Source organism: Streptomyces sp. NPDC059788 (assembly GCF_042732265.1).
Classification (GTDB): Bacteria; Actinomycetota; Actinomycetes; order Streptomycetales; family Streptomycetaceae; genus Streptomyces.
The window spans coordinates 56,361-110,354 of the sequence record NZ_JBHWHY010000018.1 but is presented as its reverse complement, the minus strand read 5'-3'; the positions used below and the strand labels follow the sequence as shown (position 1 = coordinate 110,354).

Below are 53,994 nucleotides of genomic sequence, written 5' to 3'. Positions count from 1 at the left end.
TTCCGCGCCGCCGTCTTCGTCCTCGCGTCGCTGGTCACCGGCGTCCTCGTGGCGGCCAGCGGCTCGATCGGCTTCGTCGGCCTGATGGTGCCGCACGCCGTCCGGATGGTCGTCGGCGCCTCGCACCGGGCCCTGCTGCCGGTGGCCGCGCTGGCGGGCGCGGTCTTCGTCGTCCTCGCCGACCTGCTCGCCCGTACCGTCGCCGGCACCCAGGAGATCCCCGTCGGGGTGGTCACCGCGCTGGCCGGCGGACCGTTCTTCCTGTGGCTGCTGCGCCGCACCACCCGTACGGAAGGGATCACCGGATGAGCGAGCGGCCCCGGGCCACGGCCGACGCGGCCCCCGTCGGCGCCGCCCCCGCCGAGCTGCGGACCGAGGGACTGTCGTACGGCGTCGACGGCCGCCACCTCGTCGACGGCGCCGACCTGCACGTCGCGCCGGGCGAGACGGTCGGCCTGGTCGGCCCCAACGGCAGCGGCAAGACCACCCTGCTGCGCTGCGTCTACGGCACGCTGGCCCCCACCCACGGACGGATCACCCTGGACGGCCGCGACCTGGCCGGGTTCTCGGCCAGGGAACGGGCCCGGCGCATCGCCACCGTCCCCCAGGACGGCAGCGGCGCCTTCGAACTGACCGTGCGCGAGATCGTCGCCATGGGCCGCTCACCGCACAAGCGCTTCTGGGAGGCCGACTCGGCGGCCGACGCCGCCCTGGCCGACCAGGCGCTGGCGTGGGTGGGCGTCGCGGAGCTGCGCAACCGTTCCTTCGCCGCGCTCTCGGGCGGCGAGCGGCAGCGCGTCCTGGTCGCGCGGGCGCTCGTACAGCAGCCGTCCCTGCTCGTCCTCGACGAGCCGACCAACCACCTCGACATCCGCTACCAGCTCGACGTCCTCGCCCTCGTGACCTCCCTGGGCACCAGCACCCTGCTCGCCCTGCACGACCTCAACCTCGCCGCGTACTACTGCGACCGCCTGTACGTGCTGCGCGCCGGCCGCGTCGTCGCCCACGGGACGCCGCACGAGATCCTCACCCCCGGCCTGCTGGCGGACGTGTACGGGGTCGCCGCCGAGGTCAGCGTCCATCCGGTGACGGGGGCGCCGACGGTGGTGTACCTGCCGCCGGGCGCGGCGGCCCCGCGCAGCACGGCGACGGCGGAGGAGCGGTGAGCGCGGACGAAGCGCGGCCCGCGCCCGACGGACCGGACGGCCCGCTCGCCGCCCTCGCCGCGCACGGCCCCCGCTACCGCCTCGGGCTCGGCACCCCGCCGCCCGGCGAGACCGGCTGGCTCGCCGCCGACCGGCTGCTCGACCCGTACGGCCCGGAACTGTCCCGCCTGCTGGACACCGAACACCGGGGCAGCGGCCACCGCACGGCCCACGCCGCCGCCCTCACCCTCATCGCGGTCTACGCGGGCCGGGTCACCGCGGCGGCCGTCCTGCACTGGGCGCTGACCGGCCGCGTCTTGGACGTCCGCCCCGAGAACGTCCTCCTGCGGCCGGACCCCGGACACGGCATCGCCGACGTCAGGCTGCGGACGTTGCGCACCCTGGACGGGCCGGGGGAGGACGACGGCGCGGGAACCCTCCAGAACGCCGTCCTCACCCGCCACTTGCTCCCCCTGGCCGACGCCCTGCACCAGCGCACCCGCGCCGGGCTGCGGCAGCTGCGCGGGGGAGTGGCCCACGGCTGCGCGACCGCCCTCGGCGCGTCCCGGGCCGATCCGGCGCTGCTGGCCCGCCGTTGGGCCGCCTTCCTGGACGGGGCGCCCGGCGGCCTCGCCCCGCTGGGCGATGTGGTCACCGTCACACGCCGGGACGGCACCCCGCGCCTGGTCTACCTCCGCCGGACCTGCTGCCTCTTCTACACGAGCGCCGAAGCCGTACGCTGCCTCAGCTGCTGCCTGACCAGCAGGGACGACCGGATCGCGGCGTACGGGAGGCGCCCCTGAGCCGTACCGCCGCCGACCGCGTCCCACCTGTTGTGCACAAACCGTCCGTATCGCAAGACGAGGTTCCAGTCCCCGGACCGGGAATCGATACGATGACCGCATGGTTTTTGACGACGTGAGCGAAAAGACGCCGGGCATTTTGCTTGTGGCGCGGCTGCACGTCGACCTGTGCCGCCTAGCCAGCGCCATCTGTCCGCACCGCGCCGCCGCCTGACGCCGCCGGACACCGGCCGCGCGGCGGTTCCCGCGCGCACCACGCCGTGCGCGCCGCACCGCGCACTCCTGCCCAGCGCCCTCGCGACGCGCGCCCCGAGCCGCGCCGCACACACGCCCGCCCCGTACGTCACCACACGTCACCGCCCTCCCACAGGAGCTCTCATGGCCATCGAGGTCCGTATCCCGACCATCCTCCGCACCTACACCGACGGCCAGAAGGCCGTCGAAGGCAGCGGTGCGACCCTCGCCGACCTCATCGCCGACCTGGAGAGCCGCCACAACGGCATCCGGGAGCGCCTCGTCGACGGCGAGCAGCTGCGCCGCTTCGTGAACGTCTACCTCAACGACGAGGACGTGCGGTTCCTGGAGGGCATCTCCACCAAGCTCAGCGACGGCGACAGCGTCACCATCCTCCCGGCCGTGGCCGGCGGCTCGGGCATGGCGCGCGAGCCCCGGGAACAGCGCTGATGCGGTACGACTCCCCGCTGGCGGCGGTCGGCAACACCCCGCTGGTCCGCCTGCCGCGGCTGTCGCCCTCCGCCGACGTCCGCATCTGGGCCAAGCTGGAGGACCGCAACCCCACCGGCTCGGTCAAGGACCGCCCCGCGCTCCACATGATCGAGCAGGCGGAGAAGGACGGCCGGCTCACCCCCGGCTGCACCATCCTGGAGCCCACCTCGGGCAACACCGGCATCTCGCTGGCGATGGCGGCCAAGCTCAAGGGCTACCGGATCGTCTGCGTCATGCCGGAGAACACCTCCTCCGAGCGGCGCGAACTGCTCGCCATGTGGGGCGCCGAGATCGTCTCCTCGCCCGCGGCGGGCGGCTCCAACACGGCCGTACGGGTCGCCAAGGAACTTGCCGCCGAGCACCCCGACTGGGTGATGCTCTACCAGTACGGCAACCCCGACAACGCCGGTGCGCACTACGCCACCACCGGCCCGGAGATCCTCGCGGACCTGCCGTCCATCACGCACTTCGTGGCCGGTCTGGGCACCACCGGCACGCTCATGGGCGTCGGCCGCTACCTGCGCGAGCACGTCCCCGGCGTACAGATCGTCGCCGCCGAACCGCGCTACGACGACGTGGTCTACGGGCTGCGCAACCTCGACGAGGGCTTCGTGCCCGAGCTGTACGACGAGTCGGTGCTCACCACCCGCTTCTCCGTGGGCTCCGAGGACGCCGTCCGCCGCACCCGTGAACTCCTCGCCGAGGAGGGCATCTTCGCGGGCGTCTCGACGGGCGCCGCCCTGCACGCGGCGATCGGCGTCGCCAAGAAGGCCGTCAAGGCGGGGCGGCCGGCGGACGTCGCCTTCGTCGTGGCCGACGGCGGCTGGAAGTACCTGTCCACCGGCGTCTACACCGCCGAGTCCATGGAGGCCGCGATCGAGACGCTGCACGGGCAGCTCTGGGCGTGAGGCCGTACGGCCGTGAAGGCGTGCGGCCGTGAAGTGGCGCGGCTGTGAAGGCGTGGGGCCGCGGGGCCGTGCGGCCCGGACCGGTCCTCCGGGGGCGGGACGGGGCCCGTCCCACCGCCTCAAGGCCCGGTGAGGCGGCGCACCCGCTTCCACAGGGCCCCGTCCACCGCTCCCGCGGGGCGGCGGAAGTCCCGTAGCGGTACGTCCCGCAGCTCGTCCGTCTCCAGGAAGCTCGCACGGCCCAGCCCGTCCTCGACGGTTCCGGGCGGCAGCGGGAGCACACCCGGCCGGTCCGCGTGGTGCCGGCTGGTGATCTTCGCGACGTGCGCCGTGCCGCCGCGCACCGACAGCACCAGACAGGGCCGGTCCTTCGCGCCCGGCCCGTCCTCGTACGGCACCCGGGCCCACCAGATCTCCCGCGCCCGCGGCGTGCGCCGGCCCGGCTCCGCCGTCGGCGCGGGCCGCCCGCCGGGGCGCGTACGGTCACGCGCCCGCGCTCTTGGCCGAAACCGCACGCCCTGACGCCTTCGCGCGCCCCGCGCCCGAGCCCGTCCGTCGACGATCGCCGCCACCAGCGCCAGCGCGGCCACCACGGCCAGCGCCGGCCACCACCCCGAGACGTCCAAGCCCGCTCCCTCCAAGATCTCGGCCCCGCCGTCGACCGTACCGGCCGCGACCGCCGCGCAGCAGGGCCATACGGGACGGACGGCGCCCTCGTGTAGGCGTACGGGACCGGGGAACCACAGCAGAGGAGCACCGTCCTGTACACACCCACCCGGACTGGTGATTCCGCCCACAGCTCGCCCCGCCGGAGGAGCCACCGGCCCTTTCGCGCCTTACGCTCGTGGGCACCGCAATGACCGCTCAGGACCCGGCAAGGACGCCGCCGGGCGAGGACCGGCGAGGACCCGAGCACACCCCCGCCGGAGCCCCGCATGGACCCGCCGCTCCGCCCCCAGCCACGGAGGTTCACGCCCGCATGAAGCTCACTGTCGTCGGTTGCTCGGGGTCGTTCCCTTCCACGGAATCGGCCTGTTCGAGCTACCTCTTGGAGGCCGACGGCTTCAGGCTGCTCATCGACATGGGCAACGGCGCCCTTGGCGAGCTGCAGCGCCACTGCGGTCTCTACGACCTCGACGCCGTACTCCTGTCGCACCTGCACGCCGACCACTGCATCGACCTGTGCGGCTATTTCGTCGTCCGCTACTACCGGCCCGACGGCGGCCGTTGCGCGCCGATGCCCGTCTACGGCCCGGCCGGCACCGAGCGCCGGCTGACCGCCGCGCACGCGGACCTGCCGAGCGACCAGGCGATGAGCGAGGTCTTCGACTTCCGGACGCTGACCCCCGGCACGTTCACCGTCGGCCCCTTCACGATCCGTACGGATCTGGTCAGCCACCCCGTCGAGGCGTTCGGCTTCCGGATCGAGCACGACGGCAAGTCGCTGACGTACTCCGGGGACACCGGGGTCTGCGACGCCCTGGACGCCCTGGCCGAGGACACCGACTTCTTCCTGTGCGAGGCGTCCTTCACGCACGGCAAGGAGGACATCCCGGACCTCCACCTCAACGGGCGCGAGGCCGGCGCGCACGCCGCGCGCGCCCGCGCGGGGCGGCTGGTCCTGACCCACATCCCGCCGTGGACCGACCCGGGCATCAACCTCCGCGACGCGCAGGAGGTCTTCGAGGGCCCGGTCGAGGTAGCCAAGGCGGGCGCCGTGTACGAAATCTGAACCTTGCCTCCGGCACGCAGCGGGCCCCGCGACCACATGGTCGCGGGGCCCGCTGCGTGGGAGGTGTGGGCCGGGGCCTACTTGCCCTCGATCTTCTGCATCTCGGCGATCTCCTCGTCGGACTCGCGGCCCGGCGTCTTCAGGTTGAACTTGGTGATCGCGAACCGGAAGATCACGTAGTACAGGGCGGCGAAGCACAGACCGACCAGGGCCAGCCCCAGCGGCTTGGTCGCGATGCCCAGGTTCAGTACGTAGTCGATCGCGCCGGCCGAGAAGCCGAAGCCGTCCTTCATACCCAGCGCCCAGGTCAGCGCCATCGAGACACCGGTCAGTACGGCGTGGATCGCGTACAGCACCGGCGCGATGAACATGAACGTGAACTCGATCGGCTCGGTCACGCCGGTGACGAAGGCGGTGAGCGCGAGCGAGAACATCATGCCGCCGACGACCTTGCGGCGCTCGGGGCGGGCGCAGTGCACGATCGCCAGGCAGGCGGCGGGCAGCGCGAACATCATGATCGGGAAGAAGCCGGTCATGAACTGTCCGGCCGTCGGGTCGCCCTGCAGGAAGCGGGCGATGTCGCCGTGCTTGCCCTCGAAGTCACCGGCCTGGAACCAGGGGAAGGAGTTCAGCAGGTGGTGCATGCCGACGGCGATCAGACCGCGGTTGGCGACACCGAAGATGCCCGCGCCGACCGCGCCGGAGCCGACCAGCCACTCACCGAAGTTGTGCAGACCGGCGCCGAGGACGGGCCAGATGTAACCGAAGACGATGCCGATGACCAGGCCCGCGAAGGACGACAGGATCGGGACCAGGCGGCGGCCGCTGAAGAAGCCGAGCCAGTCCGGCAGCTTCTTGCGGCTGTAGCGCTGGTAGATCAGGGCCACCACGATGCCCATCACCACGCCGCCGAGCACCTTCGCGTCGGCGGGCGCGGCCTCCTGGACTATCTTCCCGTCCACCACCTTGGCGATCTTCGGGAGGCTGTCGTCGCCGAACGTCGCCAGCACCTTGCTGAAGACCAGGTAGCCGACGACGGCGGCCAGACCGGTCGAGCCGTCCGCCTTCTTGGCGAAGCCGATGGCGATACCGACGGCGAACAGCAGCGGCATGTTGTCCAGGAGCGCACCGCCGCCCGCGGCCATGAACTCCGCGATCTTGTTCAGGAACGCGGGGAGCGAGTCCTTGCCGAGCATGTCCGGCTGGCCGAGCCGGACCATGAGCGCCGCGGCGGGCAGCGTCGCGATCGGCAGCATGAGACTGCGGCCGATGCGCTGGGCGACGGCCATGGCGCCGGAACCTCGGCGCTTCTTGTCGGGAGCCGCCGTAGCGGTGGCCGAACTCATCGGATTCCTCCTGGTGGGGCGGGCACTCGGAGAAAGGGGGACGGCCCGCCGGCTTGGTCTACACCACTCAGTGGTTTAGACCATTCTTAGCATGTCGCCCACACATAAAGGAATCCGTTGTTCCTCAACGTTTAGATCACGGGGCAAGCGGCCTACAAGGGTCCCCGCTCGACGGGCCGACCGGCCGGGCCGTATCGCCCTGGTGGGGACGGTGAAGGCGGGTACGAATGGGGCGGGTGGCTCGCGCGCGTACGGAGGCGGCGTACGAATGAGGCGAGTGGCTCGGAGGGTACGGGGGGCGTAGCGAGGGGCGTACGGGGGTCTACGGGCGCGGAGGCGCGTACGCCCGGCCCTCACTCCCCGGCTCAGGCCCCCGACCCCAGGCCCGTTCCGCGTCCAGACCCAGGCCCCCGCTCCTTCTGCTCTCCTACTTCGTATTCTCCTTCGTCAGCTCCTCCTCCACTTCCTCCGGCTCGCGCCCGGGGGTGTGCAGGTCGAACTTGGTGATCACGAAGCGGAACAGCGCGTAATAGACGACCGCGAAACACAGCCCGATCGGAATGATCATCCACGGTTTGGTGGCCAGCCCCCAATTGATCACGTAGTCGATCAGGCCGGCCGAGAAACTGAAACCGTCCTTGACGCCCAGCGCCCAGCTCACCGCCATCGACACGCCGGTCAGCACGGCGTGGATCGCGTACAGCAGCGGCGCGACGAACAGGAACGAGTACTCGATCGGCTCGGTCACCCCCGTGACGAAGGAGGTCAGGCCGACCGACAGCATCAGACCGCCGATCTCCTTGCGGCGGTGCGGCTTGGCGCAGTGCGTGATCGCCAGCGCCGCGGCCGGCAGCGCGAACATCATGATCGGGAAGAAGCCGGTGGTGAACTGCCCCGCCGTCGGGTCGCCCGCCAGGAACCGGTTGATGTCACCGTGCACCGACGTGCCGTCCGGCTTCGTGAAATCCCCGAACTGGAACCACATGAAGGTGTTCAAGAACTGGTGCATCCCGATCACCAGCAACGCCCGGTTGGCGACACCGAAGATGCCCGAACCGGTGGCACCCAGATCCGTCAGCCACTTGCTGAAGCTGGTCAGCGCCTCACCGATCGGCGGCCACACCCACAGGCACAGCGCGGCGAAGGCCAGCCCCACGAACGCCATGATGATCGGCACCAGCCGGCGCCCGTTGAAGAAGCCCAGCCAGTCCACCAGCTTCACCCGGTGGTAGCGCTGCCAGATCCAGGCGGCGAAGAAGCCCGTCACGATGCCGCCGAAGACCCCCGGATTCTGGAAGCCCGCCGGAGTGGCCTTGCCGCCGCCGTCGACGCACACCCCGCCCCACTGCCCGGCCGAGGCGTACGCCGAGCCCGCCGCGCAGTCCTGCGGGAACTGGTGCAGCACCGAGTAGTAGACGAGGAAGCCGACCACCGCGGCCAGCGCCGTCGAGCCGTCCGCCTTCTTCGCCATGCCGATCGCCACGCCGACGCAGAACAGCAGCGGCAGACCGAGCGAGGAGTCCAGCAGCGCGCCGCCCGCCCCCGCGAACACCTTCGCCACGTCCTCCCAGCCCAGACCGTCCGCGCCGAAGACGTCCGGCTGGCCGAGCCGGTTGAGGATGCCGGCGGCCGGCAGGACGGCGATGGGGAGCTGCAGGCTGCGCCCCATCTTCTGCAGGCCCTGGAAAAGGCCCGTGGACCGCTTCTTCTTCGGAGCCGCCGCCGCGTCCGTACTCATCTGCGTCCTCCCGGCCGCCGACCCGCAACGGGCCGGCTCGGTACGTGCCGCATACTGGTGGTGTAGACCACTTGTGGTGCGTTTCGGGCCCCCGGAAAGCGCTGCCTGGTGGTCGCCATCTTTCGCCAGACAGCGGGCACGCGCCCGGGTAACTGGGCCGAACGTGCGTTACCGTGTGATCACCGTGCGGCACCGACCGCCGGTGGCCGAGACAAGCAGGAGTGGACATGGCCAGCAAGGCTGAGAAGATCGTCGCCGGGCTCGGCGGCCTCGACAACATCGAAGAGGTCGAGGGCTGCATCACCCGCCTGCGCACCGAGGTCGCCGACCCCTCGCTCGTGGACGAGGCCGCGCTGAAGGCCGCGGGCGCCCACGGCGTCGTCAAGATGGGCACCGCCATCCAGGTCGTCATCGGCACCGACGCGGACCCGGTCGCCGCCGAGATCGAAGACATGATGTGAGCTGACCCGCTCACCCGCCCGGGGCCCCGGCCCGCGCCGCACCAGGCGACGGAACGGGGCCTTCGGCGCGTCGCCGTGTGCCGCCCTTGGGGCGGCCGCGTGGGCTGCGACGCGCGCTGCGGCGCGTACGGCAAATGTACGTACAACTGGCGCGGGTCCCCGGACGAAACCGGCCCTGCTCTGCCCCGCCCCCGCCCTGCCCCGTGCCCGGTCCTGTGCCCGCCCTCCCTGCCCGGCCCCGTGCCCGCCCCCTGCCTCACCCCTCGCCCGTGCCGGAACGAGCCCCTTCACGGAGCCGATAGGGTCGGGGCCATGTCTCGTATCGACGGCCGCACCCCCGACCAGCTCCGCCCCGTCACCATGGAACGCGGCTGGAGCAAGCACGCCGAAGGCTCCGTACTGATCTCCTTCGGCGACACCAAGGTCTTCTGCACCGCCTCCCTCACCGAGGGCGTCCCGCGCTGGCGCAAGGGCAGCGGCGAGGGCTGGGTCACCGCCGAGTACTCGATGCTGCCGCGCTCCACCAACACCCGCGGCGACCGCGAGTCCGTCCGCGGCAAGATCGGCGGCCGTACGCACGAGATCTCCCGCCTCATCGGCCGCTCGCTGCGCGCCGTCATCGACTTCAAGGCCCTCGGCGAGAACACCGTCGTCCTGGACTGCGACGTCCTCCAGGCCGACGGCGGCACCCGCACCGCCGCCATCACCGGCGCGTACGTCGCGCTGGCCGACGCCATCGCCTGGGCGCAGGCCAAGAAGACCGTCAAGGCCGGCCGCCAGCCGCTCATCGGCACCGTCTCCGCCGTCAGCGTCGGCATCGTCGGCGGCGTACCGATGCTCGACCTCTGCTACGAGGAGGACGTGCGCGCCGAGACCGACATGAACGTCGTCTGCACCGGCGACGGCCGCTTCGTCGAGGTCCAGGGCACCGCCGAGGCCGAGCCCTTCGCCCGCGCGGAGCTCAACTCGCTCCTCGACCTGGCCGTGGACGGCTGCGCCACCCTGGACGCCGCCCAGCGCGAGGCACTCGCCCGCACCCTGTGACGCCCGGCGCGGCCGCGGCGCGGGCCCTGCCGGGCACGCGCCCCGTGCCGCGCCCTGTGAGCTTTCCCTCGTGGGATCTGCGTCTCTAGGAATACGGCAGCGGGCCGCGCACCGTGGACCCCATGTCCACTTCCGCTGCCACGGCTGCCGCAGCCGACGCCCCCGCCTCCGCGTCCCGGGCCCGCACCGGCGGCCCCAAGGGCGACTCCAACCTGCTGGAACACCTCGCCGGCTGGACGCTCGTCGTCGTCCTGGCCATGCTGTTCACCCAGACCGGCCTGATGTGACGCGCGGGGCGGGCGCCCCCGCCCCCACCACCCTGGCAACCAAAGGACGCCGGACGGCGTTCTCCCCAATACCGGTGCACCGCCCGTGCGCCGTACCAACAGGGGAGGACCGTTCCATGGCACTGCGCCGCCGCACCGCACTCCGCCGAACCGCAGGCCGCCGCCCGGCGGCCACCACCGCGGCCGTCCTGGCGGCGGCCGCCCTCGCCGTCCCCCTCCTCGCCGCCTGCGGAGCCGTCGACAAGGCCGTCGGCTGCGCCAAGGTCGCCACGACGTTCGTCAACGACCTGGACTCCCTCGCCCAGGACCTGGGCAACGCCGCCGACAGCCCCCAGGACGCCCAGCGCGCCCTCGACCGGCTCGACAAGGACCTCGACAAAATCCAGAAGGCGACGGACGACCCGGACGTGCAAAAGGCCCTCGACGGCCTGTCCAACGCCCTGGACAAGGTCGACGACGCCGTACGCGACGGCAAGGCCCCCGACCTGTCCCCGCTGCGCGACGCGGCCGGGGCACTCACCAAGACCTGCACATCGGGATAATCGGGCCTCATGAAGCGCCTGATTCTCGCCACCCGCAACGCCGGAAAGATCACCGAACTCCGCGCCATCCTGGCCGCCGCCGACCTCGACGTCGAACTGGTCGGCGCCGACACGTACCCGGACATCCCCGACGTCAAGGAAACCGGCGTCACCTTCGCCGAGAACGCCCTGCTCAAGGCCCACGCCCTCGCCCGGGCCACCGGCCACCCGGCCGTCGCCGACGACTCCGGCCTGTGCGTCGACGTCCTCGGCGGCGCGCCCGGCATCTTCTCCGCCCGCTGGGCGGGCCGGCACGGCGACGACGCGGCCAACCTCGACCTGCTCCTCGCCCAGCTCTCCGACATCGCCGACGGCCACCGCGCGGCCCACTTCGCGTGCGCCGCGGCACTGGCCCTGCCCGACGGCACCGAACGCGTCGTCGAGGGCCGCCTCGAAGGCACCCTCCGCCACACCCCCGCCGGCGCCGGCGGCTTCGGCTACGACCCCGTCCTCCAGCCCCTCGGCGACACCCGCACCTGCGCCGAACTGACCGCCGACGAGAAGAACGCCATCAGCCACCGCGGCAAGGCGTTCCGGGAGCTGGTGCCGGTGGTGCGGGAGTTGTTGGGCTGAGGCAAGCAGAAGGGCTGCCCCTCCCTGAGGGGCAGCCCTTCTGCCCAGTGTGGCCGGTGGGATTCGAACCCACACGAGCTAAGCTCACCCGGACCTAAACCGGCGCGCGTCTGCCATTCCGCCACGGCCACCAGCCGCCAGCCATGGTACCGGCTGGCGGCTTCAGTGGGATACGGACGGATCAACGGGCTCTGCGACGAGGGTTGCCTCCCCTGCACCAGGTGCTGGTCGCCGCATGACAGTTGGGGCACAGCAGGCGGAGGTTCTCGGGCCGGTTGTCGCTCCAGTCACCGTTGATGTGGTCGATCTCCAGCGTCATCGGCCGGCCGTGCCACACCGGGCCGGTTCCGCACACCGCGCACTGGTCGGCGAGACCGTTCTCCAGCAATGCCCGTCGCAGTTGCGATGTGCCGGCGCGGCGCCCGGTGTCCTGTTTCTTGAGTACTTCGTGAGCTGATTTCCTGTTGTGCGTCACCTTTCCCCGTTGGTGGGCCTGGCCCAGGAAGTGGCTGGTGTCGATGCCGTACTCGGCGGTCCAACGCCGGAACTGCTTGCGCGTGCAACAGTTCGATGCCCGGTTCACATGTCGTAGAGCTGCCGCCACGGAACAGGAGGAGGTCACGGCCTCCTGGAGCGCCGCCTTCGTGGGGCGCGGGTGGCCCCGTCCCACGGCTTCAAAGTGCGAAACGTCGATGCCGAAGTGGGCGAAGCGCCGGAGAATGTACCTCCGGACCTGCTGGTAGGGGCGGACGCCGACGAAGGCGATGACTTCGTCGATGTTCTTGCAGCGGCGAGCGGCCTCGTCGAGCAGTTCCCTGGTGTAACGCACACCGCTGCTCATCGCCGTACACCCGCCAGCGCGCTCCGAGCCCTTTTGGCGCGTCCGCGATAGGAGTCCGTCACTGAATGGCAGTTGGGGCAGAGAATCCGGAGATTCTCCATCCGGTTGTTCCGCCAATTGCCGTCGATGTGGTCGATCTCCAGCGGGATGGTGCCGCCGCGCCAGTTCGGACCCGTGCCGCACAGCGTGCACTCGTCCGTGGCGCCGCGGGCCAGCATCGCCGTCTTCAAGCGGTTGCTCGGCACCCGGCGGGCACCTGCGGCCGGCATCTCCACCAGCAGACCGGCATCGGAGCGGTGCCGGGTGGCCCGCCTGGTGCGGCTCTTGCCCGTGAAGTGCGAGGTGTCGATCCCCAGCGCCCGGATCCGGCGGCTGATGTGGGTGTGGTGGCCGCCCACCTCCTCGATGCCGAGGTACCGCAGTACTTCACAGACATTCGTGGAGGAGGCCACTGCGGGCTCCAGTACTTCTTTGGTCCAGCGTGCGCCCTCGCTCGCGAAGTGCGAGGTGTCGATTTTCATCAACCTCATGCGCTCACGGAGGTAAGTACGCCGCGAACCCTTCGGATCCACCCCTAATTTGACCAACGCCTCCGACAACGTACGAGACGAAGCCGCCGCCTCGCTCAAGCGCTCCCGGGTATAGGGACTGACCGGCATGTGAACCCCCGTGATGTCTCTCGGCTGTGTGTTGCACCCTCGAACTCCCCAACGCCCCCACCCCTCTCCCGGTTACGCCGAACAGCCCAAAAACCCAAAAAAACGACCGCGACCCCCGCCCAACAAGGGCGAGGGCCGCGACGCGCAGTGCGAAGGGGGTCAGAACCGCGGGTCCGGGGACTGGGCCGTGACGATTTCCACGGCTTCTTCCTTGGTGGCCACTGCGGGCGGGGAGCCCTCCAGGGGCTGTTGGGCGGTTTCCTTCATGCAGGCGACGGCGATGGCGCCGACCAGGGCGGCGCCCATGGCGTAGTAGGCGGGGACCATGTCGTTGCCGCCGGCGGCGTCCATGAGGGCGGTGATGACCAGCGGGGTGGTGCCGCCGAAGAGGGAGACGGCGAGGTTGTAGCCGATGGACAGGGAGCCGTAGCGGACGCTGGTGGGGAAGAGGGCGGGCAGCGCGGCGGACATGGTGCCCAGGAGGCAGACCAGGGAGAGGCCGAGCATCAGCATGCCGGGGATGATCGCGGCCAGGCTGCCCGCCTTGACCAGCAGGAACGCCGGGACGGAGAGGACGAAGAAGCCCAGCATGCCGGTCATCAGCAGCGGCTTGCGGCCGAAGCGGTCGTTGAGCCGGCCGACGGAGCTGATGATGCACATCAGGACGATCATGGTGCCGATGACGATCAGCAGACCGTGCGCCTCGTCGTAGTGGAGGGTGTCGGTCAGGTAGGTCGGCATGTAGGACAGCAGCATGTAGTGGCAGATGTTGTACGCGCCGACCAGCGCGATGCACAGGATCAGCATCGGCCACTGCTGGGAGAAGATCTCGCCGAGCTTCTTCTTGGGGGCGTTCTCCGAGAGGTGGGAGAAGTCGTTCTCGGTCTCGGTGAGGGAGGCGTCGCCGTTGTGGGTCTGGGCGGCCTCCAGCTTCTGGAAGGCGGGGGTCTCGTCGAGCTTCATCCGCAGGTAGAGACCGACCAGGCCGAGCGGTCCGGCGACCAGGAACGGGATGCGCCAGCCCCAGTCGTGCATGGCGGCGTCGCCGAGCGTGGTGTTGAGGATCAGGACCAGGCCGGCGGCGCCGGTGTAGCCGGCCAGGGTGCCCATCTCCAGGAAGCTGCCGAAGAAGCCGCGCTTCTTGTCGGGCGCGTACTCGGCGATGAACGTCGAGGCGCCGCCGTACTCACCGCCCGTGGAGAAGCCCTGGATCATACGGAAGACGATCAGCAGTACGGGGGACCACAGGCCGATGGCGGCATAGGAGGGGATCAGGCCGATGCACAGGGTGCCCGCGGCCATCATGATCATGGTGAGTGCGAGGACCTTCTTGCGGCCGATACGGTCGCCGAGCGGCCCGAAGAACGCGCCGCCGATGGGCCGCACGAGGAAGGCGACGGCGAAGGTGGCGAACGAGGACAGCAGGCTGACCGTGTCGCTGCCGCCGGGGAAGAACACCTTTCCGATGGTGACCGCGAGATAGCTGTAGATGCCGAAGTCGAACCATTCCATGGCGTTGCCGAGCGCGGCGGCCTTCACGGCGCGTTTGACGACGCGCTCGTCGGTCACCGTGATGTCGGTGCGCCGCAGCCGGGGGTTGCGGCGGCGGGCGACGGCCCGGAACAGGTTTCTGTGGCGTTTGAACGCCTCCGGGTCCCGGTCGGTCGTGGGTTCGGCTTCGGTGCTGCCGGTCGGCACGAGTCGAGTCCTCTCGGTCGGTCAGCGCGCTCGATGCGCGGCAGGGGTCGCAGCGGTCGCGGCGTCCTCGCGGCCGGGTGGGCCCGCGGCGGATGCCAGTGATCACAAAGGTGGTCGTACGACAGGTGCGCCTGCGCACTGGAGCGCGACTCAAACCACTCTGACCCCACAACGCGATGTACGTCACGTGGCGTGCGCCGTCCGGAGCAGTGATATCTCCCGGTTTTGGGCTGCTTTTCGCCAGGGGGCGGAGGGCCGCTGTTACAGGACTGGTACACAGCCGAGTGGTCACCGAGGTGTCCGGGCAATCAGCCTGTGTGGCGGGGAGGGGAGAGTTGCGTGTATCGAAACCGCCCTTATGCTCCGAACCGTTCGCTCTGCTGATACCTCGCGTGCGTGTACCTCGTTCCGCGCGCGCGTGCCGCGTTCGGCCGTGGTGGTCCGTTCTGCGCCGGCACGGGGCCGCTGCCCCGGAAGGAGAAGTTGATGACCGACCGCGAAGGCTCCCGCCGGTTCAGCGGGCGTACCGCCCTGGCGACCTTCGCCGCGGTCACCGCGCTGGCGGCGGGCGGGGTGTGGTTCAGCCAGGCGGCGGACCGCGCGTCGGCGGTGGACGCGGCGCCGAAGACGTCGGCGGTGCAGGACGTGAAGGCGTCGGCCAGGGCGTCCGGCGGGCTGCCCGGGGTGCGCGACTGCGGCTTCGGCGAGCCGGAGATCAAGCCGCAGGTCATCACGTTGACGTGTGCGGACGCGGGCATGGTGGCGACCGGCATCACCTGGGACCGGTACGGCACCTCGGAGGCCGAGGGCAGGGGCGTGGTGCAGGTGGAGAAGGCCGCCGCGGGGGCGGGCGCGGACGCCGGTTTCCCGGCGACGTTCCGGCTGTACGGGGCGAAGACGGTGGACGGCGCGCGGGCCTTCACGGGGCTGGAGGTGACGTACGAGGGCTCGACGCCGCTCGGTGACTCGACGGAGATGTACAACCTCGCGTGATGGGCATCCGAGGCCGGATCGCCCTGGCCATTTCGTGTGTGACGGCGCTGGCGGTGGTGGTGCTCGGCTTCGCGGTGCACCACATCGCGGGCGCGGAGCGGGAGCGTTCGGCGCGCTCCTATCAGGACGACCGGCTCAGTTCGGCCCTGCAGATCTATGAGCGGGACGGCACGCTGGCGCTGGGCGCGCAGCTGGACGACGCGACGCTGCCGGGGCCGTTGCACGCCGCGGTCGTCGACGGCAAGTCCGGTACGTACGTGAGCCAGGGCGAGGACCCGCGGGTGTGGGCGGCGACCGGTGTGGGCGGGGGTTCCGCCGCGCGGCCGCGGACGCTGTCGGTGTCGGCGGCGTTCCCGGACAACGATCCGGCCCAGGAGACGCTGGACCGGGCGCTGCTGATCGCGGGCATCGGCACGGTGGTGCTGATGGCCGGCGTGTCGTGGTTCGTCTCGCAGCGGCTGTCGCGGCGGCTGCGGCACAGCGCGGCCGCGGCGCGCCGGATCGCGGCGGGCGAGCCGCCGGACGCGAAGGCGCTGGCGGCGGGTGGCCGGGACGAGGTGGCCGAGCTGGGCCGTTCGGTGCACCACATGGCGACGTCGCTGGCGGCGCGGGTGGAGGCGGAGCGCAAGTTCACCGCGGATGTGGCGCACGAGCTGCGGACGCCGGTGGCGGGGCTGGTGGCGGCAGCCGAGCTGTTGCCGCACGAGCGGGCCGTCGAGCTGGTGCGGGACCGGGCGCAGACGATGCGCAATCTGGTCGAGGATCTGCTGGAGGTGTCGCGGCTGGACGCGGGTGTGGAGTCCGCGCAGCTGGACGCGGTGGACCTGCCGTCGCTGGTGCGGGGCATCGTGGGGCGCGTGGAGCGGGTGCGCGGCATCGAGGGCGTCGAGGTCGTCGTGGTGGAACCGGCGCGGGTGGTGGAGACCGACCGGCGCCGGGTGGAGCGGGTGCTGGTCAATCTGCTGGCGAACGCGGTCAAGCACGGGCGGCCGCCGGTGGAGGTCCGGGTCGAGGGGGTGCGGATCGTCGTGCGCGACCACGGGCCGGGGTATCCGCCGGAGCTGTGCGCGGAGGGGCCGCGCCGCTTCCGTACGGCGGCTCCGGAGCGCGGTACGGGGCACGGCCTGGGGCTGACGATCGCGGCCGGGCAGGCGGAGGTGCTGGGCGGCCGGCTGGTGTTCGGTACGGCCGAGGGCGGCGGCGCCGAGGCGGTGCTGGAGCTGCCGGAGCCGGTGGAGGCGGAGCCGGAGCGGGACCGGGCGGGGGACCGGGGCGCGGTGGCGGCCTCGTAGGCGGCGGCCGGGAACGCCGGTACGGGCGCCCGCCCGGGGCCCCGTACCGGCTCCGAGCCCGGCTCGCTACAGCCCCAGATCCTTGATGATCTTGGCGACGTGGCCGGTGGCCTTCACGTTGTACAGCGCCCGCTCGACCTTGCCCTCCTCGTCGACGATCACCGTGGAGCGGATGACCCCGGTCACGACCTTGCCGTACAGCTTCTTCTCGCCGAAGGCGCCGTACGCCGTGAGGACCTCCTTGTCGGGGTCGCCGAGCAGGGTGACCGACAGTTCCTCCTTCTCGCGGAACTTCGCGAGCTTCTCCGGCTTGTCGGGGGAGATGCCGATGACGTCGTAGCCGTGGCCGGCCAGGAAGTCGAGGTTGTCGGTGAAGTCGCAGGCCTGCTTGGTGCAGCCGGGGGTCAGCGCGGCCGGGTAGAAGTAGACGATGACCTTGCGGCCCTGGTGGTCGGCGAGCGAGACCTGCTTGCCGTCCGCGTCGGGGAGGGTGAAGGCGGGGGCGGTGTCGCCGGGCTGCAGTCGCTCGCTCATGGCTCTCCTTGGGGCGTCAGTGGGCAGCACGCGTGGATCACGTACGGGGGACGGGTGCGCGAGGGGTCGCGCACCCGGATTGCGCTACGTCCCGAGATTACTGAGCCGCCCGAAAAGGGGGTGCTGTGGGGCGCGGGGGCGGTGGTGCTGACAGACTGTCCGCACGGAAGACCGATCGAGACGACCGGAGGCAGCGCGGTGTCGGAAGCCAGGACCCCTGCGCAGATCGAGAAGGACATCGCCAGCAGGCGGCGGGAGCTCGCCGTCACGCTGGACGAGATCGGTGTGCGGCTGCACCCGAAGACGATCATGGGGGACGCCAAGGCCAAAACGGCGGCGGCCGTGGACCGGACGGCGGGGCGGGCGTACGTGGCCGCCAACCGCGCGGTCTCGGACATCCGTGCCCAGCTCGTGTCGGAGGACGGCGCGCCCCGTATGGAGCGGGTGGTGCCGCTGGCGATGATCGGCGTGGCCGTCGTCGGGCTCCTCGTGGTGGGCTCCCGGCGCCGGCGTTAGCAGGGCGGGCGATGCCGGGGCGTGCGGACAGGTACGGTCTTGCCGTGAGCCCGAATAACGCCAAGGACACCCACGACAAGCTGCCCATCCGGATGCTGCACGACCGGGTGCTGGTCCGTACCGACATCGCCGAGGGCGAGCGCCGTTCCAGCGGCGGCATCGTCATTCCGGCGACCGCGGCGGTCGGCCGCCGCCTGGCCTGGGCCGAGGTGGTCGCGGTGGGGCAGAACGTACGGACCGTGGAGCCCGGCGACCGGGTGCTGTACGACCCGGAGGACCGGGCCGAGGTCGAGGTGCGCGGTGTCGCGTACGTGCTCATGCGCGAGCGGGATCTGCACGCGGTGGCGGCGGAGCGCCTGGAGGGCTCCGAGGACGCGACGGGGCTGTATCTGTAGCGGTACGGCGAGCGGCCCGGCGGTACGGATGTGAGAGCGGGCGGTGACCGGGGTCACCGCCCGTTTTGCGTGCCTTTTGCTAGGGTCGGAAGCATCCCGACGAGACGCGCCGTACCGGGTCACGACAAGACGACGCACCCCTGGAGAAACTCGTTTTCACGGAGGTGCCGTCATGGCATGGATTCTGCTCGCCGTCGCCGGTCTGCTGGAGGTCGGCTGGTCGATCGGCATGAAGTTCACGGACGGTTTCACCCGGCTGTGGCCCAGTGTCTTCACCGGCGCGGGCATCGTCGCCAGCATGCTGCTGCTCTCGTACGCCGCCCGTACGCTGCCGATCGGTACCGCGTACGGCGTCTGGGTCGGTATCGGGGCGGCCGGCGCGGCGGTCGTGGGGATGCTGGTGCTGGGCGAGCCCGCCACCGCCGCGCGGATCTTCTTCATCTGCTTGCTGCTGGTGTCGGTGGTGGGGCTGAAGATGACGTCCGGCCACTGATCCGGTGATCCGGCCGGGCCCGGAGCCCGCACGCCCAGGGCGCGGAGCCCGCGCCCGCCCGGGGTTCCGCGCCCCCGCGTACGCCCCGCGCACCGCACGCCCCGGACCTCACGTCCCCGGGAAGTCCTCCCAGCCCCCGACGCCTCCTCCGTACCCGTTGCCGGCCCCGCCGACCCCGCCGCCGACCCCGCCCCGGCCCCCGTTGACGCCGCCCTCGGCGCCTCCGGTGGGCGGTTCCACGGTGGGCCAGTCCTCGGTGGGGCCGGTCGTCGGCTCCTCGGTCGGGAACGTCGGGAAGCTGGGGCCGGGGGCCGTGGTCGGCCCGCTGGTCGGCGGTCCGCCGGTCGGGCCCGTGGGCGGTGCGGAGTCCGTCGGCGGTGCCGCGCTGGTGCTCGGCGACTCGCTGGGCGTGTTCGGCGACTCGGAGGGGACCTGGCTCGCGCCCTCCTCCAGGTCCAGGTCGAAGTCCTTGGCGGGCTTGCCGTCCAGGGCCGTCGCGGTGTACTCCGCCCAGATCTCGGCGGGGAAGCCGCCGCCGTTGATCCGGGGCAGGCCCGCCGCGCCGTACAGCGGTTTCTGCGCGCCGGTGTCCGGGTCCTGGCCCAGTACGCCGACGACGGTGGCCAGGTCGGGGGTGTAGCCCGCGAACCAGGCGGCCTTGTCCTCCTCCGCGGTGCCGGTCTTGCCGGCCGCGGGCCGTCCGGCGGCGCGGGCGGCGGCGCCGGTGCCGCCGGGGCTCTCGATGACGCTGCGCAGGATGGAGGTGGTGGTGTCCGCGGCGTTGCGGGGCACCGCGGTCTTCTCGCCGCGGTCCGGCAGTTCGACGGCCTCGCCGCCCTTGGTGGCCTTGGCGACGAGGCTGTACGCGCGCTGCCTGCCGTGGTTGGCGAGGGTCGCGTACGCCTGGGTCATGTCCAGCACGCTGGGGGTGGCGGTGCCGAGGGCGATGGCGCCCTGGGAGGAGTCGAGGCCCGGGGTGTTCTTGGGGATGCCGAGGTCGACGGCGGTCTCCTTGACCTTCCGGGGGCCGACGTCGACACCCATCTGGGCGTAGACGGCGTTGACGGATTTGTCGGTGGCGGTGGAGACGGTGATCGGGCCGTAGGAGCGGCCGTCCTCGTTCTCGGGGGCGAAGCCGGTGCGCCGGCCGTTGTTGACCGCCTCGCGCTTGTTGGTGCCGTCGTAGACCGTGTTCGGGGTGATCCTGCTGCCGGACTGGGTGACGGCGTTGTTGGCGACGGCGGAGGCGAAGACGATCGGCTTGAAGATCGAGCCGACCTGGTAGTCGCGGCGGGTGGCGCTGTTGACGTACTGCTTGGCGTAGTCGATGCCGCCGTACATGGCCACGACGTTGCCGGTGGCGGGGTCGATGGAGGCGCCGCCGGCCCGTACGTAGCGGTCCGCCTTCGAGTCGCCGAGCCGGTCCGTCAGCTTCTCGTCGACGGCGTCGACCAGGGCGTCCTGCCGCTTCCGGTCGAGGGTGGTGGTGATGCGGTAGCCGCCCGTCGCCAGCGTCTGATCATCGATGATCTTGTTGTTGGTCAGATAGTCCTTGATCGCTTCGACGAGGTAGCCGCGCTGCCCGGACAGCCCGGTGGGCGGCTTGGCCTTGCCCGGCGTGGGGAACTTCAGCGTGGCCCGTTCGGTCTCGCTGATCCACTTCTTCTTGACCATGCCGTCCAGGACGTAGTTCCAGCGGTCGAGGGCGCGCTGCCGGTTCTCGGGGTGGGTGGCGACGTCGTACGCGCTGGGGGCGTTGAGCAGGGTGGCGAGGTAGGCGCCCTCGGCGGTGGTGAGCTTGTCGGAGTTCTTGCTGTAGTACGCCTGGGCGGCGGCCTGGATGCCGTAGGCGTTGCGGCCGTAGTAGCTGGTGTTGAGGTAGCCCTCGAGGATCTCGGACTTGCTGCGCTCGCGGTCCAGCTTGATCGAGATGAAGAACTCCTTGGCCTTGCGGGTGATGGTCTGTTCCTGGCCGAGGTAGTAGTTCTTCACGTACTGCTGGGTGATGGTGGAGCCGGACTGCTTGCCCTTGCCGGTGACGGTGTTCCAGGCGGCGCGGAGCATGGCGACGGGGTCGACGGCGGACTCGGAGTAGAAATCGCGGTCCTCGGCGGCCAGAACGGCTTCCTGGGTGGTCTTCGGGACCTGGCTCAGCGGCACGTTCTCGCGGTTGACCTTGCCGTCGCGGGCGATCTGGCTGCCGTCCGCGTACAGGTAGACGTTGCTCTGGGCCTGCGCGGACGAGTTGGCGGCGGGGATGTCGACGAGGACGTATCCGGCGGCGAGGCCGCCCGCGATCAGCAGCAGGACGAGCAGCGCGCCGCCCACCACCATCCGCCAGGTGGGAATGACGCGCCGCCAGCCCGTGCGCCGCGGCCGGGCCTTGCCGCCCTTGCCGCCGTCCGCGAGGGGGACCTCCGGGCCGTCGCCCCCGTCCGCGGCCGGTGGCAGCGCGGAGCGTGCGGCCCACCGGGGTACGCGGGGGGCGGCCTTGCCGTCCTGCTGCGGATCGTCACTCATGTCTGTATGGACTCCTCGGCCGCCGCCGAGGGTTGTACCGCGGCGGATCGGTGACGTGTCGGGTGATTCGCGCCCAAAGCCGGAAAAGGAACTGTCGCCCGATAAGAAACTCTCGCATCATGCCCTTCGCTCACGAGGGGCGGCGCGCACCTGTGACCGCTCCGTGACCGGCCGAATGGGGTGTACAGCTCACTGGAACGGGTGAATAAATGCGTGGCCGGCCACCGCCCGCCCCGGCTAGGCTCTCGTCTTCCCGCGCCCAGCCGGCGCACTGTCAGGTACGGGAGGCGCCCGCGGTGTTGTACGCAGCCGTCGCGGCCGGCAGCTTCCGGCGGTATGCCACGTACCGTATCGCCACCGTCTCCGGCGTCTTCACCAACACCGTCTTCGGCTTCATCCTCGCCTACACCTACATCGCCCTGTGGTCCGAGCGCCCCCACCTGGGCGGCTACGACCAGGCACAGGCGCTGACCTTCGTCTGGACCGGCCAGACGCTGCTGGCCGCCACCGGCCTGCTGATCGGCGGCGGCCTGGACGACCTGCAGGAGCGTATCCGCAGCGGGGACATCGCCGTCGACCTGCACCGGCCCGCCGACCTGCAGGCGTGGTGGCTGGCCGCGGACCTGGGGCGGGCCGCCTTCCAGCTGTTCGGCCGGGGCCTGGTGCCGATGGCGGTGGGCGCCCTGGCCTTTCCCTCGGCGCTGCCCGCCTCCCCGGTGACCTGGCTGCTGTTCCTGGTGTCGGTGGCGCTAGGCGTGGTGGTGGGCTTCGCGCTGCGCTATCTCGTGGCGCTGACGTCCTTCTGGCTGCTGGACGGCGCGGGTGTGGGGATGGTCGCCGGGCTGCTGTGCATGTTCTGCTCGGGGATGGTGCTGCCGCTGAACGTCTTCCCCGGCGGCTTCGGCGAGGCCGTACGGCTGCTGCCGTGGGCCTCGATGCTCCAGGTGCCGGCCGATGTGCTGCTCGGTGTGCACGACGGCGCGGGCGTGGCGGGCGCGCTGGCCTTCCAGGCGGGGTGGGCGGCGGTGCTGCTGGCGGCCGGGCGGCTGGTGCAGTCCGTGGCGACGCGCAAGGTCGTGGTGCAGGGTGGCTGAGGAAGGGGTGGGCGCCGGGGCGGTCGCGCGGCTGGGGGAGGGCCTGCGGGCGTACGGGCTGATCGCGGCGATGTGGGTACGCTCCACGCTCGCCTACCGGGCGTCCTTCCTGCTGACCGCGTTCGGCAACTTCGCCGCCACCGGCCTGGACTTCCTCGCCATCCTGCTGATGTTCTCGCACATCACGGTCCTCGGCGGCTTCACACTGCCCGAGGTGGCGTTCCTGTACGGCACGTCCAGTGCCGCGCTGGGCCTGGCGGACCTGGTGCTGGGCAGCATGGACCGGCTCGGTGTCCGGGTCAGGGACGGCACGGTGGACGTCCTGCTGGTCCGGCCGGTACCGGTCTTCGCGCAGGTCGCCGCGGACCGCTTCGCGCTGCGCCGGCTCGGCCGGATCACCCAGGCGGTCCTGGTGCTGGGCTGGGCGCTGACCCGGCTGGAGGTGGCCTGGACGCCGGGCAAGGTGCTGCTGGTGCCGCTGATGCTGCTGTGCGGCGCGGTGATCTTCGGGGCGGTCTTCACCATCGGGGCCGCGTTCCAGTTCGTCGCGCAGGACGCCGCCGAGGTGCAGAACTCGTTCACGTACGGCGGGACGACGATGCTGCAGTACCCGCCCACCGTCTTCGCCAAGGACCTGGTGCGCGGCGTCACCTTCGTCGTACCGCTCGCCTTCGTCAACTGGCTGCCCGCGCTGCGGCTGCTGGGCCGTGACGACCCCCTCGGGCTGCCGGGCTGGGTGGACTTCCTGGGGCCCGCGGTGGCGGCGGCGATGTGCGCTCTGGCATGGCTGGCCTGGCGGACGGGACTGCGCAACTATCGGAGCACGGGAAGTTGAGGGACGGTATGCGGGGCGGTGCGGGGGACACGGTGCGGGACCCGGAGCGGGCCGGGGACGGGGCGGCTCCCCGGGCCGAGGAGCGGCGTGCGCGGACGCCCGGCCCCGGGCCGTCCGGTGAGGAGCCCGGATTCATCGAACTGGACGGCGTCGAGAAGGTCTTCCACGTACGGCGCAAGGCGGGACGGCTGCGCCGGGTGCGCGAGGAGGTGCGCGCCGTCGACGGGATCAGCTTCAGCGTGCCGCGCGGCGCGATGGTCGGCTACATCGGACCGAACGGCGCGGGCAAGTCCACCACCGTCAAGATGCTCACCGGCATCCTGGTGCCCAGCGGGGGGCGGCTGCGGGTGGCGGGCATCGACCCCGCGCGCGAGCGCACCCGGCTCGCGCGCCGCGTCGGGGTGGTCTTCGGGCAGCGTACGACGCTGTGGTGGGACCTGCCGCTGAAGGACTCCTACGAGCTGGTGCGGCGGATGTACCGGATTCCGGAGGCCGCGTACCGCCGCAATCTGGAACGTTGCGTCGAACTGCTCGACCTGGGGCCGCTGTTGCCGGTGCCGGTGCGGCAGCTCTCGCTCGGGCAGCGGATGCGCGGCGACATCGCGGCGGCCCTGCTGCACGACCCGGAGGTGCTCTACCTCGACGAGCCGACCATCGGCCTGGACGTCATCAGCAAGGCCAGGGTCCGCGGGTTCCTGCGCGAGGTGAACGCCGAGCGGGGCACCACCGTCCTGCTGACCACCCACGACCTCACCGACATCGAGCAGTTGTGCCGCCGGGTGATGGTCATCGACCACGGGCGGCTGGTGTACGACGGCGGCCTGGACGGGCTGCACGCCGTCGGCCGCGGCGAACGGACGCTGGTGGTGGACCTGGAACGCGAACTGCCGCCGATCGAGGGCGTGCCCGGCGCCCGTACGGTCAAGGTCGAAGGGCCGCGCCAGTGGCTGGCGTTCCCGGCCGCGCAGAGCGCGGCGCCGGTCGTCTCGGCGGTGGCCGAACGCTATCCCCTGGTGGACCTGTCGGTGCGGGAGCCGGACATCGAGGAGGTCATCTCCCGTATGTACGCCGACAGTGCGAACAGCGCGGACAGCGCGGCACGGTGAGGCATTAATCTGTCCGTATGACTGATGAACTCCCCGATCTGCGCGCTTCGGACGCCGACCGCGAACAGGTCGCCGCAATCCTGCGCGACGCCCTGGCCGAAGGGCGCCTGGCGATGGAGGAGTTCGACGAGCGGCTGACCGCGACGTACCAGGCGCGTACGGTCGGCGCGCTGCGGCCGCTGGTCGCGGACCTGCCCCAGACGTTCGAGGGCGGCGTGCCGCAGACCCGGTCCGCCGGGTCCGGGGCGCTCGGCTGGCGCGAGCGGATCGGCGGCGAGCCGACCTCGCGCCGGGCCTTCGCCTTCTGGGGCGGCTTCTCGCGCAAGGGGCGCTGGACGGTGCCGCGGACCTTCACCGCCGGGGTGTTCCAGGCGGGCGGCCAGATCGACCTGCGGGACGCGAACTTCGAAGCCGGGGAGGTCACGCTGCGCTGCTTCGCGCTCATGGGCGGCGTGGAGGTCGTGGTGCCGCCGGGCGTCGAGGTGCAGGTGACGGGCTGGGGCTTCATGGGCGGCTTCGAGCCCGACGACAGCGCGCCGGGCGATCCGGGCGCGCCGCGCGTGAAGGTCACCGGGTTCGCGATGATGGGCGGCGTCGGGTTCCGGCGCAAGCTCTCCAAGATGGAGAAGCAGCGCATCAAGCTGGAGCGCGAGCGGCGCTCGGAGTCGGCGCTCCCGGGGGAGTCCGGCGGGCGCGAGGCGCCGGAGCGGGGGCGCAAGGAGCTGGGCTGACGGCGCGTGCGGGCCGGGGCGCCCGTATGGGGCAGGGCGTACGTACGGGCCGGTGCGGGCGTACGGGCCGGGATGTGTCCGCGGTGCTCGCCGGTGCTCGCGCGCCTCACAGCATCGCCGGTGCCGGCCCCTTGAGCTGCCGCAGGTCGACCGCGTCGGCCATCGCCCGGTAGCCCTCGTCGCTCGGGTGCAGATGGTCGCCCGAGTCGTAGGCGGGCCGCATCCGTACCGGGGCCCCCGGGTCGCGCAGCGCCTTGTCGAAGTCCACGTACTGCCCGTAGACCTCCCCGGCGCGGATTTTCGCGTTGAGCGCTTCCCGTACGGCGTCGAGCTGCGGCCGGTAGGCGCGGTGGCCGCCGAACGGGGTGAGCGTGCTGCCGATGACGCGCACCCCGCGCGCCCGCGCCTGGCGCCCGATCTCCCGCATCCCCTCCGCCAGTTTCTCCGGGTCGAGCCGGCGCGGCGATTTGAACAGGTCGTTCAGACCGATCTCGACGATCACCGCCCGCACGCCCGTACGGGACAGCACGTCGCGCTCCAGCCGGGACAGCACGCTCGGCCCGTTGTTGGGCGACCAGCGGCTGCCGTCGGTCAGCAGGCGGTTGCCGCTGATGCCCTGGTTGAGGACGCCGTAGCGGGGCGCGCCGGGCTCGGTGCGCAGCCGGCCGGCCAGGAAGTCCGTCCAGCGGCGGTTGGCGCCCATGGTGGAGGTGATGCCGTCGGTGATCGAGTCGCCGATGGCGACGACCGTGCCTTCGGTGCGGGGGCCGCGGACGTCCACGCCGGTCAGGTAGCGCCAGTACGGGCTCTCCTCGGTGTAGGCGGTGCCGGTGGTGTCCTCGGAGCGGTCGCCGCGCGCCAGGTAGGAGTTCTGCCGGGCGTACGGGTGGTAGGTGGCGGGCCCGGAGGGCGACGGGGAGTAGGTGGTGACCAGGAGGTCGGCGGCCGGCGGCACGGTCAGTTGGACCGGGTCGCTGGTGACCGCGCCGCCCGCCGGGATGGTCACGGCGGGCCGCCCGGAGAAGGTCAGCCGCCGCATGGTGCCGGGCGTGGCCGCCGGGTGGTCCGGTGCGAAGGCGCGGGCGAGGGTGGCGTGGCTGACCGGCAGCGGGCGGGTGCCGTAGAGGTTGGAGAGCTGGATACGGGCGCTGGTGCCGCCGATGCTGGTGTGCACCACGTTGCGTATCGACATGCCGGCGTAGCCGTCGAGGGTGCCGGGCTCGGCGGCGGTCGCCGCGGCCGACCACGTACCGGCCCACCGTTCGGCCCCCGGCGCCGGGCCGCCCCCGGCGGAGTCGTCGGTTCCGTCGCCGCCCGGACCCAGCAGGAGCACGGCGACGACCAGCGCCACGAGCGCCGCCAGGCCGGCGAGCAGGGTGCGGCCCACTCTGGTGGACATCCGGGCACAGTCTCCTGGGGCAGGCGGAGCGGCGTGCTCCGGGCGGTCACAGGGCAGCGTGCGATCAGCGGCGCCGTCGCGGTCCGATCGGTCCCTTCATGCTGCCACGGCCGTCCGCCGCCCCGAGGGGCGCCCTGGCGGATCGGTGCAGGGGGCCGCACCGCGGTCCGCATTCCGGTGCGGAACACGGACCGGAACGGGGAACTCGTGGTCCGGCGCCGGAGTAGGACACAGTTGAACGCACGTACCGGCACGGAGCGGGGCAGATGCGGTACGTACGGATCGGACGGGGTCGAGCGGGTGGAGCGGATGGAACGGACGAAGACGGACGTGGTTCCCGGGGCGGATACGGCCGCGGGAGCGGGCGGGACACCGACGGGCGGGACACCGCCGGGCGGCACGCACGCGGGCCCGGCCCGTGCCCGCGGACCGGTACCCCCCGGCGGCTTCCCGTACAGCCCGGCCGACGAGGAGAAGCGGCGCGGCGTACGGCGCATGAAGACGCTGGCGACCGGCCTGCTGCTCGGCGTGGCCCTGGTCTACGCCCTCGCCACCTGGGCGAAGGCCGCCGGGGCGGGCGGCTGGGCGGGATATGTGGCGGCGGCGGCCGAGGCCGGCATGGTCGGCGCGCTGGCCGACTGGTTCGCGGTCACCGCCCTGTTCAAGCGCCCGCTGGGCCTGCCCATCCCGCACACCGCGATCATCCCGACGAAGAAGGACCAGCTCGGCGTCAGCCTCGGCGACTTCGTCGGCGAGAACTTCCTGTCCGGCGACGTCGTACGGCAGCGGCTGCGCAAGGTCGGCATCGGCCGCCGCCTGGGCGCCTGGCTCGCCGAACCGAAGAACGCGGACCGGGTGACGGCGGAGCTGTCCACCGCGCTGCGCGGCGCGCTGACCGTGCTGCGCGACTCCGACGTACAGGCGGTGGTCGGCGAGGCCATCACCCGGCGCGCCGACGCGCAGGAGGTCGCGCCCGGCATCGGCAAGATGCTGGAGAAGGTCGTCGCGGACGGCGGGCACCGGCGGGTGGTGGACCTGGTGTGCGTACGGGCCCACGACTGGCTGGCCGAGCACAGCGACTCGGTGATGACGGCGGTCTCCGGCGGCGCGCCCGGCTGGACGCCGCGCTTCGTGGACCGCAAGGTCGGCGAGCGGGTCTACAAGGAGCTGCTGCGCTTCGTCACCGAGATGCGCGACATGCCCGAACACCCGGCGCGCGGCGCGGTGGACCGTTTCCTCAAGGACTTCGCGAGCGACCTCCAGTCCGACACCGACACCCGGGAGCGGGTCGAGCGGCTGAAGTCGGAGGTGCTGGGGCGCGGCGAGGTGCAGGACCTGATCGCGTCGGCGTGGAGCTCCGTACGCACCATGATCGTGGCGGCGGCGGAGGACGAGCACAGCGAGCTGCGGCTGCGCACCCGGGCGGCGCTGCTGTCGCTGGGGCAGCGGATGGCCGCGGACGGGCGGCTCCAGGGCAAGGTCGACGGCTGGCTGGAGGGCGCCGCGGTCTATGTCGTGACGACCTACCGCGACGAGATCACCTCGCTGATCACCGACACCGTCGCGAGCTGGGACGCCGAGCACACCTCGAAGAAGATCGAGGCGCACATCGGGCGCGACCTCCAGTTCATCCGGATCAACGGCACGGTCGTCGGCGCGCTGGCCGGGCTGTGCATCTACACGGTGTCGCGGCTGTTCGGAGGGTAGGGAGCCGGACGCTCACCGGCGCCGCCCGACTTCGGCACGCCTATGGAAGTCTTCCGCGCCGGCCCCTACCGTGCACCGCGTGCGCGAGCGGATACCGGTGGTGGTGCAGGGGCGGGGGCGGGCCCGGCGGCGACGGCCTCCCGCCGTACGGACGTTGTGGGCGGGCGCGGAGCTTGCGGTGACGTTCGGTGTGCTCGTCCTGCTGCTGGTCGTACACCAGCTGTACTGGACCAACCGGCAGGCACAGGCGAGCGCACGCGACCAGGTGGCCCGGCTGGAACAGCAGTGGGACGCGCAAAGCCCGGCCCGGACGGGCCCCGGTCCCGGTCCCGGCCCCGCCGCGCCGGAGCCGTCGGAGTCGCCGGAGCCGCCGGAGCGGCACGGCCCCCGCATGCGGCAGGAGTTCCGCAGCACGCTGGAACAGCACCCGCCGCCGCGCCCGCGCCGCGACGACGCGTACGCGCTCCTGCGCATCCCGCGCCTCGGCCTGACCGTCCCCGTCGCCGAGGGCACCAGCAGGGCGGCCGTCCTGAACAAGGGGTACGCGGGCCACTACGCGCACACCGCCCAGCCCGGCGAGCAGGGCAACTTCGCGCTGGCCGGGCACCGCAACACGCACGGCGAACCGTTCCGCTTCCTCAACCGGCTGCGGCCCGGCGACACGGTGGAGGTGGTGACCGCCGCCGTCCGCTACACGTACGCGGTCGACCGGACCCTGCCGCGCACCACGCCCTCCGACGGCACCGTCCTCGCCCCGGTCCCGTACAGCACCACCCACCCGGCCCTCCGCTACACCGAGCCGCGCGCCTACCTGACGCTGACGACCTGCACGCCCGAGTACTCCTCGGCGTACCGGCTGGTGGTGTGGGGGCGCCTGACGGGCGCGGCGTCCCGATAGGCTCTCCCGCTGTGCTGAAACGTCCCACGCTGCTGTGGCTCCTGGTCCCCCACGTGCTCTACCTCGGCCTGCTGCCGCTGGTGAACCGCGTGACACCGACCGTCCTCGGGCTGCCCTTCCTCGTCTTCTGGATGCTGCTCGCGACCCTGCTGACGCCCGCCGCGGTGTGGCTGGCCTGGCGCGGCGACCGGAAGCGGGCCGCGCGGCGGTCCGGCGAGCGGACCGGGGCGGCGGCGGGCGAGCGGGGTGCGGTATGAACGCGACCGTCGCCACCTCGATCTTCGCGGCGTTCATGGTGCTGACGCTGGCCCTGGGCCTGCTGGCGGTGCGCGGCGGCCGGCGCCGCGAGGGCGGGCTCGCCGAGTGGTCGGTGGGCGGCCGCAGCCTCGGCACGGTCTTCATCTGGGTGCTGATGGCGGGCGAGAGCTACACCAGCTTCAGCTACCTGGGCGCGGCGGGCTGGGGCTACAACTTCGGTGCCCCGGTGCTCTACGTCCTGGCGTACATGTCGTGCGGCTACGCCATCGGCTTCGTGGTCGGCCCGATGCTCTGGTCGTACGCGCGACGGCACGGCCTGGTCGGCATCACCGACCTGGTGGCGCACCGCTACGGGCGGCGCTGGCTCGGCACGGCGGTGGCGATCCTCGCGACGGTCTGCCTGCTGCCGTACATCCAGCTCCAGATCACCGGCATGGGCGTGGTCGTCACCACCATTTCCTACGGCGCGATCAGCCTGAACTGGGCCTACTTCATCGGCTTCGCGGTGACCACCCTCTTCGTCGTGGTCAGCGGCCTGCGCGGCAGCGCGTGGGTGTCGGTCCTCAAGGACGTGCTGGTCATCGCGACGCTGGCGTTCCTCGCCTGGTACGTGCCGCGGCACTACTTCGGCGGGTACGGGCCGTTCCTGGACCGGATCGTCGCGGAGAAGCCGCAGTGGCTGACGTTCCCCGGCCACGCGTCCGGCGGCCTGGACCAGGGCTGGTTCATCACCACCTCCCTCCTCAACTCCCTCACCGTCGTCATCTTCCCGACGACCGTCGCGGGCTATCTGGGCGCGCGCAGCGCCGATGCCCTGCGGCGCAACGCGGTGCTGCTGCCGTTCTACAACGTGCTGCTGTTCGTGCCGATGCTGCTGGGCATGGCCGCCCTGTTCGTCGTGCCGGGGCTGACCGGCGCGGACTCCAATCTGGCGCTGTTCAAGCTGGTGGTGGACTCGCTGCCGGCCTGGCTGGTGGGGATCACCGGCGTCGCGGCGGCGCTCTCCTCCATCGTGCCGATGGCCGTGTTCATGCTGGTCATCGGCACGATGTGGGGCAGGAGCGTGCTGGGCGCGGTGCCCCGGCTGGCGAACCGCCAGAAGCTGTGGTCCCAGGTGGTCGTGGTGGTGGCGGGCGCGCTGGCGCTGCTGCTGACGTACACCGCGCCGAACACCCTGGTACGGCTCTCGCTCATCTCGTACGAGGGGATGGCGCAGCTGGTACCGATGATTCTGCTGGGACTGGTGTGGCGGCGGCTGACGCTGTACGGCGCCGTCAGCGGCCTGGTGGTGGGCCTCGTGGTGGTCTGCGGGCTGGTCTTCACCGAGCACGACCCGGTGTGGGGCATGAACGCGGGGATCGTGGCGCTCGCGGTGAACCTGGTGGTGGCGCTCGCGGTGACCTGGCTGGGCCCGCGGCCCGTGGACGACCGGCCGGACGCCGAGGTGCTGGCGTCGGACCTGGACCCGGGGGACCCGCCGGACGCGGGGGACCCGACGGCTCCGGGCGGCGCCGGGGAGCCGGGGGCGGCCGGGGTCAGCCCGTCGCCGGCGAAGTGATCTTCTTGCCCTCCGGGGAGACGGCGAACCAGGTGCCCTTCTTCCCCTGCCCGTTCACGTCGCCGGGCTGCTTGTCGCCGCTGAAGGTATAGACCGGCCAGCAGTCGACCGCCAGCTGCCTGGTGCCGTCGGGGCGGGTGACCGTACTGATCAGCTTGGCGGGGACGCCCTCCAGTTTGCTCTTGTCGGCCGGCCCGACGGGTTTCCACGTGTCCAGGCAGGCGCCGTTGCAGGCGAACCTCATCGGCCAGGCGCTGTCCTTGGTGAAGCGGTAGACCGTGCGGCCCGCCTTGTCGACGAGCAGCTTGCCCAGCTTGGGCTGGTCGAAGACGGACACGTCGGCGGCGGGCCCGGCGGCGGCCTTCTTGCCGTCGGGCGCGAACGCGTTCCAGGTCCCGCCGACGCCGTGGCCCTTGGTGTCGCCGGGCGCGGTGTCCTTGGCGTACCGGTACGCGGGCCAGCCCGCGATCGTGAGCTGCTTGGTGCCGTCGGCGCGGGTGACCGAACCGAGGGCGCTCGCGGCCATGCCGGAGGCGGCGGTGGCGTCGTCGGCGGGGACCGGGGGCCAGGTGGTGGCGCAGGCGCCGGAGCAGGCGGAGTTGGGCGGCTTGGCGGTGTCCTTGTCGAAGCGGTAGAGGGCCATGCCCTTGCTGTCGGTCACTACGGGGCCCAGCTCGGGGGACTGGCGCAGGGCCAGGGTCTCGGCGGGGGCTCCCATCGCGGCCGGGCGGCTGCTGTCGCCCGACGAGCCGTAGCCGTCGCCGCCGGCCTGGCCCTTGTCCGTGCCGCTGTCGGCACCGTAGCCGTTGCCGGAACCGTAGTCGGCGGAACTCCCGCTGCCCGACTGGGCCTTGCCGTTGGCGACCGGCGCGGCGTATCCGCCGTCGCCGGAGCCGCAGGCGGTGGTGAGCGCCATGACGGCGGCGGCCGTCACCGCCAGCGCGACGTGCCGCCGTTGGGCGTCGGACGGGGCGATCGGGGCGATCAGGGCGGCCGGGTCGGTCGGGTCGGTCGGGCGGGGCGTGGGTCGGCTCATGGTGCGCTCCTTCGAGGGGGCGTTCCGGGTGTGTTGTCTGCGGGGTACGAGGGGTGGGGGCCCGGTGTTCAGGCGGGGCGGAAGTTGTCATCGAGGGACAGAAACCGCGCCGAAGTGACGCCCGTACGGCGCCCGTACGGCCTTCGTGCGGCCTTCGCGCGGCTTTCGTGCGGCCTTCGCGCGGCGTCAGTGCGGAGGCCGGATGGTGGCATCGGTGATCATCCGGCGTCCTGGACGCGCAGGGCGAGCGCCGGGCAGCGGCGCACCGCGAGCTGCGCGCGCCGGCGCATCCGGGCGGGCAGCGGCATGGCGGCCCGCTCCGGATAGCCGTCCGGGCCGAGCCGCACCATGCCGGGTACGAGGTCGGCGCACAGGCCGTGGCCCCGGCACAGCGTCCAGTCCACGATCAGCCGCTGTTCGGGGGCGGGGGCCCGGGTGGCGGTTCTGCCCGCGCGGGCGCCGCGCCGTCCGCTGCCGGGCGGGCCTTTGCTGCCGTACGTCTCGCCGCCGGTGACCGGCAGCGCGCCGAGCACGGGACGGCCGCAGCCGGGCCCGTCGGCGTGCCTGGCGAACTCGTCGGGAAAGGCGGCCAGTGCCGAGGCGACGAAGCGCGCGGTGCCGTCGGGGTGGCTGCACGCGCCGCGCCGTTCCACGGCCCGCATCCGGGCCCGTACGGAGTCCAGGGCGCGCTGCCCGCCGCCGCCGACGGCCTGGCCGAGCGCGTCGGCGAGGGCGGGCAGACCCAGCACACAGGGCCCGCACTGCCCGGCGGACTCGGCGGCCAGCCAGCGCGCGACCCGTACGGTCTCGCCCGCCGGGCAGGTCCCCTCCGGCAGCGGCAGCACCGCTCCCGCCCCGAGCACCGCGCCGTACGCGGCCAGGTCCTCGCGGGAGAGGAGGGCTGTACTGGCGGCCTGCGGCGGCAGCCAGGTGCCGTGGTAGCCGCCGATCAGGACGCCCTGGCCGGGGCCGAGCCCGCACCGGGCCAGGACGCGGGCGAGCGGCACCCCGGTCGGCGCCTCCACGACCTGTTCGCCGGCCACGGTCAGCAGGACGGTGCCGGGCTCGGCCGGGTTGCCCGTGGCGCGGTAGCCGAGGGCGCCCATGCGCGCGGCGACGGCGAGCTGAGCGTACGTCTCGGTGTTGGAGAGCAGGGTGGGCAGGCCGTTCAGGCCGCGTTCGCTGGAGCGGACCTTGCGGCCGGAGGGGAGGCCGGGGCCCCGGCCGAGGCCGTCGGTGAGCGCCGTGCCCTCGCCCGTCACGAAACGTTCCGTCAGCAGCTCGGCGCGTACGGGCGTGGACAGCGGCCCCCGTTCGGCGATCGCCTGCCGTACCGAGCGGGCCACGTCCGCGCGGGTCACCCCGACCGCGACCTCCTCGGCGCCGAGCGCCCGCGCTGCCAGCAGCGCGCCGTCCAGCACCAGGTGCGGCGCGTACAGCAGCAGTGCCGTGTCCTTGAGGCAACTGGGCTCTCCCTCGCTGCCGTTGACGACGACAGCGGCCCGGCCGTCCGCGCGGCGCTGCCCCTCCATGACGGCGCTCAGCTTGCGCGCGAACGGGAAACCGGCGCCGCCGCGGCCGCGCAGCCCGGTGTCCTCGGCCAGCGCCACCAGTTCGCCCGCGGAAAGGCCGGGCGGGCTGCCGTGCCGGGCGAGGTGCGCCACCCGCCCGAGACGCCCGCCCCCACCCAGCCCGGCCAGCAGCCGGGCCGCCCCGATCACGGCGAGACGGGGGACGGCGGTGGGAACGGGGGCGGGGGTGGGGCCGGAGGCGGCGGGAGCGCGGCCTACGCCGGGCAGCGGGACCGTGGTGTCCGAGGGCAGCGACACCGCGGTACCCGGAACGAGAAGCGCCACAGGGAACTCCATCCGATACACGAGACGTTGAGGAATCCGGGGGACCACAAAAGCCGCCCCCGTAGGCACGACGGTTACGCCCCACCGCCATACCGTCGCGCCCTTCGCGCGCAGCCGTACGTCATGGCCGTACCTCATGGCCGTACCTCATGGGCACACGCCATGTCCGTACGTCATGGCCGGGCGCCGCGGGAGTGCCGGGCCGCTCGGGCCGGGGCGCGGGGGCCGCCGGAATCCGCGTCGGGCGTTCGGCTGTACGGCACTTGGGCCCGCTCCGGCGCCCGTAGCCGCAGTACGAGTCCCACCGCGACGACGGCGACGCACAGCATGTATCCGGTGGTCACCCAACCGGCGGCCGGGCGGCCCGACTTCAGCCCGTGCACCAGCGCCGCGCACCACGCCGCGTACGCGCCCATGTGCAGCACCCGCCACCACCGCGCGCCGCGCCGCGAGGTGAACGCGCCGCGCGCCGCGCCCGTCACCGCCACCGCGAGGAAGAGGTAGCCGGCCAGTGTGCCGAGGCCGATGAGCAGCGGCCGGCCGCCGTCGGCGAACGGCACCGCGGCGGCCGTGCCGCTCGTGCGGCCGCGGGCGATCTTCACTCCGATGTGCAGGGCGAGGAAACCGAGTCCGGCGACACCGGTGCCGCGGTGCACGGCCTGCGCGACGAGCCGGTGGCCGGAGTGCAGCAGCAGCCGGTCGGTGGCGGCCAGGCCCCACAGCACGGTTCCGGTGAGCGAGACCAGCGCGAGAACGCCCGCGCCGAAGTCCAGGAAGGAGAGCACGCGTTGGGGTGCTCGGGCTTGGGCGGCGATGGCGAGGAAGAGGAGCACGAGGGCCGGCAGGGCCGGTCGCAGGGCGGTCCGCAGGTGGGATGCGGGCATTGAGACTCCTTGAGGAGGAGCGGGGTATGGCGCGCGGCGGCGCCCCGCGGGCGTCGGCTGCGCGGCGCTGTGTGTACGGCGCGCGGCGGTTCCGACCGCGACTGCCGGTTGTCTGCGACGGCTGCCGGTTCCGACGGCGACCGCCGGTCACGATGGCGACCGCCCATTTCGGCGGGCGGGCCCCGTTCGGCCGCCGAGGTTATGCGCCGCGGTTTTTTGTGCCGCGTCCCTTCGGGGCGCGCAAAGGTATATGCCAAAGGCGGTGATCTGGGTGTGCAGCAGCATCACGGAAGGCCGCCGGAGCGTCCTCCGGTTTATCGCGCTGTGACAAATTCCTGCACCGGCATCGAAGTTACGCCAGGTAACTCCGGATGGTGCCCCTCCAAGCGACCACCGCTCGAAGTGCTTGTGCCCGGTGTGTGCCAGGTGCAGGCCCAGCAGCAGGGCCGTCCCCCCTCCGCATCACGCCAGGAACGAGGTAGCGATGTGTGATCTCCTGAACCGCATCTGGTCACGCCCCCGTGGTGAATGGACCCGGGTGCTGAGAAAGGAACTCCCGACACTCGCCGGGAAGGTGACCGAGGAGCTGCGGAGCGGATTTCCCGCCTTTTCCGCCCTCCTCGCGGAAGCGGGTGCCGAAGAGACCCGATGGGCCGTGGAACAGGCCATGCTGGTGGCGCTCGGCTACCAGGAAACGACGGAGCCCGTCCGGTGGCCCAAGGACTTCGTCGTCACTCCGCTGCCGGTGGCGCCCGCCCGCCGGGAGGTGTTCGCCGCCCTCTCCGGCGCCGAGAACGTCTCCGACGTCGCCCTCGCCGAGGTGGCCCGCTGCGCCGGCTGGCCCGTACCGGACCGCGTCCAGGCCATCGCCCTCGCCTCGCCCGCCGAGGCCCCCCAACTGGCCGCCGCCCTCGGCGACGCCCTGGTCGGCACCGTCGACGGGGACACCTGTCTGCTCGTCCCCGACCCCGGAACGCAGACCCGCGCCCGGCTGGAGGCGGCGCTCAAGGGCCGCGCGGCGGCGGTCGGTCACGTCGTACCGGCCGGGGACACCGCTTCCTCGCTGCGCTGGGCCCGCGCCCTGCTCGCGCTGTCGCCCGGCCGCGGCGGCCCCGACACGCGCCCGGCCTTCGTCGACGACCACCTCTCCGCCCTGCTCCTCCTCCAGGACGAATCGCTGGCGCGGGCCCTGTCCTCGCGCTGGCTGAGCCCGCTGGACGCCCTGACGCCCCGGCAGAGCGAGCGTCTGGAGGTCACCTTGCTGGCCTGGCTGGAGGGCGGTGGCGCGCCCGAAGCGGCCAAGGTGCTCCAGGTGCACCCGCAGACCGTGCGCTACCGCCTGCGGCAGATCGAGAAGCTCTTCGGGCCCGCGCTGCGCGACCCGCGTACCCGCTTCGAGCTGGAGATGGCGCTGCGCAGCCGCCGTCTGATGGCGCACGTACGGCGCTACCGTTCGCGCGCAGGCCGCCGCGCCCGGACGGTCGCCTCCACCATCCGCCCGCTGGGCATGGCCAGGGAAGCCCGGGTCAACGGGCTGTGACGGACGCGCCAGAACCGCGGCGGCGCGTCGGGTCCGCGGCGGCGCGGACCCCGGCGGCGCATCAGGACCGCGGCGGCCCCGGGCTCCCCTCCGGGGCCGCCGCCCCGCGCGGGTGGCGGGGTGCGGGGGCGGGGGCCGGTCCGGTGGTGCTGCCGTTACTCTGGGGCGGACACCGGCGGTGGGTCCGTGATCCGTGGAAGGGGTGAGCACATGCAGCGCTGCGCCGACGCCTGGCGGCTGTACGTGGGCGCGCTCTTCTTCCTGCTCTCCGGATTCCTCCTCGCCCAGAGCGGCCTGGCCCCCGCGCTCGCCGCCGCCGCGACGACCGCCGCCGTACTGCTGCTGTGCCGCGCCTTCCTCGCCGCCGCGCTCGCCCGGCCCGAACCGCCGGGCCGCGTCCGTACCGCCCTGCGCGACCGGGAACGCCGTACGGCCTTCCTGCCGCAACGCGATCCCGACGCCGCCGGCCGCCCGCGCCCCAGGGCACCCGGCCGTCCCCTCCCGACGGCCGCGTAGGCGCCCCACCTCGCACGTCGCGGAGGCACCGGCCCCGCGCGGCTCGTCACGCCGATTCCACATTCCGGCACGACGAGACCCGTGGAGGGCTCACCCATGTCCGTTTTCGCCACCCTGGGCAGCGCGCTGTCCCAGGCCGCCGACCTCATCGAACCGTTCTTCGGAGCCTCGGCGACGGCCGTCGCGATCGTCCTGTTCACCCTGTGCGTGCGCGCCGCGCTGCACCCGCTCGCCCGCGCCGCCGCGCGCGGCGAGAAGGTGCGTTCCGCGCACGTTCCGCGGCTGGCCGAGCTGCGGCGCAAGCACGCCGACGATCCGCAACGGCTGCGGGAGGCCACCGCGGCGCTCTACGCCGAGACCGGCTCCACGCCCTTGGCCGGATGCCTGCCCGCCCTCCTCCAGCTGCCTGTCTTCTTCGTCATGTACCACCTGTTCACCAACGACGGCAGCGGCCTGCTCGGGCATGCGCTGCTGGGCGCGCCGCTCGGCGGGCACTGGTCGCAGGCCCTCGCGGACGGCGGGGTGTTCGGGCCGCACGGGCTGGTCTACCTGGCGCTGTTCGCACTGGCCGCCGCCGTCGCCACCTGGAACTTCCGGCGGGCCCGTACGGCGATGGCGCAGAACCCCGCGACGGGCGCGGCCTTCGGGCAGACGGACGCGGCCTTCAAGAAGGCGGGCGCGGCCCCGGGCCAGGCGGGCGGAGCCGACGGCGGTACGGTGCCCGGCCTCGCCGGGCTGACGAAGGTGATGCCGCTGCTGTCCTTCGGGACGCTGGTCAGCGTCGCCGTGCTGCCGCTGGCGGCCGCGCTCTACCTGGTGACGACCACGGCGTGGACGGCGTGCGAACGGGCGCTGCTGCACCGGGGCCGGGACAGCAGCCGGGACCGGGGGCGGGGCGGCCACGAGGACCGCACGCCCGGCAAGGGGACCCCGGCCCCCGCCCCCGCCGCGACCCCGGCCCGTACCACCGGGTAACGGTCCAGTACGTGAACCGGGTCTTGCGGACCGGACGCCGTTCTTGGACGATCGTCCGAATCGCTCGATGGCCGTCCCCATCGGCCGGTCCGGGAGAGCCTCCCGGACCGACCCTTCGACCTCGGGAGTTGTACCGATGAAGCTGCTGCGTGTCGGTCCGGTGGGGGCGGAACGCCCGGCGCTGCTCGATTCGAAAGGCACCCTGCGCGACCTGTCGTCGCTGGTCACGGACATCGACGGGGCGCTGCTCGGGGACGCCACGGCCCTTGGGCGGATACGGGCGGCGGCCGCCGCCGGTGTGCTGCCGGGGCTGGACACGGGCGGGCTGCGCACCGGTCCGCCCGTCGCCCGGATCGGCAAGGTCGTGTGCATCGGGCTGAACTACCACGACCATGCCCGCGAGACCGGCGCCGCCGTACCGGCCGAACCGATCGTCTTCATGAAGGCCCCCGACACCGTCGTCGGGCCCGACGACACGGTGCTGGTTCCGCGCGGCAGTGTGAAGACGGACTGGGAAGCCGAGCTGGCCGTCGTCATCGGCCGTACGGCGCGCTATCTGGAGACCGACGAGGAGGCCCGCGCCGCCGTCGCCGGCTACACGATCGCGCACGACGTCTCCGAACGGGAGTTCCAGATCGAGCGCGGCGGCCAGTGGGACAAGGGCAAGAACTGCGAGACGTTCAACCCGCTGGGCCCGTGGCTGGTGACGGCGGACGAGGTGCCCGACCCGCAGGCCCTGGGCGTACGGCTGTGGGTCAACGGCACGCTGCGGCAGGACGGCACGACCGCCGAGCAGATCTTCCCGGTGGCCGAAGTGGTCCGCTATCTGAGCCGGTTCATGACCCTGTATCCCGGCGACGTCATCAACACCGGCACCCCGGCGGGCGTGGCGATGGGCTGTCCGGAGCCCAAGCCGTACCTGCGCGCCGGTGACGTGGTGGAGCTGGAGATCGACGGGCTGGGGCGGCAGCGGCAGGAGCTGAAGGACGCCTGACGGCGTCCGCCGGGAGGCCGGCCGGAGCCTGACGGGAGGTCAGGTGCGGGTGGCTTTCGGGCAGTCGGCTGTCGGCTGGACAGGGGGACTTGCCGTACGCGTGCGCGGGCCGTCCGGCTGCCGGGACGGTCCGCGCACATAGTGCGTATATGCTTGCAAAAAAGACAAAACGGTCCCATGTGGTGGCCGCCGCCGCACTGGGAGCCGTGGCCGCCGTGCTCCTCGGCCTGTTCGCGGCGTTCGGCTTCGCGGCCCCGCTGCCCGACGGCCTCGGGCCGTGCCTGGGAAGCCAGTGCCCGCCCTCGTACTCCGATCCGAACAACGGACCGGTCCCCGGACGGGACGAGAACATCAACATCTTCGTCGGCGGGGACTTCCGCGTCGGCGGATCGGCCGCCGAGGCCGAGGGGAAGATCGTCACCCTCGGCGGCTTCAGCATGAACAAGACCGGCGGGTCCAGCGTCTACAACGTGGGCATCGTCGGCGTGGGCTCCCGGGTGCCGCCGCCCAACGGCTCCGACTTCCTGACCGTGGGCGGCGACGTCACCATCGCCTCCGGCCAGCGGCTGCTCGCCGAGGAGGGCAGCACCCGAGGAGTCGTCGCCTACGAAGGCAGTCTCAGTGGCACGGTGATCCCCCAGGCGGACCAGCGGCCGGGCGCCGCCGACCCGTACCGCAGGCTGGTGCCCGACCTCACGGCGAGCAGCCAGTGCTACGCGCGGACCGGCGGCGGACAGCGGCCCGCGACCGGCACCGCCGTCAACCAGGGCTACTCGACGGTCTTCACCGGCGACGGCACGTCCGCCCTCCAGGTCTTCAACGTCGACTTCGACCTCGCGGGCCGCAACGGCGGGGCCCAGGGCATCACCTTCACGGGCATCCCGCAGGGCGCGACCGTCCTGGTCAACATGCTCGGCGACGCCCGTACCGTCAACACCTACATCGGCCACGACCTCCAGCCGCCCGGCATCCGCGAGCGGCTGCTGTGGAACTTCCCGGACGCGAACACGGTCGAGTTCAAGGGCGGCGCGCAGTTCCAGGGCAGTGTGCTGGTCGGCAAGCAGGGCAGTACGACGACGGTGTCCGTGCCGGGCATGAACGGCCGGTTCTTCACCGTGGGTTCGCTGGTGCACACCTCGACATCCGGTGCCGAGATGCACAGCTACCCGTTCAACGGGGACCTGCCGGACTGCCGCGAGCCGAGCCCGACACCCACCCCGACGCCGTCTCCCACGGAGCCGTCGCCGTCTCCCACGGACGAGCCCTCCCCGAGTCCTACGGACCCGAGCCCGTCGCCGACCGACGAGCCCTCCCCGTCGCCGACCGACGAGCCGTCCCCGTCTCCCACGGACGAGCCGTCCCCGTCGCCGACCGACGAGCCCTCCCCGTCGCCGACGGACGAGCCGTCACCCACGCCGACCGAGCCGAGCCCGACGCCGACGGAACCGTCACCGACCCCCACGCCGACGGAGCCGACCCCGTCACCGATCGAGCCGACCGCGTCTCCCGGCGAGCCGAGGCCGACGCCGACCGAGCCGACCCCGTCCCCGACGGAGCCGACCCCGTCTCCCAGCGAGCCGAGGCCCACTCCCACCGAGCCACGCCCGACGCCGACCGAGCCGACCCCGTCCCCCACGGAGCCGACACGCCCGCCGTCGCCGACTCCCACCGAGCCGACCCCGTCCCCGACGGAGCCGACATCCGTCCCGACCGAGCCGACCTCGCAGCCCACCGAACCGACCTCGCAGCCCACCGAGCCGACCACGGAGCCCACCGAACCCACCCCGGAACCGTCCCCCACCGAGCCGACCGCTTCTGCGTCACCGACCGCCCCCACCCCGGAGCCCACGGACTCCTCCTCCGGCGGTCCCGTGCCCAGCCCCGGGCCGACGGATGACGGGGACCAGCTGGCGCACAGCGGCAGCACCTTCCGGGACCCGCTGTTCATCGGGGCGGCAGCGGCCGCCGTCGTCAGCGGTGTGGTGCTCGTACTGATCATCCGCACTCGCCGCCGCTCCGGCTGACCTTCGGGTCAGTTGGCCGGCCGCTGCTCGATGTAGCGCCCCAGGGCGTCGACCACCAGCGCGTGGTCGTCGCCCTGGGGGAGGCCGGAGACCGCGACCGTGCCGACGACTCCCGTACCGCGCAGCCGTACGGGGAAGGCGCCGCCGTGCGCGGCGTAGCGGTCGGGGTCGAGCCGGGACGATTCCTCGAAGGTGCGGCCCTTGGCGCGGAAACGGGCGCCTACGAGGTACGAGGACTCCGCGTACCGTTCGACGACCCGGCGCTTGCGCTCGATCCACGCGTCGTTGTCCGCCGACGTACCCGGCAGCGCGCAGTGGAACAGCTGCTGGGCGCCGCGCCGGATGTCCACCGTCACGGCGGCGCCGCGTTCGCGCGCCAGGTCCGTCAGCAGGCAGCCGAGGCGCCAGGCCGCCTCGTTGTCGAAGCTGTCCAGGACCAGGCGGCGTTCCTGCTCCTCCAGTTCGCGGATCTGGTGGCGGGCGGCCTCGCGCTCGTCCGTGCCGTGCGCGGCGCTGCCGCTCGTACCGTTCATGCCGGTCGTGCCGGTCGTGGCGCTCATGCCGACTCCCCGATCCGGACCGTGCGGCCCTCGGCCGCCGACGTCTTCGCCGCCTCCAGGACGCGCAGCGTGGCCGCCGCCTCCCTGGCGTCCACCGGCGGCCTGCCTCCGGTGCGCAGCGCTTCCGCGACGGCGGCGTAGTACGCGGGGTAGTCGCCGGGCAGCGTCGGTACGGGATCTCCGCCGCCGGTCAGCGGGGACTCTCCGGAGCCGATCCGGCCCCACGCCGATTCCGGCTCGGCGCCCCAGCCGCCCGGGGTGTCACCGGGCCGCCGGCCCTCGCGCAGTGCCGCTTCCTGCGGGTCCAGGCCGTACTTCACGTAGCCCGCGCGGCTGCCGAGCACCCGGAAGCGCGGGCCGAGCTGGGCGGTGGTCGCGCTGACCCACAGGTGGGAGCGGACGCCGTCGGCGTGGGTGAGGGCGAGGAACGTGTCGTCGTCGGCCTCGGCGCCCGGACGGCGGACGTCGGACTCGGCGTAGACCTGGGTGACCGGCCCGAAGAGGGCGAGTGCCTGGTCGGCGACGTGGCTGCCGAGGTCGTACAGCAGTCCGCCGATCTCCGCCGGGTCGCCGGACTCGCGCCAGCCGCCCTTGGGCTTGGGCCGCCAGCGCTCGAAGCGCGACTCGAAGCGCTGGACGTCGCCGAGCGCGCCCTCGGTGACCAGCTTGTGCAGCGTGCGGAAGTCGTTGTCCCAGCGGCGGTTCTGGAAGACGGAGAGCAGCAGGCCGCGCTCGTCGGCGAGGGCGGCCAGCCCGTCGGCCTCGGCGGCGGTCCCGGCGAGCGGCTTGTCGACGACGACCGGCAGCCCGGCCCGCAGCGCGGCCTCGGCGAGCGGCACATGCGTCTTGTTGGGGGACGCGATGACGACCAGGTCCAGCTCGCCGGCCCGGGCCAGGACCTCGTCGGGGGTGGCGACCGTACGGACCCGGGGGTGTTCGGCGCGGGCTTGGGCCTGCCGGTCCGGGCTGCTGGTGGAGACGGTGTCCAGCACCAGGCCGTCGGTGGCGGCGATCAGCGGGGCGTGGAAGACCGAGCCGGCCAGGCCGTAGCCGATCAGGCCGACGCGGAGGGGTGTGCCGGGAGAGTCGTTCATGCCACCCACTTAAGCAACGCTGTTGCCAAAGTGCAAGCAATACGGACAATGGACGGGTGACCAGCAACGACCCCGCCGAACGTGTCGCCGCCCCGCCCCCCGGTGGGGCCGCCGCCCCGGCCCCCGCGCCCGCCGGCGGCGGAGCCGGCCTGACCGCCCTGCGCGGCCACAACGCCGCCCTGCTGCTGGGGCTGCTGCGGACGGCGGGACCGGCGGGCGTCAGCAGACTGGAGCTCGCCGCGCACACGGGGCTGACACCGCAGGCCGTCAGCAAGATCCTCGCCCGGCTGCGGGCGGACGGCCTGGTGGCCGAGGCGGGCCGGCGGGCCTCCACCGGCGGCAAGCCGCGTACGGTGCTGTGCCTGGTCCCCGAAGCGCGGTACGCGATCGGCCTGCACCTGGACCGCGACGAGCTGACCGCGGTCCTCGCCGACCTCGCGGGCCGCACCGTCGCGGAGCGCACCGCCCCGCTCGACTTCGGCGCGGGCGCCCCCGCCGTCCTCGACGCGGTGGCCGGGCAGCTCGCCGCCCTGCCGGACGAGGCCCGCTCGTCCCGCGTCCTGGGCGTCGGCGCCGCCTGCCCGGGGCCGCTGGACCACACGGCCGGGGTGCTGCGCCGGGTCACCGGCTTCCCGGACTGGGACGGCTTCCCGCTGCGCGACGCGCTCGCCGAACGGCTCGGCCTGCCCGTCGTCCTGGACAAGGACACCAACGCCGCGGCACTCGGCCTCGCCCGGCGCGAGCCCGGCGGGCGCGGTTCGTTCGGCTACCTCCACCTCGGTACGGGCCTGGGTGCGGGCCTGGTGCTCGGCGGCGCGCTGTACCGGGGCGCCAGGACCGGCGCGGGGGAGTTCGGGCACCAGGTGGTGCAACTGGACGGCCCGCCCTGCGGGTGCGGCAAGCGCGGCTGCGTCGAGGCGCTGTGCCTCGACAGCGCGGCGCGCGGCGAGGCCGCCGAGGCGGCGCGCATCCTGGGCGTCGGCGCGGCCAACCTCGTGGAACTGCTCGACATCGACCGGGTACTGCTCGGCGGCCGTACGGTGCTGGCGCGCCCCGATGTGTATGTACGCGGCGTGGCCTATGCCCTGGCCGAACAGGCCCGCGTACGTGGCGACGGCGGTACGCCCGCGATTCCCGTGGCCCTGGCCGAGGGGGGCGCGCGGGCGGTCGCGGACGGCGCGGCGCATCTCGTCCTGGCGCCGCTGTTCGGGGTGCCGGGGGCGCCGTTCGGGGGCGAGGCGGCGGCGGAACTGCGCTGAACGCGCGGCATTCGGGCGATCGGCGGCCCGCACCGGGGCGTCGGACCCGCGGGAGCGGCCCCGCATGGCAAGGTCCCAAACCGACCGGTCATACGAGCGGCCTGGTGTGGCCCCCGTCGCCTGAGCTGATCGAGCAGGAGCGTCCGTCATGCCCGTGCGTCCGCCCCGCGCACTGCTGCGCGCCACCCTTCCGGCGGCCTTGCTGTCCGTATCCCTCCTGACCGCCACGCCACCGGCCCAGGCCGTCACGCCGCCGGCCCAGGCCGTCACGCCGCCGGCCCAGGCCGTCACGCCGCCGGCCCACGCCGTCACGCCGCCGGCCCACGCCGCGGCGTCCGTGACCCGTACGGCAACCGCCCCCGCGGGCGCCGTCGAAGCCGCGGCCGTCGCGCGGGCCGAGGCGCCCGCCACCGACGCTCCGTCCCGCCCCGCGCCGCATCCCCACCTGGCCGACACCGGTTCGCCGGGGGTGGTCCGTATGGGGGCCGCTGCCATGGTGTTCCTGACCGCGGGCGTGTTCCTCGTGGCGGCGGCCCGCCACCTGCGCGGGCGCCGAGCCCCCTGATCCGCCCGCCGCCGGGGGTGCGAGGATCGGCCGGTGGACTACCCGAACGGCCAGGAACCTGGCGCACCGATCCGCTCCGGCATCCCCGAGCACGGACGCATCCCCAAGTACTACGCGGCGAAGGTCCAACTGGCATCGCTTCTGGACGAGTTGGGTGAGGGCGGGGCGCTGCCGACCGAGCGCGACCTGGCCCTGCGCTTCGAGGTCTCCCGGGAGACCCTGCGCCAGGCGCTGCGCGAACTCCACCTGGAGGGGCGGCTGCGGCGCCTCGGCCGCGGCACGGTCGTGGCGGGTCCGAAGCTGGAGCAGCCGCTGTCCCTGGCCAGTTACACCGAAGGCGTACGGAAGCAGGGGCGGCGGCCGGGCCGTCATCTGGTCGGCCTGGACCGCTTCCCCGCGCCGGAGAGGCTGGCCGGTGAGCTGGGTCTGCGGGCCGGTGACGAGGTGTGGCACTTGGAGCGGGTGCTGCTCGCGGACGACGAGCGGGTGGGGCTGGAGAGCACGTACGTCGCCGTGGCGCGCGTGCCGCGCCTGGACTCGGAGTTCGAGCCCGACTCCTCCTTCTACGCCTACCTCCACGAGCGGCTGGGCATCGGTTTCGGTGACGCGGACGAGCGCCTGGAGACCGTACTGGCCACCCCGCGCGAGGCCCTGCTGATCGGTACGCCGGGCGCGCTGCCGATGCTGCTGATCCACCGCCTCTCGCGGGACACCCGGGGCCTGCCGCTGGAGCGGGTGCGCTCGCTGTATCGCGGCGACCGGTTCTCCTTCACGACCCACCTGGGCGGCTGACCCCGCTCGCCTCCGCACACCCTCTATTCATCACGGAACGATAACGGGTCTAGGCCAACCTTGCGCCCCTGTTCACCCCCACGTCGTCTCGCGGACCGCCGCGGGTCACCCGCTCCCACGACCGTTTCGGACATGCGAGTCATAGTTGTCGGAGCCGGGGTGCTGGGGACCATGCACGCCTGGGAAGCGGTCCAACGCGGCCACGAGGTCGTGCACATCGAGCGGGAGACCGAGGCGCGCGGGGCCTCGGTGCGCAATTTCGGGCTGGTCTGGGTCGGCGGGCGGGCCGGCGGTGAGGAGCTGGCGACCGCGCTGCGGGCCCGCGAGCTGTGGGAGGGCGTCGGGGAGCGGGTGCCCGGTCTCGGCTTCCGGGCGAACGGTTCGCTCACCGTCGTCCGCGACGACGCCGAACGCGCTGTCGCCGAGGCCGCCGCCCGCCGCCCCGACGCCGCCGCCCGGGGCTACAAACTGCTCGGCGCCGACGAGGTACGCGCCCTGAACCCCGCCCTGCGCGGCGAGTTCGCCGGTGCGCTGTGGTGCGAGCGGGATGCGGCGGTGGAGCCCCGTACCGCTCAGCGCGCGCTGCGCGAGGCGCTGTCGGCGTCCGGCCGCTACACCTTCCTCGGCGGGCGCGAGGTCCGCCAGGTGGTGGGCGAGCGTTCCGTACGCGACGACCACGGCGACCTGCACGAGGGCGACGCCGTCGTGCTGTGCACCGGCGCCTGGCTCGGCGGCCTCGTGCGCGAGCTGGTGCCGGACCTGCCGGTGCGCCGCGTCCGGCTGCAGATGATGCAGACCGCCCCGCTCGGCGAGGCGCTGACCACCTCTGTCGCCGACGCGGACAGTTTCCGCTACTACCCGGCGTACGGCGGGCCCGAGCTGGACGCATGGGCCGCGGCCCGGCCGCAGCCGCCCGTCGCCGCCGAACACCGGATGCAGCTGCTGATGGTGCAGCGCGCGGACGGCGGCCTGACCATCGGCGACACACACGAGTACGACACGCCCTTCGGCTTCGACGTCGTCGAGGACCCGTACGAGCACCTGACCGGAGTCGTCGAGACGCTCCTCGGGCGCCCGCTCCCGGCCGTGCGCCGCCGCTGGGCCGGGGTGTACGCGCAGTGCACGGACACCTCGCGTGTCGTGCACCGGCAGCAGGTGCGCGACGGCGTCTGGCTGGTCACCGGGCCGGGCGGGCGCGGCATGACCTGCTCCCCGGCGCTGGCCGAGGACACCGCGAACGAGATCGGGTGGTGAACGCGATGACCGTCGACAACACGGAGGACGGACGCATCCCGCTCGTCGTGCTCGACATGGCGGGAACGACGGTGGCCGACGGCGGACTGGTCGAGCAGGCCTTCGCCGCCGCCGCCGAGCGCCTCGGCGTGACGCCCGGCAGCGCCGAGCACGCCGAGCAACTGGCCTATGTCCGCGCCACCATGGGCGAGTCGAAGATCTCCGTCTTCCGGCACCTGTTCGGTGACGAGGAGCGGGCCCGGCGCGCCAACACGGCCTTCGAGGAGGCCTACGGGGAACTCGTCGACGCCGGGCGCATCGCCCCCGTACCCGGCGCGCGGCAGGCCATCGAAGCCCTGCAGGAAGCGGGCCGTACGGTCGTGCTGACCACCGGCTTCGCGCGCGTCACCCAGGACGCCATCCTGGACGCGCTCGGCTGGCGGGACCTCGTGGCGCTCACCCTGTGCCCCGCCGACGCGGGCGGGCGCGGGCGTCCGTACCCGGACCTGGTGCTGGCGGCGCTCCTGCGCACCGGCGCCGCCGACTCCGTACGGCAGGTCGCGGTCGCCGGCGACACCTCGTACGACATGCTCTCCGGACGCCGCGCGGGCGCCTCGGTCGTCGCCGGTGTCCTGACCGGTGCCCACGACGAGGCCGCGCTGCGCGGCGCGGGCGCCACCCACGTCCTCGGCTCGGTGGCCGAACTGCCCGCCCTGCTCGACGGGCGGGGCCGGCCGGGCGGCATCCCGCGGCCGGAGCGCCCCTCATGAGCGCGCCCGCCGAAACGGCCGCCGGGGCCCGGGGCCCGGCGGCCCCCTCGACCACCGGCCATACGGCCGCCACCCCCTCCGGCATCCGCTTCGACAACGTCTCCGTCGCGTACGGCGGGAACGTCGTCCTGGACTCCTTCGACCTGACCGTCGAGCCGGGCGAGGTGATGGCGCTGCTCGGCCCGTCCGGCTCGGGCAAGACCACCGCGCTGCGGGCCGTCGCCGGGTTCGTACGGCCGTGTGCCGGGCGGGTGCTGATCGGCGGCCGGGACATGACCGGGCTGCCGCCGCACCGGCGCGGCATCGGCATGGTCGTCCAGCAGTACGCGCTCTTCCCGCACCTGCGCGTCGAGGACAACGTCGCCTTCGGCCTCAAGGCCCGGCGCGGACGCACCGCGTCCCGTGCCGAGACCGCGGCGCGGGTGGCGGAGGCCCTGGAGATGACCGGCATGGCCGCGTACGCCAGGCGCTACCCGCGCGAGCTGTCCGGCGGGCAGCAGCAACGGGTCGCCATCGCGCGCGCCCTGGCCATCCGGCCCGGCGTGCTGCTCCTGGACGAGCCGCTGTCCGCCCTCGACGCCCGGCTGCGCTCCGGGATGCTCGCCGAACTGGCGCGGCTGCACCGGGAACTGCCGGACGTGTCCATCCTCTACGTCACCCACGACCAGGTGGAGGCGCTGACGCTCGCGGACCGTATCGCCGTCATGGACCGGGCGCGGCTGCGCGACTGCGGCACCCCGCAGGACCTCTACCGGCGCCCTCGCACCGAGTTCACCGCCTCCTTCGTCGGCAACGCCAACCTGCTGCCGGTGACGGCCGGTCCGGACGGTACGGCGGACTTCGCCGGTACGCGGCTGGCCGTGACGCCCTCCGACGGCGCCGCGCCCGGCGCGTCCGCCACGCTGTGCGTGCGCCCGCACCTGGTCGGCCTCGGCGAGGGCCCCAACACCCTGCGCGGCCACGTCACCGAGGTGCAGTGGCGCGGCGCGACCCACCGGGTGTACGCGGACGTGGCCGGGCACCGCGTCATGGCCGACGTGCGGGAGCTGCGGACGACGCCCGAGCCGGGCGCCGGGATCGCCCTGCACTTCGCCGCCGAGGACGCGGTGCTGCTGCCGGCGGGGGCGGGGAGCGCGGCCGATGAGTAGGCCGGACACGCTCTCGCCGCCGCCGGTCGCGAGCCGCCCGGCGCCGCCGGACCGCGCCGCCGAGAAGCGGCGTACCGGCCGGGTCGCGCCGCTCCTGTGGGCCCTGCCCCCGCTCGCCGCGCTCGCCCTCGTCTTCCTCTGTCCGCTGGCCCTGGTCGTACGGCAGTCCTTCACGGGGGAGGAGGGCGGCGCGCCGTCCACCGCCCCGTACGCGCAGGTCTTCGCCGAGGCGTCGTTCCGTGACGCGCTCGGCAACACCGTGCTGATCGCCGTCGGCGCGACCGCCGGGTGCCTGCTGCTCGGCTTCGTCCTCGCGCTGGTGATCGCGTTCGTACCGTTCCCGGGCAGCCGGGCGCTGAGCCGCTTCATCGACGTCTTCCTCGCCTTCCCGTCCTTCCTGATCACCCTCGCCCTGCTCTTCGTGTACGGCTCGGCCGGGCTGGCCAACGGGCTGTGGACGGACGCCACCGGCGCGGCGGACGGGCCCTTCGACTTCCTGCACACCCCCTGGGGCGTGCTGCTCGCCGAGATCACGTACTTCACGCCCTTCGTGATGCGCCCGCTGCTCGCGGCCTTCTCCCAGGTGGAGACCGGGCAGCTGGAGGCCGCGGCCTCGCTCGGCGCGCGGCCCGCCCGGGTCGTACGGAAGGTGATCTGGCCCGAGGCGCTGCCGTCGCTGGCGGCGGGCGGCGCGCTCGTCCTCGTGCTGACGCTGAACGAGTTCGGGATCGTGCTGTTCACCGGCGCCAAGGACGTGGTCACGCTGCCCGTGCTCGTCTACACCAAGGCCATCCTGGACGGCGACTACACGGGGGCGTGCGTCGTCGCCGTCGTCAACGTCGTGCTGTCCGTGGCCCTTTACGCCCTGTACCGGACCGTGGCCGCACGGGCGGGCGCGGGCAGTACACCGTCGGCGGGAGGTGCCGGCCGCCGTGCTCGTGCATAGCAAAGGGGCCCGCCGGGCCGCCTGGACCGTGTTCTTCGCGCTGTTTCTGCCGGTCTTCGCGCTGCCGCTGCTGGTCGTCGTCGCGGCGTCCTTCGCGAGCAGCTGGAGCGGCGCGCTGCCGTCCGGACCGACGACGGCGCACTACTGGGACATCGCGCAGGGCGATTCCCTGGAGGCGCTGGTCACCAGCCTGGTCACGGCCGTCGCCGCGAGCCTGCTCGCGCTGGTCGCCGGGACCTGGGCCGCGCTGGCCGCCCAGCGCCTGCGTCCGCGCGCCCGCCGCGTCCTCGACGGTCTGTTCGTACTGCCGGTGGCGGTGCCGTCCGTCGTCGTGGGCCTGTCGCTCCTGGTCGCCTTCTCGCAGCCGCCGCTGCTGCTGAACGGCACCCCGCAGATCGTGGTCATCGCCCACACGGTCCTGGTCACCGCCTTCGCGTACCAGTCCGTGACGGCCGCGCTGGCCCGTCTGGACCCGGCGTACGAGCAGAGCGCCGCCAGCCTCGGCGCGCGCCCCGCCTACGTCCTGTGGCGCGTCAAACTGCCCCTGCTGCTGCCGTCCCTGACCGCCGCCGCCGGCCTGTGCTTCGCCCTGTCGATGGGCGAGCTGAGCGCCACGATGATGATCTACCCGCCGGACTGGATGCCGCTGCCGGTGCAGGTCTTCACCACCACCGACCGGGGGTCCCTGTTCGCCGGTGCCGCGCTCGCGGTGGCGCTGATGGCCGCCACGCTGCTCGTCCTGCTGGCCGTCTCCCGTATCCGCACCAAGTCCTCGTACCGCTGACGCGCGCCCGTCACCGGCCCCACACCCCCAAGGAGTGACGTCACGTCATGCGCAGCCACCTCAAGCCGACCGCCGCCGCCTGCGGCGCACTGCTCCTCGGCGCCGCCCTGACCGGCTGCGGCGGCGCTTCCCGCGCCGACGCCCGGGAGATCACCGTCTACAGCGCCGACGGCCTGCGCGGCGCGAAGGGCGACGGCTTCTACGACCGGGTCTTCAAGGACTACGAGAAGCGGACCGGCATCAAGGTCAACCTGGTCGAGAGCGGGTCCGGCGCCGCCGTGCAGCGGCTGGCCCGGGAGAAGGCCAACACCAAGGCGGACATCGTGGTGACCCTGCCGCCGTTCATCCAGCAGGCCGACGGCAAGGGCCTGCTGGAGACCTACCGCCCCAAGGGCTCCGAGCAGGTCGCCGCCGCGGACAAGGACCCGAACGGCAAGTGGACCGCCGTCGTCAACAACTACTTCTGCTTCATCTACAACAAGCAGCAGCTCAAGCAGCCGCCCCGCACCTGGCAGGACCTGACGGACGCCCGCTTCGAGAACAAGCTCCAGTACTCCACGCCGGGCGTCGCCGGGGACGGCACCGCCGTCGTCGTCCAGGCCCTGCACGACTTCGGCGGCCAGGGCCCGGCCATGGCATTCCTCAAGAAGCTCCAGGCCAACAACGTCGGCCCGTCCTCCTCCACCGGGCAGCTCGCGCCCAAGACCGACAAGGGCGAACTCCTCGTCGCCAACGGCGACGTGCAGATGAACTACGCCAACATGAAGTCCATGCCGAACCAGGGCATCTTCTTCCCGGCCGCCCGGCCCGGCGCCAAGCCGTCCACGTTCGCCCTGCCGTACGCGGCCGGGCTGGTCAAGAACGCCCCGCACGCGGCCCAGGCCAGGAAGTTCCTGGACCACCTGCTCTCGCCCGAGGTGCAGAAGCAGGTCTCCGCGGTCGGCGGCGGTTTCGCGGCCCGTACGGATGTCCGGCCCACCGACCGCAACGCCGCCGAACTCGCAAAAATCATGAACGATGTCGACATCTTCCGCCCGGACTGGAACGACATCGACAAGAACCTGTCCACTTATCTCGACGCCTGGAAGACGGCGACGGGCAGCTGACCGCCGCCCCTGCCCCGCCGCGGGCCCAGGGTTCCGGGCCCGCGGCGGGGTCAAGATCGCGACGGCTGACTTAGGCTGGGGGCGTCGGCCGTACGTACGAGACGCAGGTCACCCGAGGTGGCGTGCGGTGCGCACGGGACCCGCGACGGCGCGGGCGCGGCCGGCACCCTGGCAGACACGCACGGCGGGAGACCGGCAGTGGCAGAGCGCAAGCCGATCGAGTCATGGCTGACCGACATGGACGGGGTGCTGATGCACGAGGGCATCCCCGTGCCCGGCGCCGACGCCTTCATCAAGCGCCTGCGCGAATCGGGCAAGCCCTTCCTCGTCCTGACCAACAACTCCATCTACACCCCGCGCGACCTGCACGCCCGGCTGAACCGCATCGGCCTGGACGTGCCCTGGGAGTCCATCTGGACCTCCGCGCTGGCCACCGCCCAGTTCCTGGACGAGCAGCGGCCGTCCGGCACCGCGTACGTGATCGGCGAAGCGGGCCTGACCACCGCCCTGCACGACATCGGGTACGTGCTCACCGACCACGAGCCCGATTACGTCGTGCTCGGCGAGACCCGTACGTACAGCTTCGAGGCGCTCACCAAGGCCATCCGGCTCATCAACGACGGCGCCCGCTTCATCGCCACCAACCCCGACGAGACCGGTCCCTCGGCGCAGGGCGTGCTGCCCGCGACCGGCTCGGTGGCCGCGCTGATCACCAAGGCCACGGGCGTCGAGCCGTACTTCGTCGGCAAGCCCAACCCGCTGATGATGCGGCACGGCCTGAACGTCATCGGCGCGCACAGCGAGAGCTCCGCGATGATCGGCGACCGGATGGACACCGACGTGCTGGCCGGGCTGGAGGCGGGCATGGAGACGTTCCTGGTGCTGACCGGGCTGACCGGCAAGGGCGACATCGAACGGCACCCGTTCCGCCCGTCGCGGGTCGTCGACTCCATCGCCGACCTCGTCGATCTCGTGTAACCGGGGCGCGGCCCGGCCCGGAGAGCGCCGCCGGACGACGGCCGCTCACCCGGACGGCGCAGCGCCGGGCCGCACCAGGATGCGGGACCGGGCCGCCGGGCGGACCTTCGGAAGTGTTCGGAGGTTCACCATGCGCTCACCGGGAACGACTCTCTGTGCCGCCCTGGCGGTGGCCGCGCTGACTCCCGCGCCCGCGCTCGCGGCGGCGGGCCGGGCACCGGGCGCCGCGGCCGGCACCGTCGCGGTCACCCCGTCGGCCGTCGCGCCGGGCACCGACGCGGCCCTCCAGGTCACCGGCTGCGCGGGCCGTGCGGGCCGGGCCGTCTCGGAGGCCTTCGTCGACGCCGTACCGCTGGCGCGGGTCGCCGCGGGGCTGGTGGGGGACGCGCGGGTGCGCTCCTCAGCGGACCCCGGCACCTACGACGTCCTTGTGCAATGCGACGGCGAGGACGCGCGCGCAGCGGGCTCCTTCGAGGTCGTCCCGGCCTCCGCGGCACCCGCCGGGCGCGACGGAGAGGACACGGGGGCGGACGCGGGCGCCGGAGCGCGGGACGAAAGCCTCCAGGGCGAAGGCCTCCAGGACGAAGGCGTGGCCGGGGAGGCCGCCGGCTCCGTGGCGTCCGACTCCCTCGCCGCCCCTGCCGCGGGCCCCGCTTCCCCCTCCGCGCCGGTACGGGCCGGAGGCGGGGGGACGGCCCCGCGGCCGCACCGGGCCGGAGCGCGTACGGCGGACGCCGCCGCGGGACCGCGGGCCGCGGCGCCGCCGCAGGCGTCGCGCACCGTGCTGGTCCGGACGGCGGCCGTCCAGACGGCCGCCGGTCACGAGGGCGACAGCGCCTACGCGGTGGGACTGGTACTCGCGGGGGGCGCGATCCTCGCGCTCACCGGACAGGTGCTGCGGATGCGGCGCCGTCGCAAGGGATCGGACGACGGCGATGCGGGCTGACGACCACCCGGTGGCGGACCGCCGCCACCCGCACGGCCACTGCCACGTACGGATGGCCGCCGGTGTCGCCTGGGCCGTACTGCTGCTGGGACTGTGGCTGTGGGGGCGGGACCTGACGGACGGCGGCGACCTGGCGAAGGGACCGACCACCGGTGACGTCGCGGCCGTCGGCCGCCCCCTCGAACAGGACCTGCCCGCCGCCCACGCGCCCCTGGCCACTTCGCCGGGCGGCCGTCCCACCGAGGTCGCGGTCGGCGCGCTGGGCGTACGGGCCGGGGTCGTGGAGACCGGTCTGGACGCGACCGGCGCCGTCGACACGCCGCCCTACCGCACGCCCGGCCTCGCCGGCTGGTACGGGAAGGGGCCGCAGCCGGGCACCGCGGGCGCCGCGGTCCTGGTCGGGCACGTCGACACGACGAGCGGGCGCGCGGTCTTCCACCGCCTCGGCAGCCTCAAGCCGGGGCAGCCGGTGGACGTCCGCAGGGAGGACGGCGGCACCGCCCGGTTCACCGTCGAGGACGTCAAGATCTACGACCGCGGGAGCTTCGCGCCGCGCAAGGTCTACGGCGCGCACGTGCCGGGCCGCGCGGAACTGCGCCTGATCACCTGCGCCGGGACCTTCGACCACGAGCGGGACGCCTACACCGCCAACGTCGTCGTGCACGCCTACCTCACCGGCACCACGCCACCACAGGCCGGTTGAGCCCCAGGAGGGGAGGGGGACGGGGCCCCGGAGCCGACCGTTCCCGGCCGGCGGCTCGCTCCCCCTGAACCGCCGACCGGCCGGTCCTCGACCGCCGGTATGTCAGGACTGCGGGAGTTGCCCTGCCGCCGGCGGGAGGTGCGTGGGCGCCTGGACTCAGACGCGTGCACGAGCCCGACCGGGGGCTGGGGCCAGGTGACCAACAAGAAGCTCACACTGGACTTCACTGTAGGACGACAGCACGGCGGCGCCTAGGGGGAGTTGGGCAACGGCACCGTCCGCCCGGTCGTTTTCGGCCGGGCGGGCGGGGGCGTAACAGGTTGTCCACAGGCCGGACTGCGGCTGAGAGGCATGTGCCAGGATGGATTCGACCGGTCTTGTCCCGTGCTCCGAGGGGGGAGTGGATGTACGGCA

57 protein-coding genes, 1 tRNA gene and 1 riboswitch (2 of these 59 running past the window's edge) are annotated in these 53,994 nt (G+C 73.1%); of the genes, 43 read left to right on the top strand and 15 right to left on the bottom strand.

The window, feature by feature from the left end; translation table 11 throughout:
* From ACFV57_RS17750 to ACFV57_RS17725, 6 genes are all read left to right on the top strand, one after another.
* Positions 1-309, top strand: the 3' portion of a protein-coding gene (locus tag ACFV57_RS17750; protein WP_385232364.1) for a FecCD family ABC transporter permease. The gene continues 738 nt to the left of window position 1, outside the view; the window shows 309 of its 1,047 coding nt (coding positions 739-1,047); its start codon lies beyond the left edge, outside the window; the stop codon is at positions 307-309.
* Positions 306-1,166 (top strand): ABC transporter ATP-binding protein, encoded by an 861-nt coding sequence (locus ACFV57_RS17745; RefSeq protein ID WP_385232361.1) that lies wholly within the window; start codon positions 306-308, stop codon positions 1,164-1,166. Before ACFV57_RS17750 ends, ACFV57_RS17745 begins: the two co-directional genes overlap by 4 nt.
* Entirely contained in the window at positions 1,163-1,948 is a 786-nt protein-coding gene (locus ACFV57_RS17740; protein WP_385232358.1) for a hypothetical protein, read from the top strand. The genes ACFV57_RS17745 and ACFV57_RS17740 overlap by 4 nt, the downstream gene beginning before the upstream one ends.
* A gap of 100 nt (positions 1,949-2,048) precedes the next feature.
* A complete protein-coding gene (locus tag ACFV57_RS17735) occupies positions 2,049-2,162 on the top strand; it encodes a putative leader peptide (RefSeq protein WP_385232355.1) in 114 nt (37 codons plus the stop codon).
* A 164-nt stretch (positions 2,163-2,326) separates the two neighbouring features.
* Positions 2,327-2,632 (top strand): MoaD/ThiS family protein, encoded by a 306-nt coding sequence (locus ACFV57_RS17730; RefSeq protein WP_385232352.1) that lies wholly within the window; start codon positions 2,327-2,329, stop codon positions 2,630-2,632.
* Positions 2,632-3,582 (top strand): PLP-dependent cysteine synthase family protein, encoded by a 951-nt coding sequence (locus tag ACFV57_RS17725; RefSeq protein WP_385232349.1) that lies wholly within the window; start codon positions 2,632-2,634, stop codon positions 3,580-3,582. Before ACFV57_RS17730 ends, ACFV57_RS17725 begins: the two co-directional genes overlap by 1 nt.
* A 119-nt stretch (positions 3,583-3,701) precedes the next feature.
* On the opposite strand, the gene ACFV57_RS17720 is transcribed toward ACFV57_RS17725, so the two are convergent.
* Entirely contained in the window at positions 3,702-4,208 is a 507-nt protein-coding gene (locus ACFV57_RS17720) for a type II toxin-antitoxin system PemK/MazF family toxin (protein ID WP_385232346.1), read from the bottom strand.
* Positions 4,209-4,561: 353 nt separating this feature from the next.
* On the opposite strand from ACFV57_RS17720, the gene ACFV57_RS17715 reads away from it, so the two are divergent.
* Complete coding sequence (locus tag ACFV57_RS17715) at positions 4,562-5,314, top strand: MBL fold metallo-hydrolase (RefSeq protein WP_385232343.1); 753 nt, start codon at positions 4,562-4,564, stop codon at positions 5,312-5,314.
* Between the two features lie 77 nt (positions 5,315-5,391).
* On the opposite strand, the gene ACFV57_RS17710 is transcribed toward ACFV57_RS17715, so the two are convergent.
* Positions 5,392-6,660: a PTS transporter subunit EIIC gene (locus ACFV57_RS17710; RefSeq protein ID WP_385232340.1), complete on the bottom strand. Its 1,269-nt coding sequence runs from the start codon at positions 6,658-6,660 to the stop codon at positions 5,392-5,394.
* A 427-nt stretch (positions 6,661-7,087) separates the two neighbouring features.
* Positions 7,088-8,398 (bottom strand): PTS transporter subunit EIIC, encoded by a 1,311-nt coding sequence (locus ACFV57_RS17705; protein WP_385232337.1) that lies wholly within the window; start codon positions 8,396-8,398, stop codon positions 7,088-7,090.
* A gap of 227 nt (positions 8,399-8,625) precedes the next feature.
* On the opposite strand from ACFV57_RS17705, the gene ACFV57_RS17700 reads away from it, so the two are divergent.
* From ACFV57_RS17700 to rdgB, 5 genes are all read left to right on the top strand, one after another.
* Positions 8,626-8,859: a glucose PTS transporter subunit EIIB gene (locus ACFV57_RS17700; RefSeq protein ID WP_385232334.1), complete on the top strand. Its 234-nt coding sequence runs from the start codon at positions 8,626-8,628 to the stop codon at positions 8,857-8,859.
* Positions 8,860-9,171: 312 nt separating this feature from the next.
* A complete protein-coding gene (gene rph, locus ACFV57_RS17695) occupies positions 9,172-9,903 on the top strand; it encodes a ribonuclease PH (RefSeq protein WP_385232331.1) in 732 nt (243 codons plus the stop codon).
* 122 nt (positions 9,904-10,025) lie between these two features.
* Positions 10,026-10,190 (top strand): SCO1431 family membrane protein, encoded by a 165-nt coding sequence (locus ACFV57_RS17690; RefSeq protein WP_385232328.1) that lies wholly within the window; start codon positions 10,026-10,028, stop codon positions 10,188-10,190.
* 116 nt (positions 10,191-10,306) lie between these two features.
* Entirely contained in the window at positions 10,307-10,732 is a 426-nt protein-coding gene (locus ACFV57_RS17685) for a hypothetical protein (protein ID WP_385232325.1), read from the top strand.
* 9 nt (positions 10,733-10,741) lie between these two features.
* Positions 10,742-11,344: an RdgB/HAM1 family non-canonical purine NTP pyrophosphatase gene (rdgB, locus tag ACFV57_RS17680; RefSeq protein WP_385232322.1), complete on the top strand. Its 603-nt coding sequence runs from the start codon at positions 10,742-10,744 to the stop codon at positions 11,342-11,344.
* Positions 11,345-11,392: 48 nt separating this feature from the next.
* Here rdgB and ACFV57_RS17675 read toward each other — a convergent pair.
* The 4 genes from ACFV57_RS17675 to proP form a co-directional block, all read right to left on the bottom strand.
* A tRNA-Leu gene (locus ACFV57_RS17675) sits at positions 11,393-11,475 on the bottom strand.
* Positions 11,476-11,525: 50 nt separating this feature from the next.
* Entirely contained in the window at positions 11,526-12,185 is a 660-nt protein-coding gene (locus tag ACFV57_RS17670) for an HNH endonuclease signature motif containing protein (protein ID WP_385232320.1), read from the bottom strand.
* Positions 12,182-12,844, bottom strand: coding sequence for an HNH endonuclease signature motif containing protein (locus tag ACFV57_RS17665; RefSeq protein WP_385232317.1), 663 nt, complete (start codon positions 12,842-12,844; stop codon positions 12,182-12,184). The genes ACFV57_RS17670 and ACFV57_RS17665 overlap by 4 nt, the downstream gene beginning before the upstream one ends.
* A 159-nt stretch (positions 12,845-13,003) precedes the next feature.
* Entirely contained in the window at positions 13,004-14,542 is a 1,539-nt protein-coding gene (gene proP, locus ACFV57_RS17660; RefSeq protein ID WP_385232314.1) for a glycine betaine/L-proline transporter ProP, read from the bottom strand.
* A gap of 486 nt (positions 14,543-15,028) precedes the next feature.
* On the opposite strand from proP, the gene ACFV57_RS17655 reads away from it, so the two are divergent.
* Positions 15,029-15,535: a hypothetical protein gene (locus ACFV57_RS17655; protein WP_385232311.1), complete on the top strand. Its 507-nt coding sequence runs from the start codon at positions 15,029-15,031 to the stop codon at positions 15,533-15,535.
* Positions 15,535-16,827, top strand: a complete 1,293-nt coding sequence (locus ACFV57_RS17650; protein WP_385232308.1) for an ATP-binding protein — start codon at positions 15,535-15,537, stop codon at positions 16,825-16,827. Before ACFV57_RS17655 ends, ACFV57_RS17650 begins: the two co-directional genes overlap by 1 nt.
* A gap of 66 nt (positions 16,828-16,893) precedes the next feature.
* Here ACFV57_RS17650 and bcp read toward each other — a convergent pair whose 3' ends face one another.
* A complete protein-coding gene (gene bcp, locus ACFV57_RS17645) occupies positions 16,894-17,361 on the bottom strand; it encodes a thioredoxin-dependent thiol peroxidase (protein ID WP_385232305.1) in 468 nt (155 codons plus the stop codon).
* Between the two features lie 198 nt (positions 17,362-17,559).
* Here bcp and ACFV57_RS17640 point away from each other — a divergent pair, with 198 nt between their 5' ends.
* From ACFV57_RS17640 to ACFV57_RS17630, 3 genes are all read left to right on the top strand, one after another.
* Positions 17,560-17,877, top strand: coding sequence for a DUF3618 domain-containing protein (locus ACFV57_RS17640; RefSeq protein ID WP_385232302.1), 318 nt, complete (start codon positions 17,560-17,562; stop codon positions 17,875-17,877).
* Positions 17,878-17,969: 92 nt separating this feature from the next.
* Positions 17,970-18,272, top strand: coding sequence for a GroES family chaperonin (locus ACFV57_RS17635; RefSeq protein ID WP_385232547.1), 303 nt, complete (start codon positions 17,970-17,972; stop codon positions 18,270-18,272).
* Positions 18,273-18,345: 73 nt separating this feature from the next.
* Positions 18,346-18,411, top strand: a riboswitch (guanidine-III (ykkC-III) riboswitch).
* Positions 18,412-18,444: 33 nt separating this feature from the next.
* The gene (locus tag ACFV57_RS17630) at positions 18,445-18,765 is read left to right on the top strand and encodes a DMT family transporter (protein ID WP_385232299.1); all 321 of its coding nucleotides are present in this window, start codon (positions 18,445-18,447) and stop codon (positions 18,763-18,765) included.
* 108 nt (positions 18,766-18,873) lie between these two features.
* Here ACFV57_RS17630 and ACFV57_RS17625 read toward each other — a convergent pair whose 3' ends face one another.
* Positions 18,874-21,285: a transglycosylase domain-containing protein gene (locus ACFV57_RS17625; RefSeq protein WP_385232296.1), complete on the bottom strand. Its 2,412-nt coding sequence runs from the start codon at positions 21,283-21,285 to the stop codon at positions 18,874-18,876.
* Positions 21,286-21,581: 296 nt separating this feature from the next.
* Here ACFV57_RS17625 and ACFV57_RS17620 point away from each other — a divergent pair, with 296 nt between their 5' ends.
* The 4 genes from ACFV57_RS17620 to ACFV57_RS17605 all read left to right on the top strand — a co-directional run bounded on the left by ACFV57_RS17620 (position 21,582) and on the right by ACFV57_RS17605 (position 25,051).
* Positions 21,582-22,379, top strand: coding sequence for an ABC transporter permease (locus tag ACFV57_RS17620; protein ID WP_385232293.1), 798 nt, complete (start codon positions 21,582-21,584; stop codon positions 22,377-22,379).
* 70 nt (positions 22,380-22,449) lie between these two features.
* On the top strand, positions 22,450-23,214 hold the full coding sequence (locus tag ACFV57_RS17615; RefSeq protein ID WP_385232544.1) for an ABC transporter permease: 765 nt from the start codon (positions 22,450-22,452) through the stop codon (positions 23,212-23,214).
* Entirely contained in the window at positions 23,211-24,320 is a 1,110-nt protein-coding gene (locus tag ACFV57_RS17610; protein WP_385232290.1) for an ATP-binding cassette domain-containing protein, read from the top strand. The genes ACFV57_RS17615 and ACFV57_RS17610 overlap by 4 nt, the downstream gene beginning before the upstream one ends.
* A 17-nt stretch (positions 24,321-24,337) precedes the next feature.
* Positions 24,338-25,051 carry a DUF1707 domain-containing protein gene (locus ACFV57_RS17605; RefSeq protein ID WP_385232287.1) on the top strand — a complete coding sequence of 238 codons (714 nt, stop codon included), beginning with the start codon at positions 24,338-24,340 and terminating at the stop codon, positions 25,049-25,051.
* 106 nt (positions 25,052-25,157) lie between these two features.
* On the opposite strand, the gene ACFV57_RS17600 is transcribed toward ACFV57_RS17605, so the two are convergent.
* Positions 25,158-26,450 (bottom strand): SGNH/GDSL hydrolase family protein, encoded by a 1,293-nt coding sequence (locus ACFV57_RS17600; RefSeq protein WP_385232284.1) that lies wholly within the window; start codon positions 26,448-26,450, stop codon positions 25,158-25,160.
* Between the two features lie 309 nt (positions 26,451-26,759).
* Between ACFV57_RS17600 and ACFV57_RS17595 the strand changes: the two genes are divergently transcribed.
* The 4 genes from ACFV57_RS17595 to ACFV57_RS17580 all read left to right on the top strand — a co-directional run bounded on the left by ACFV57_RS17595 (position 26,760) and on the right by ACFV57_RS17580 (position 30,871).
* Positions 26,760-28,157 (top strand): DUF445 domain-containing protein, encoded by a 1,398-nt coding sequence (locus ACFV57_RS17595; protein WP_385232541.1) that lies wholly within the window; start codon positions 26,760-26,762, stop codon positions 28,155-28,157.
* Between the two features lie 79 nt (positions 28,158-28,236).
* Positions 28,237-29,055, top strand: a complete 819-nt coding sequence (locus ACFV57_RS17590; protein WP_385232281.1) for a class E sortase — start codon at positions 28,237-28,239, stop codon at positions 29,053-29,055.
* An 11-nt stretch (positions 29,056-29,066) separates the two neighbouring features.
* Positions 29,067-29,312 carry a DUF3311 domain-containing protein gene (locus ACFV57_RS17585; RefSeq protein ID WP_385232278.1) on the top strand — a complete coding sequence of 82 codons (246 nt, stop codon included), beginning with the start codon at positions 29,067-29,069 and terminating at the stop codon, positions 29,310-29,312.
* Positions 29,309-30,871 (top strand): sodium:solute symporter, encoded by a 1,563-nt coding sequence (locus ACFV57_RS17580; protein ID WP_385232275.1) that lies wholly within the window; start codon positions 29,309-29,311, stop codon positions 30,869-30,871. Before ACFV57_RS17585 ends, ACFV57_RS17580 begins: the two co-directional genes overlap by 4 nt.
* On the opposite strand, the gene ACFV57_RS17575 is transcribed toward ACFV57_RS17580, so the two are convergent.
* From ACFV57_RS17575 to ACFV57_RS17565, 3 genes are all read right to left on the bottom strand, one after another.
* Complete coding sequence (locus ACFV57_RS17575) at positions 30,849-31,787, bottom strand: SCO0930 family lipoprotein (protein ID WP_385232538.1); 939 nt, start codon at positions 31,785-31,787, stop codon at positions 30,849-30,851. The two genes, ACFV57_RS17580 and ACFV57_RS17575, sit on opposite strands and share 23 nt — an antisense overlap.
* A 338-nt stretch (positions 31,788-32,125) precedes the next feature.
* Positions 32,126-33,628, bottom strand: a complete 1,503-nt coding sequence (locus tag ACFV57_RS17570) for an NADH-ubiquinone oxidoreductase-F iron-sulfur binding region domain-containing protein (protein WP_385232535.1) — start codon at positions 33,626-33,628, stop codon at positions 32,126-32,128.
* Positions 33,629-33,936: 308 nt separating this feature from the next.
* Positions 33,937-34,647 (bottom strand): hypothetical protein, encoded by a 711-nt coding sequence (locus ACFV57_RS17565; RefSeq protein ID WP_385232272.1) that lies wholly within the window; start codon positions 34,645-34,647, stop codon positions 33,937-33,939.
* A 484-nt stretch (positions 34,648-35,131) separates the two neighbouring features.
* On the opposite strand from ACFV57_RS17565, the gene ACFV57_RS17560 reads away from it, so the two are divergent.
* From ACFV57_RS17560 to ACFV57_RS17540, 5 genes are all read left to right on the top strand, one after another.
* The gene (locus ACFV57_RS17560) at positions 35,132-36,187 is read left to right on the top strand and encodes a PucR family transcriptional regulator (RefSeq protein WP_385232269.1); all 1,056 of its coding nucleotides are present in this window, start codon (positions 35,132-35,134) and stop codon (positions 36,185-36,187) included.
* A gap of 210 nt (positions 36,188-36,397) precedes the next feature.
* A complete protein-coding gene (locus tag ACFV57_RS17555; protein WP_385232266.1) occupies positions 36,398-36,703 on the top strand; it encodes a DUF6412 domain-containing protein in 306 nt (101 codons plus the stop codon).
* 96 nt (positions 36,704-36,799) lie between these two features.
* The gene (gene yidC, locus ACFV57_RS17550; RefSeq protein WP_385232264.1) at positions 36,800-37,678 is read left to right on the top strand and encodes a membrane protein insertase YidC; all 879 of its coding nucleotides are present in this window, start codon (positions 36,800-36,802) and stop codon (positions 37,676-37,678) included.
* A 136-nt stretch (positions 37,679-37,814) separates the two neighbouring features.
* The gene (locus ACFV57_RS17545; protein WP_385232261.1) at positions 37,815-38,672 is read left to right on the top strand and encodes a fumarylacetoacetate hydrolase family protein; all 858 of its coding nucleotides are present in this window, start codon (positions 37,815-37,817) and stop codon (positions 38,670-38,672) included.
* 149 nt (positions 38,673-38,821) lie between these two features.
* Positions 38,822-40,696, top strand: coding sequence for a choice-of-anchor A family protein (locus tag ACFV57_RS17540; RefSeq protein WP_385232258.1), 1,875 nt, complete (start codon positions 38,822-38,824; stop codon positions 40,694-40,696).
* 8 nt (positions 40,697-40,704) lie between these two features.
* Here the strand turns inward: ACFV57_RS17540 and ACFV57_RS17535 are convergent, their stop codons facing one another.
* A complete protein-coding gene (locus ACFV57_RS17535) occupies positions 40,705-41,256 on the bottom strand; it encodes a heme-degrading domain-containing protein (RefSeq protein WP_385232255.1) in 552 nt (183 codons plus the stop codon).
* The gene (locus tag ACFV57_RS17530; RefSeq protein ID WP_385232252.1) at positions 41,253-42,350 is read right to left on the bottom strand and encodes a Gfo/Idh/MocA family oxidoreductase; all 1,098 of its coding nucleotides are present in this window, start codon (positions 42,348-42,350) and stop codon (positions 41,253-41,255) included. Before ACFV57_RS17530 ends, ACFV57_RS17535 begins: the two co-directional genes overlap by 4 nt.
* A 56-nt stretch (positions 42,351-42,406) precedes the next feature.
* Here ACFV57_RS17530 and ACFV57_RS17525 point away from each other — a divergent pair, with 56 nt between their 5' ends.
* From ACFV57_RS17525 to ACFV57_RS17465, 13 genes are all read left to right on the top strand, one after another.
* On the top strand, positions 42,407-43,609 hold the full coding sequence (locus ACFV57_RS17525; RefSeq protein ID WP_385232249.1) for an ROK family transcriptional regulator: 1,203 nt from the start codon (positions 42,407-42,409) through the stop codon (positions 43,607-43,609).
* 148 nt (positions 43,610-43,757) lie between these two features.
* Complete coding sequence (locus ACFV57_RS17520) at positions 43,758-44,174, top strand: hypothetical protein (protein WP_385232246.1); 417 nt, start codon at positions 43,758-43,760, stop codon at positions 44,172-44,174.
* Between the two features lie 33 nt (positions 44,175-44,207).
* Positions 44,208-44,966, top strand: a complete 759-nt coding sequence (locus ACFV57_RS17515; RefSeq protein WP_385232243.1) for a GntR family transcriptional regulator — start codon at positions 44,208-44,210, stop codon at positions 44,964-44,966.
* A 132-nt stretch (positions 44,967-45,098) separates the two neighbouring features.
* Complete coding sequence (locus tag ACFV57_RS17510; RefSeq protein ID WP_385232240.1) at positions 45,099-46,220, top strand: TIGR03364 family FAD-dependent oxidoreductase; 1,122 nt, start codon at positions 45,099-45,101, stop codon at positions 46,218-46,220.
* A 5-nt stretch (positions 46,221-46,225) separates the two neighbouring features.
* Complete coding sequence (locus ACFV57_RS17505) at positions 46,226-46,969, top strand: phosphonatase-like hydrolase (protein WP_385232237.1); 744 nt, start codon at positions 46,226-46,228, stop codon at positions 46,967-46,969.
* Entirely contained in the window at positions 46,966-48,117 is a 1,152-nt protein-coding gene (locus tag ACFV57_RS17500; protein WP_385232234.1) for an ABC transporter ATP-binding protein, read from the top strand. The genes ACFV57_RS17505 and ACFV57_RS17500 overlap by 4 nt, the downstream gene beginning before the upstream one ends.
* Positions 48,110-49,063 (top strand): 2-aminoethylphosphonate ABC transporter permease subunit, encoded by a 954-nt coding sequence (locus ACFV57_RS17495; protein WP_385232233.1) that lies wholly within the window; start codon positions 48,110-48,112, stop codon positions 49,061-49,063. Before ACFV57_RS17500 ends, ACFV57_RS17495 begins: the two co-directional genes overlap by 8 nt.
* The gene (locus tag ACFV57_RS17490) at positions 49,050-49,847 is read left to right on the top strand and encodes an ABC transporter permease (RefSeq protein ID WP_385232230.1); all 798 of its coding nucleotides are present in this window, start codon (positions 49,050-49,052) and stop codon (positions 49,845-49,847) included. Before ACFV57_RS17495 ends, ACFV57_RS17490 begins: the two co-directional genes overlap by 14 nt.
* A gap of 47 nt (positions 49,848-49,894) precedes the next feature.
* Positions 49,895-50,953: a 2-aminoethylphosphonate ABC transporter substrate-binding protein gene (locus ACFV57_RS17485; RefSeq protein WP_385232227.1), complete on the top strand. Its 1,059-nt coding sequence runs from the start codon at positions 49,895-49,897 to the stop codon at positions 50,951-50,953.
* A gap of 198 nt (positions 50,954-51,151) precedes the next feature.
* Positions 51,152-51,931, top strand: coding sequence for an HAD-IIA family hydrolase (locus ACFV57_RS17480; protein WP_385232224.1), 780 nt, complete (start codon positions 51,152-51,154; stop codon positions 51,929-51,931).
* A 130-nt stretch (positions 51,932-52,061) separates the two neighbouring features.
* Entirely contained in the window at positions 52,062-52,877 is an 816-nt protein-coding gene (locus ACFV57_RS17475; protein ID WP_385232221.1) for a hypothetical protein, read from the top strand.
* Complete coding sequence (locus ACFV57_RS17470; protein WP_385232218.1) at positions 52,867-53,580, top strand: class F sortase; 714 nt, start codon at positions 52,867-52,869, stop codon at positions 53,578-53,580. The genes ACFV57_RS17475 and ACFV57_RS17470 overlap by 11 nt, the downstream gene beginning before the upstream one ends.
* Before the next feature lie 404 nt (positions 53,581-53,984).
* Positions 53,985-53,994: the beginning of a glycoside hydrolase family 6 protein gene (locus ACFV57_RS17465; RefSeq protein WP_385232215.1), read on the top strand. It continues 1,058 nt past the right edge of the window; only the first 10 of its 1,068 coding nucleotides appear in the window; its start codon is at positions 53,985-53,987; its stop codon lies off the right edge, out of view.

What these genes read in the sequence shown, in the direction of transcription:
- ACFV57_RS17745 (WP_385232361.1), top strand. Translation starts at nt 306, where the DNA reads ATGAGCGAGCGGCCCCGGGCCACGGCCGACGCGGCCCCCGTCGGCGCC.
- ACFV57_RS17735 (WP_385232355.1), top strand. Translation starts at nt 2,049, where the DNA reads ATGGTTTTTGACGACGTGAGCGAAAAGACGCCGGGCATTTTGCTTGTG.
- ACFV57_RS17730 (WP_385232352.1), top strand. Translation starts at nt 2,327, where the DNA reads ATGGCCATCGAGGTCCGTATCCCGACCATCCTCCGCACCTACACCGAC.
- ACFV57_RS17725 (WP_385232349.1), top strand. Translation starts at nt 2,632, where the DNA reads ATGCGGTACGACTCCCCGCTGGCGGCGGTCGGCAACACCCCGCTGGTC.
- ACFV57_RS17715 (WP_385232343.1), top strand. Translation starts at nt 4,562, where the DNA reads ATGAAGCTCACTGTCGTCGGTTGCTCGGGGTCGTTCCCTTCCACGGAA.
- ACFV57_RS17710 (WP_385232340.1), bottom strand. Translation starts at nt 6,660, where the DNA reads ATGAGTTCGGCCACCGCTACGGCGGCTCCCGACAAGAAGCGCCGAGGT.
- ACFV57_RS17705 (WP_385232337.1), bottom strand. Translation starts at nt 8,398, where the DNA reads ATGAGTACGGACGCGGCGGCGGCTCCGAAGAAGAAGCGGTCCACGGGC.
- ACFV57_RS17700 (WP_385232334.1), top strand. Translation starts at nt 8,626, where the DNA reads ATGGCCAGCAAGGCTGAGAAGATCGTCGCCGGGCTCGGCGGCCTCGAC.
- rph (WP_385232331.1), top strand. Translation starts at nt 9,172, where the DNA reads ATGTCTCGTATCGACGGCCGCACCCCCGACCAGCTCCGCCCCGTCACC.
- ACFV57_RS17690 (WP_385232328.1), top strand. Translation starts at nt 10,026, where the DNA reads ATGTCCACTTCCGCTGCCACGGCTGCCGCAGCCGACGCCCCCGCCTCC.
- ACFV57_RS17685 (WP_385232325.1), top strand. Translation starts at nt 10,307, where the DNA reads ATGGCACTGCGCCGCCGCACCGCACTCCGCCGAACCGCAGGCCGCCGC.
- rdgB (WP_385232322.1), top strand. Translation starts at nt 10,742, where the DNA reads ATGAAGCGCCTGATTCTCGCCACCCGCAACGCCGGAAAGATCACCGAA.
- ACFV57_RS17670 (WP_385232320.1), bottom strand. Translation starts at nt 12,185, where the DNA reads ATGAGCAGCGGTGTGCGTTACACCAGGGAACTGCTCGACGAGGCCGCT.
- ACFV57_RS17665 (WP_385232317.1), bottom strand. Translation starts at nt 12,844, where the DNA reads ATGCCGGTCAGTCCCTATACCCGGGAGCGCTTGAGCGAGGCGGCGGCT.
- ACFV57_RS17655 (WP_385232311.1), top strand. Translation starts at nt 15,029, where the DNA reads ATGACCGACCGCGAAGGCTCCCGCCGGTTCAGCGGGCGTACCGCCCTG.
- ACFV57_RS17650 (WP_385232308.1), top strand. Translation starts at nt 15,535, where the DNA reads ATGGGCATCCGAGGCCGGATCGCCCTGGCCATTTCGTGTGTGACGGCG.
- bcp (WP_385232305.1), bottom strand. Translation starts at nt 17,361, where the DNA reads ATGAGCGAGCGACTGCAGCCCGGCGACACCGCCCCCGCCTTCACCCTC.
- ACFV57_RS17635 (WP_385232547.1), top strand. Translation starts at nt 17,970, where the DNA reads ATGCTGCACGACCGGGTGCTGGTCCGTACCGACATCGCCGAGGGCGAG.
- ACFV57_RS17630 (WP_385232299.1), top strand. Translation starts at nt 18,445, where the DNA reads ATGGCATGGATTCTGCTCGCCGTCGCCGGTCTGCTGGAGGTCGGCTGG.
- ACFV57_RS17625 (WP_385232296.1), bottom strand. Translation starts at nt 21,285, where the DNA reads ATGAGTGACGATCCGCAGCAGGACGGCAAGGCCGCCCCCCGCGTACCC.
- ACFV57_RS17615 (WP_385232544.1), top strand. Translation starts at nt 22,450, where the DNA reads ATGTGGGTACGCTCCACGCTCGCCTACCGGGCGTCCTTCCTGCTGACC.
- ACFV57_RS17605 (WP_385232287.1), top strand. Translation starts at nt 24,338, where the DNA reads ATGACTGATGAACTCCCCGATCTGCGCGCTTCGGACGCCGACCGCGAA.
- ACFV57_RS17600 (WP_385232284.1), bottom strand. Translation starts at nt 26,450, where the DNA reads ATGTCCACCAGAGTGGGCCGCACCCTGCTCGCCGGCCTGGCGGCGCTC.
- ACFV57_RS17595 (WP_385232541.1), top strand. Translation starts at nt 26,760, where the DNA reads ATGGAACGGACGAAGACGGACGTGGTTCCCGGGGCGGATACGGCCGCG.
- ACFV57_RS17580 (WP_385232275.1), top strand. Translation starts at nt 29,309, where the DNA reads ATGAACGCGACCGTCGCCACCTCGATCTTCGCGGCGTTCATGGTGCTG.
- ACFV57_RS17575 (WP_385232538.1), bottom strand. Translation starts at nt 31,787, where the DNA reads ATGGCGCTCACCACCGCCTGCGGCTCCGGCGACGGCGGATACGCCGCG.
- ACFV57_RS17565 (WP_385232272.1), bottom strand. Translation starts at nt 34,647, where the DNA reads ATGCCCGCATCCCACCTGCGGACCGCCCTGCGACCGGCCCTGCCGGCC.
- ACFV57_RS17560 (WP_385232269.1), top strand. Translation starts at nt 35,132, where the DNA reads ATGTGTGATCTCCTGAACCGCATCTGGTCACGCCCCCGTGGTGAATGG.
- ACFV57_RS17555 (WP_385232266.1), top strand. Translation starts at nt 36,398, where the DNA reads ATGCAGCGCTGCGCCGACGCCTGGCGGCTGTACGTGGGCGCGCTCTTC.
- yidC (WP_385232264.1), top strand. Translation starts at nt 36,800, where the DNA reads ATGTCCGTTTTCGCCACCCTGGGCAGCGCGCTGTCCCAGGCCGCCGAC.
- ACFV57_RS17545 (WP_385232261.1), top strand. Translation starts at nt 37,815, where the DNA reads ATGAAGCTGCTGCGTGTCGGTCCGGTGGGGGCGGAACGCCCGGCGCTG.
- ACFV57_RS17540 (WP_385232258.1), top strand. Translation starts at nt 38,822, where the DNA reads ATGCTTGCAAAAAAGACAAAACGGTCCCATGTGGTGGCCGCCGCCGCA.
- ACFV57_RS17535 (WP_385232255.1), bottom strand. Translation starts at nt 41,256, where the DNA reads ATGAGCGCCACGACCGGCACGACCGGCATGAACGGTACGAGCGGCAGC.
- ACFV57_RS17530 (WP_385232252.1), bottom strand. Translation starts at nt 42,350, where the DNA reads ATGAACGACTCTCCCGGCACACCCCTCCGCGTCGGCCTGATCGGCTAC.
- ACFV57_RS17520 (WP_385232246.1), top strand. Translation starts at nt 43,758, where the DNA reads ATGCCCGTGCGTCCGCCCCGCGCACTGCTGCGCGCCACCCTTCCGGCG.
- ACFV57_RS17510 (WP_385232240.1), top strand. Translation starts at nt 45,099, where the DNA reads ATGCGAGTCATAGTTGTCGGAGCCGGGGTGCTGGGGACCATGCACGCC.
- ACFV57_RS17505 (WP_385232237.1), top strand. Translation starts at nt 46,226, where the DNA reads ATGACCGTCGACAACACGGAGGACGGACGCATCCCGCTCGTCGTGCTC.
- ACFV57_RS17500 (WP_385232234.1), top strand. Translation starts at nt 46,966, where the DNA reads ATGAGCGCGCCCGCCGAAACGGCCGCCGGGGCCCGGGGCCCGGCGGCC.
- ACFV57_RS17495 (WP_385232233.1), top strand. Translation starts at nt 48,110, where the DNA reads ATGAGTAGGCCGGACACGCTCTCGCCGCCGCCGGTCGCGAGCCGCCCG.
- ACFV57_RS17485 (WP_385232227.1), top strand. Translation starts at nt 49,895, where the DNA reads ATGCGCAGCCACCTCAAGCCGACCGCCGCCGCCTGCGGCGCACTGCTC.
- ACFV57_RS17475 (WP_385232221.1), top strand. Translation starts at nt 52,062, where the DNA reads ATGCGCTCACCGGGAACGACTCTCTGTGCCGCCCTGGCGGTGGCCGCG.
- ACFV57_RS17470 (WP_385232218.1), top strand. Translation starts at nt 52,867, where the DNA reads ATGCGGGCTGACGACCACCCGGTGGCGGACCGCCGCCACCCGCACGGC.